The organism is Thermus tengchongensis, assembly GCF_021462405.1.
Lineage (GTDB): Bacteria > Deinococcota > Deinococci > Deinococcales > Thermaceae > Thermus > Thermus tengchongensis.
In genome coordinates this window covers 1-54378 of record NZ_JAKEDU010000012.1, presented here as the reverse complement: position 1 = coordinate 54378, position 54378 = coordinate 1, and the positions used below count along the sequence as shown (strand labels likewise).

The 54378-nt window shown below is 64.5% G+C and carries 49 protein-coding genes, 4 pseudogenes and 2 CRISPR repeat arrays; of the genes and pseudogenes, 31 read left to right on the top strand and 22 right to left on the bottom strand.

All coding sequences use genetic code 11. The annotated features are described in order from the left end of the window. Window positions 1-95 precede the first annotated feature (95 nt). The 4 genes and pseudogenes from L1087_RS11605 to cas2 (L1087_RS11590) all read left to right on the top strand — a co-directional run bounded on the left by L1087_RS11605 (window position 96) and on the right by cas2 (L1087_RS11590) (window position 4803). On the top strand, window positions 96-1301 hold the full coding sequence (locus L1087_RS11605; RefSeq protein ID WP_234559054.1) for a TIGR02710 family CRISPR-associated CARF protein: 1206 nt from the start codon (window positions 96-98) through the stop codon (window positions 1299-1301). A gap of 123 nt (window positions 1302-1424) precedes the next feature. After that, window positions 1425-1745 (top strand): annotated as a pseudogene (locus L1087_RS11600) (CRISPR-associated endonuclease Cas1); the annotation flags it as partial. 355 nt (window positions 1746-2100) lie between these two features. Beyond that, a CRISPR array of direct repeats spans window positions 2101-3217; the repeat unit is 36 nt; unit sequence GTTGCACGAGGTTTAGCCCCGTAAGGGGATTGCGAC. An 84-nt stretch (window positions 3218-3301) separates the two neighbouring features. Beyond that, window positions 3302-4510, top strand: coding sequence for an ATP-binding protein (locus tag L1087_RS11595; RefSeq protein WP_234559053.1), 1209 nt, complete (start codon window positions 3302-3304; stop codon window positions 4508-4510). 23 nt (window positions 4511-4533) lie between these two features. Continuing rightward, the gene (cas2, locus tag L1087_RS11590; RefSeq protein ID WP_234559052.1) at window positions 4534-4803 is read left to right on the top strand and encodes a CRISPR-associated endonuclease Cas2; all 270 of its coding nucleotides are present in this window, start codon (window positions 4534-4536) and stop codon (window positions 4801-4803) included. Window positions 4804-5052: 249 nt separating this feature from the next. On the opposite strand, the gene csm5 is transcribed toward cas2 (L1087_RS11590), so the two are convergent. The 6 genes and pseudogenes from csm5 to L1087_RS13425 all read right to left on the bottom strand — a co-directional run. Further along, a complete protein-coding gene (csm5, locus tag L1087_RS11585) occupies window positions 5053-6183 on the bottom strand; it encodes a type III-A CRISPR-associated RAMP protein Csm5 (RefSeq protein WP_234559051.1) in 1131 nt (376 codons plus the stop codon). Next, window positions 6180-7049 carry a type III-A CRISPR-associated RAMP protein Csm4 gene (gene csm4 / locus L1087_RS11580; protein ID WP_234559049.1) on the bottom strand — a complete coding sequence of 290 codons (870 nt, stop codon included), beginning with the start codon at window positions 7047-7049 and terminating at the stop codon, window positions 6180-6182. Before csm4 ends, csm5 begins: the two co-directional genes overlap by 4 nt. A 4-nt stretch (window positions 7050-7053) precedes the next feature. Next, a complete protein-coding gene (gene csm3 / locus L1087_RS11575) occupies window positions 7054-7785 on the bottom strand; it encodes a type III-A CRISPR-associated RAMP protein Csm3 (RefSeq protein WP_135344078.1) in 732 nt (243 codons plus the stop codon). A gap of 10 nt (window positions 7786-7795) precedes the next feature. After that, a complete protein-coding gene (csm2, locus tag L1087_RS11570; RefSeq protein WP_234559048.1) occupies window positions 7796-8200 on the bottom strand; it encodes a type III-A CRISPR-associated protein Csm2 in 405 nt (134 codons plus the stop codon). Continuing rightward, window positions 8200-10626, bottom strand: coding sequence for a type III-A CRISPR-associated protein Cas10/Csm1 (gene cas10 / locus L1087_RS11565; RefSeq protein WP_234559047.1), 2427 nt, complete (start codon window positions 10624-10626; stop codon window positions 8200-8202). The genes csm2 and cas10 (L1087_RS11565) overlap by 1 nt, the downstream gene beginning before the upstream one ends. A 124-nt stretch (window positions 10627-10750) precedes the next feature. After that, window positions 10751-12085: direct repeats of the CRISPR family, unit length 36 nt; unit sequence GTCGCAATCCCCTTACGGGGCTAAACCTCGTGCAAC. Between the two features lie 355 nt (window positions 12086-12440). After that, a pseudogene (locus tag L1087_RS13425) lies at window positions 12441-12556 on the bottom strand (CRISPR-associated endonuclease Cas1); the annotation flags it as partial. A gap of 159 nt (window positions 12557-12715) precedes the next feature. On the opposite strand from L1087_RS13425, the gene L1087_RS13335 reads away from it, so the two are divergent. The 5 genes from L1087_RS13335 (at window position 12716) to cas10 (L1087_RS11540) (ending at window position 17417) form a co-directional block, all read left to right on the top strand. Then, on the top strand, window positions 12716-13057 hold the full coding sequence (locus L1087_RS13335) for a helix-turn-helix domain-containing protein (RefSeq protein ID WP_326490733.1): 342 nt from the start codon (window positions 12716-12718) through the stop codon (window positions 13055-13057). Between the two features lie 155 nt (window positions 13058-13212). Then, on the top strand, window positions 13213-14625 hold the full coding sequence (locus tag L1087_RS11555) for a TIGR02710 family CRISPR-associated CARF protein (protein ID WP_234559045.1): 1413 nt from the start codon (window positions 13213-13215) through the stop codon (window positions 14623-14625). A 4-nt stretch (window positions 14626-14629) separates the two neighbouring features. Next, window positions 14630-15400: a CRISPR-associated endoribonuclease Cas6 gene (gene cas6 / locus L1087_RS11550; RefSeq protein WP_234559044.1), complete on the top strand. Its 771-nt coding sequence runs from the start codon at window positions 14630-14632 to the stop codon at window positions 15398-15400. A gap of 11 nt (window positions 15401-15411) precedes the next feature. Further along, a complete protein-coding gene (locus tag L1087_RS11545; RefSeq protein WP_234559043.1) occupies window positions 15412-16641 on the top strand; it encodes a CRISPR-associated DxTHG motif protein in 1230 nt (409 codons plus the stop codon). A gap of 2 nt (window positions 16642-16643) precedes the next feature. Then, a complete protein-coding gene (cas10, locus tag L1087_RS11540) occupies window positions 16644-17417 on the top strand; it encodes a type III-B CRISPR-associated protein Cas10/Cmr2 (RefSeq protein WP_234559042.1) in 774 nt (257 codons plus the stop codon). Here cas10 (L1087_RS11540) and L1087_RS11535 read toward each other — a convergent pair. Continuing rightward, the gene (locus tag L1087_RS11535; protein WP_234559041.1) at window positions 17299-18879 is read right to left on the bottom strand and encodes an IS200/IS605 family accessory protein TnpB-related protein; all 1581 of its coding nucleotides are present in this window, start codon (window positions 18877-18879) and stop codon (window positions 17299-17301) included. The two genes, cas10 (L1087_RS11540) and L1087_RS11535, sit on opposite strands and share 119 nt — an antisense overlap. A gap of 142 nt (window positions 18880-19021) precedes the next feature. Between L1087_RS11535 and cas10 (L1087_RS11530) the strand changes: the two genes are divergently transcribed. Genes cas10 (L1087_RS11530) through cmr6 form a run of 6 tightly spaced genes read left to right on the top strand, consistent with a single transcriptional unit; the run spans window position 19022 to window position 24805 of the window. Then, the gene (gene cas10, locus L1087_RS11530; protein WP_267964902.1) at window positions 19022-20167 is read left to right on the top strand and encodes a type III-B CRISPR-associated protein Cas10/Cmr2; all 1146 of its coding nucleotides are present in this window, start codon (window positions 19022-19024) and stop codon (window positions 20165-20167) included. After that, the gene (locus L1087_RS11525; RefSeq protein ID WP_234559038.1) at window positions 20157-21254 is read left to right on the top strand and encodes a type III-B CRISPR module-associated protein Cmr3; all 1098 of its coding nucleotides are present in this window, start codon (window positions 20157-20159) and stop codon (window positions 21252-21254) included. The genes cas10 (L1087_RS11530) and L1087_RS11525 overlap by 11 nt, the downstream gene beginning before the upstream one ends. After that, a complete protein-coding gene (gene cmr1 / locus L1087_RS11520; RefSeq protein ID WP_234559036.1) occupies window positions 21251-22540 on the top strand; it encodes a type III-B CRISPR module RAMP protein Cmr1 in 1290 nt (429 codons plus the stop codon). The genes L1087_RS11525 and cmr1 overlap by 4 nt, the downstream gene beginning before the upstream one ends. Beyond that, window positions 22537-23400, top strand: coding sequence for a type III-B CRISPR module RAMP protein Cmr4 (cmr4, locus tag L1087_RS11515; RefSeq protein ID WP_234559034.1), 864 nt, complete (start codon window positions 22537-22539; stop codon window positions 23398-23400). Before cmr1 ends, cmr4 begins: the two co-directional genes overlap by 4 nt. 2 nt (window positions 23401-23402) lie before the next feature. After that, window positions 23403-23759: a type III-B CRISPR module-associated protein Cmr5 gene (cmr5, locus tag L1087_RS11510; RefSeq protein WP_234559033.1), complete on the top strand. Its 357-nt coding sequence runs from the start codon at window positions 23403-23405 to the stop codon at window positions 23757-23759. Further along, window positions 23756-24805, top strand: coding sequence for a type III-B CRISPR module RAMP protein Cmr6 (gene cmr6, locus L1087_RS11505; protein WP_234559031.1), 1050 nt, complete (start codon window positions 23756-23758; stop codon window positions 24803-24805). The genes cmr5 and cmr6 overlap by 4 nt, the downstream gene beginning before the upstream one ends. Here the strand turns inward: cmr6 and L1087_RS11500 are convergent. From L1087_RS11500 to L1087_RS11455, 10 genes are all read right to left on the bottom strand, one after another. Next, window positions 24802-25113 (bottom strand): hypothetical protein, encoded by a 312-nt coding sequence (locus tag L1087_RS11500; RefSeq protein WP_234559029.1) that lies wholly within the window; start codon window positions 25111-25113, stop codon window positions 24802-24804. The two genes, cmr6 and L1087_RS11500, sit on opposite strands and share 4 nt — an antisense overlap. 2155 nt (window positions 25114-27268) lie before the next feature. Further along, window positions 27269-27541 (bottom strand): CRISPR-associated endonuclease Cas2, encoded by a 273-nt coding sequence (gene cas2, locus L1087_RS11495; RefSeq protein ID WP_234559027.1) that lies wholly within the window; start codon window positions 27539-27541, stop codon window positions 27269-27271. Further along, window positions 27538-28491, bottom strand: coding sequence for a CRISPR-associated endonuclease Cas1 (gene cas1, locus L1087_RS13420; protein ID WP_386083195.1), 954 nt, complete (start codon window positions 28489-28491; stop codon window positions 27538-27540). Before cas1 ends, cas2 (L1087_RS11495) begins: the two co-directional genes overlap by 4 nt. Further along, the gene (locus L1087_RS11490; RefSeq protein ID WP_234559025.1) at window positions 28488-30254 is read right to left on the bottom strand and encodes a reverse transcriptase domain-containing protein; all 1767 of its coding nucleotides are present in this window, start codon (window positions 30252-30254) and stop codon (window positions 28488-28490) included. The genes cas1 and L1087_RS11490 overlap by 4 nt, the downstream gene beginning before the upstream one ends. Before the next feature lie 205 nt (window positions 30255-30459). Further along, window positions 30460-30726, bottom strand: coding sequence for a type II toxin-antitoxin system RelE family toxin (locus L1087_RS11485; protein ID WP_135261174.1), 267 nt, complete (start codon window positions 30724-30726; stop codon window positions 30460-30462). After that, the gene (locus L1087_RS11480) at window positions 30723-30929 is read right to left on the bottom strand and encodes a hypothetical protein (RefSeq protein WP_135261175.1); all 207 of its coding nucleotides are present in this window, start codon (window positions 30927-30929) and stop codon (window positions 30723-30725) included. Before L1087_RS11480 ends, L1087_RS11485 begins: the two co-directional genes overlap by 4 nt. Before the next feature lie 355 nt (window positions 30930-31284). Continuing rightward, entirely contained in the window at window positions 31285-31638 is a 354-nt protein-coding gene (locus L1087_RS11475; protein WP_234559023.1) for a hypothetical protein, read from the bottom strand. Window positions 31639-31808: 170 nt separating this feature from the next. After that, window positions 31809-34847, bottom strand: a complete 3039-nt coding sequence (dnaE, locus tag L1087_RS11465) for a DNA polymerase III subunit alpha (RefSeq protein WP_326490732.1) — start codon at window positions 34845-34847, stop codon at window positions 31809-31811. 21 nt (window positions 34848-34868) lie between these two features. After that, complete coding sequence (locus L1087_RS11460; RefSeq protein WP_234559020.1) at window positions 34869-36146, bottom strand: Y-family DNA polymerase; 1278 nt, start codon at window positions 36144-36146, stop codon at window positions 34869-34871. After that, window positions 36147-36782, bottom strand: coding sequence for a LexA family protein (locus L1087_RS11455; protein ID WP_267964899.1), 636 nt, complete (start codon window positions 36780-36782; stop codon window positions 36147-36149). 97 nt (window positions 36783-36879) lie between these two features. On the opposite strand from L1087_RS11455, the gene L1087_RS11450 reads away from it, so the two are divergent. After that, window positions 36880-37080, top strand: coding sequence for a hypothetical protein (locus L1087_RS11450; protein ID WP_234555314.1), 201 nt, complete (start codon window positions 36880-36882; stop codon window positions 37078-37080). Between the two features lie 5 nt (window positions 37081-37085). Here the strand turns inward: L1087_RS11450 and L1087_RS11445 are convergent, their stop codons facing one another. Further along, window positions 37086-37955, bottom strand: coding sequence for a peptidoglycan DD-metalloendopeptidase family protein (locus tag L1087_RS11445; RefSeq protein WP_234559055.1), 870 nt, complete (start codon window positions 37953-37955; stop codon window positions 37086-37088). On the opposite strand from L1087_RS11445, the gene L1087_RS11440 reads away from it, so the two are divergent. Continuing rightward, window positions 37890-38114 (top strand): hypothetical protein, encoded by a 225-nt coding sequence (locus tag L1087_RS11440; protein WP_234559056.1) that lies wholly within the window; start codon window positions 37890-37892, stop codon window positions 38112-38114. The genes L1087_RS11445 and L1087_RS11440 overlap by 66 nt on opposite strands. Window positions 38115-38305: 191 nt before the next feature. Here L1087_RS11440 and L1087_RS11435 read toward each other — a convergent pair whose 3' ends face one another. The 3 genes and pseudogenes from L1087_RS11435 to L1087_RS11425 form a co-directional block, all read right to left on the bottom strand. Next, on the bottom strand, window positions 38306-38692 hold the full coding sequence (locus L1087_RS11435) for a type II toxin-antitoxin system VapC family toxin (protein WP_234559016.1): 387 nt from the start codon (window positions 38690-38692) through the stop codon (window positions 38306-38308). Then, window positions 38679-38906 (bottom strand): ribbon-helix-helix protein, CopG family, encoded by a 228-nt coding sequence (locus tag L1087_RS11430; protein WP_234559014.1) that lies wholly within the window; start codon window positions 38904-38906, stop codon window positions 38679-38681. The genes L1087_RS11435 and L1087_RS11430 overlap by 14 nt, the downstream gene beginning before the upstream one ends. A gap of 74 nt (window positions 38907-38980) precedes the next feature. Then, window positions 38981-39680 (bottom strand): annotated as a pseudogene (locus L1087_RS11425) (transposase); the annotation flags it as partial. 526 nt (window positions 39681-40206) lie between these two features. Between L1087_RS11425 and L1087_RS11420 the strand changes: the two are divergent. From L1087_RS11420 to L1087_RS11355, 14 genes are read left to right on the top strand one after another with little or no spacing between them, the layout of a single operon-like run. Then, the gene (locus L1087_RS11420; protein WP_234559010.1) at window positions 40207-41394 is read left to right on the top strand and encodes an ABC transporter substrate-binding protein; all 1188 of its coding nucleotides are present in this window, start codon (window positions 40207-40209) and stop codon (window positions 41392-41394) included. A gap of 37 nt (window positions 41395-41431) precedes the next feature. Further along, the gene (locus tag L1087_RS11415) at window positions 41432-42349 is read left to right on the top strand and encodes a branched-chain amino acid ABC transporter permease (protein WP_234559009.1); all 918 of its coding nucleotides are present in this window, start codon (window positions 41432-41434) and stop codon (window positions 42347-42349) included. Between the two features lies 1 nt (window position 42350). Beyond that, window positions 42351-43331, top strand: a complete 981-nt coding sequence (locus tag L1087_RS11410; protein ID WP_326490731.1) for a branched-chain amino acid ABC transporter permease — start codon at window positions 42351-42353, stop codon at window positions 43329-43331. Continuing rightward, window positions 43328-44080 carry an ABC transporter ATP-binding protein gene (locus L1087_RS11405; protein WP_234559007.1) on the top strand — a complete coding sequence of 251 codons (753 nt, stop codon included), beginning with the start codon at window positions 43328-43330 and terminating at the stop codon, window positions 44078-44080. Before L1087_RS11410 ends, L1087_RS11405 begins: the two co-directional genes overlap by 4 nt. After that, window positions 44064-44759: an ABC transporter ATP-binding protein gene (locus L1087_RS11400; protein WP_234559006.1), complete on the top strand. Its 696-nt coding sequence runs from the start codon at window positions 44064-44066 to the stop codon at window positions 44757-44759. The genes L1087_RS11405 and L1087_RS11400 overlap by 17 nt, the downstream gene beginning before the upstream one ends. A gap of 1 nt (window position 44760) precedes the next feature. Beyond that, window positions 44761-45567, top strand: coding sequence for an alpha/beta hydrolase (locus L1087_RS11395; protein ID WP_234559005.1), 807 nt, complete (start codon window positions 44761-44763; stop codon window positions 45565-45567). A 25-nt stretch (window positions 45568-45592) separates the two neighbouring features. After that, window positions 45593-45886, top strand: a complete 294-nt coding sequence (locus L1087_RS11390; RefSeq protein ID WP_234559004.1) for an Lrp/AsnC family transcriptional regulator — start codon at window positions 45593-45595, stop codon at window positions 45884-45886. A 43-nt stretch (window positions 45887-45929) separates the two neighbouring features. After that, window positions 45930-48326, top strand: coding sequence for a bifunctional salicylyl-CoA 5-hydroxylase/oxidoreductase (locus tag L1087_RS11385; RefSeq protein WP_234559003.1), 2397 nt, complete (start codon window positions 45930-45932; stop codon window positions 48324-48326). 3 nt (window positions 48327-48329) lie between these two features. Further along, entirely contained in the window at window positions 48330-49115 is a 786-nt protein-coding gene (locus tag L1087_RS11380; RefSeq protein ID WP_234559002.1) for an SDR family NAD(P)-dependent oxidoreductase, read from the top strand. A gap of 47 nt (window positions 49116-49162) precedes the next feature. Continuing rightward, entirely contained in the window at window positions 49163-49627 is a 465-nt protein-coding gene (locus tag L1087_RS11375) for a MarR family winged helix-turn-helix transcriptional regulator (RefSeq protein ID WP_234559001.1), read from the top strand. Then, entirely contained in the window at window positions 49603-50454 is an 852-nt protein-coding gene (locus tag L1087_RS11370; RefSeq protein ID WP_234559000.1) for an enoyl-CoA hydratase family protein, read from the top strand. The genes L1087_RS11375 and L1087_RS11370 overlap by 25 nt, the downstream gene beginning before the upstream one ends. 2 nt (window positions 50455-50456) lie before the next feature. Next, on the top strand, window positions 50457-51647 hold the full coding sequence (locus tag L1087_RS11365; protein WP_234558999.1) for an acyl-CoA dehydrogenase family protein: 1191 nt from the start codon (window positions 50457-50459) through the stop codon (window positions 51645-51647). Then, window positions 51644-53281, top strand: coding sequence for a benzoate-CoA ligase family protein (locus L1087_RS11360; protein ID WP_267964897.1), 1638 nt, complete (start codon window positions 51644-51646; stop codon window positions 53279-53281). Before L1087_RS11365 ends, L1087_RS11360 begins: the two co-directional genes overlap by 4 nt. After that, entirely contained in the window at window positions 53278-53670 is a 393-nt protein-coding gene (locus tag L1087_RS11355; RefSeq protein ID WP_234558997.1) for a RidA family protein, read from the top strand. Before L1087_RS11360 ends, L1087_RS11355 begins: the two co-directional genes overlap by 4 nt. A 78-nt stretch (window positions 53671-53748) precedes the next feature. On the opposite strand, the pseudogene L1087_RS11350 reads toward L1087_RS11355, so the two are convergent. Continuing rightward, window positions 53749-54378 (bottom strand): annotated as a pseudogene (locus L1087_RS11350) (IS3 family transposase); the annotation flags it as partial.

Genomic DNA, 54378 nt, shown 5'->3' with positions numbered 1-54378 from the left:
GGGCTGGCATGGGGCAAGGATAATGGAGGGGCACTTAGGCCCCAGCGCCTGGGGGGAAGCCCGCGGCGGCCCGCAGGGCGGCGAATAATGGGGGCATGAAGGTTCTCATTCTCACCGTGGGCACCACCCGGGCGCCTTTGGAGGAGAGCCTGGCCCACCACGCCCCCGAGGGAGTGATCTTCGTGGCCAGCCAGGAGAGCCACCCCGTGGCCGCGGAGCTGGTGCGGGACTACGGGGCTTCCTTCCGCCACCACACCTTCCTCCTGGAGGACGCCGAAAGCCTCCTCGAGGCCTACCAGGTGGCGGTGAAGGCCTTACGCAAGGCCCTGGAGTGGGAGGCCAGCGCCATCGTGGCCGACCTCACGGGGGGCACCAAGCCCATGGCGGCGGGGCTGGTCCTGGCCCTCACCGGGCGGGGGGTGGTCTTCAGCTACGTGGGCGGGGAGCGCCGCGACCCGGAAACGGGCCGGGTGCTCCCCGGGGCGGAGCGGCTCCGGCTCCTGGAGGACCCCACGGCCCGGCTGGGCCTGCGGGAGTGGGCCGCCTTCACCCGGGCCTGGAACGGGCTGAACCTGGGTGTGGCCCTGGCCGAGCTGGAAAGCCTCCTCAAGCGCCCCCTTTCCCCCTCGGAGGAGCGCTTTTACCGGGGAATGGTGGGGGTGGTGGAGGGGCTCATGGAGTGGGACCGCTTCCGGCATTCCCGGGCGCTGGAGCTTCTGGAGCGGCACCTGCCTGTGGCCCTGGGGGTGGCCGAGGCCTGGGGACACGGGGCCAAGGTGCGGGTGTTGCGGGGCCTCGAGGCCCTTTTGCCCCCCTTGAGGGCCATCGTGGAGGCGGGGGAAAAGCCCACCTTCCCCCTCCTCCAGGACCTCTTGGCCAACGCGGAGCGCCGGGCGGAGGTGGGCCGCTTTGACGATGCCTTGGCCCGGCTCTACCGGGCCTTGGAGCTGGTGGTGGAGGCGGACATCTGGGAGCGGCTGGGCTTCGTGCTCAAGGACCCCAGGACCTGGCCCGAGGGCTTCCCCGAGTCCCTGCGGGAGCGCATCCTGAAGCCCCGGGGCCTCATGGACCTTCTGGAGGCGGCCTTTGACCTGGACCTAGCCTTTGGACAGAAGGGCACCCTGGCCCAGCGCCTTTTTGGGGAGAAGAACCGCTTGCAGGCCCTCCTGGCCCGCAGGCACGAGAGCATCCTGGCCCACGGCACCAGGCCCGTGGAGCGGGAAGACTACGAGCGCCTGCGGACCTTTATCCAGGGCTTGGACGAACGGCTCAGGCCCCTTCCCCCCTGGCCCAAGTTCTGATGAACCTTCACCTCACCCGCCAAGGGGCCACCCTGCGCCTAAGGCAGGGGAGGCTTCTCCTGGAGGCGGAAGGGGAGACCTTGGCCAGCTTTCCCGCCCGGCAGGTGCGCCGGGTGGCGGTATGGGCGCTGCAACCCCTCCCTAGCCCTGGACCTCATGGAGGAGTTCCGGGTGCCGGTGGTGGACGGGCTGGTGCTTTCCGCCTTCCGCCGGGGCAGGCTAACCCCAGACCATGCCGAGGCCCGGGCGGGGGGCGTGTACCTGAACGAGGAGGGCAAGAGGACCCTTCTTGGCCTCTTGGAGGAGCGCTTCCTCCAGGAGTCCACCCACCCCCTGGGCTTCCGCAAGCCTTACCAAGAGCTCATAGAGGTCCAGGCCCACCGCCTCAAGGCGGCCATCCTGGGCCGGGAGAGGTACACGCCCTTTTACTTGCGCCAACGATAGCCGCTATAGAAGTGTGCTTTGTTGCGGGGCGAAGGTGCGTCCTAAGCTTCAACCAAGCGAAGTATCCTTGAGCGCAGAGGTTTGGGGCAAAACCTAGACTCGGTACATTACAGCCCCTATTTGGTATAATGCACCTGTCCGGAACCCCGGACGGGCATCTTGAAAGCTAGCTTCCTCCGTCCTGCACGCGAATATGCGTTTTCTCCCTTTCATCGCCCCCTTCTCCTGTGGCTTCCCAAGGGCGTAAACCCTCAAAAACCCCCGTTATTCGCCCCTCGCATATTCCAAGCTTCATGCTTCTCACAAATACCCCCCTCGGGAGCCCGCTCCTGGACGATGCGCAGAGGGGGTACCCGTTGCACGAGGTTTAGCCCCGTAAGGGGATTGCGACAGGTGGCCTAAAGCACCTGAAATAATCAGCGTTGCGCCTAGTTGCACGAGGTTTAGCCCCGTAAGGGGATTGCGACTCAATGGACACCCCATAGCGGGTACGGATTACCCGTACCCATATGTTGCACGAGGTTTAGCCCCGTAAGGGGATTGCGACCCTCCTTGCCGCCGCGTCCGTCCATACCGTACTCTTTCTGGTTGCACGAGGTTTAGCCCCGTAAGGGGATTGCGACTGGATAACCTCCTTGCCGCCAAGAGCCTTGAGCACTACAGGTTGCACGAGGTTTAGCCCCGTAAGGGGATTGCGACCACTATCTGCGCGATTAGCAAGCACTTCGCTCATCTTCTGTTGCACGAGGTTTAGCCCCGTAAGGGGATTGCGACCTGGTCAGACTCCTGGGGCTCAGTAGCCTTAGCCCGCTTGTTGCACGAGGTTTAGCCCCGTAAGGGGATTGCGACTTATACTGCTTCTCCAAGGCGGCGGCGCATACCTCGGGGTTGCATGAGGTTTAGCCCCGTAAGGGGATTGCGACTTGCGTACCCACACCCCGAAGGTTCCCTTCTTGCGGGCCTGTTGCACGAGGTTTAGCCCCGTAAGGGGATTGCGACCTCACCAACCGCGCGGACTGCAGCCCACGCGATCTTCTGTTGCACGAGGTTTAGCCCCGTAAGGGGATTGCGACCCCTAATCCCCGGTTTGTGGCCCCCTAGGGGCTGCGCCCTCAAGTTGCACGAGGTTTAGCCCCGTAAGGGGATTGCGACCCCTAATCCCCGGTTTGTGGCCCCCTAGGGGCTGCGCCCTCAAGTTGCACGAGGTTTAGCCCCGTAAGGGGATTGCGACCCCTAATCCCCGGTTTGTGGCCCCCTAGGGGCTGCGCCCTCAAGTTGCACGAGGTTTAGCCCCGTAAGGGGATTGCGACCCCTAATCCCCGGTTTGTGGCCCCCTAGGGGCTGCGCCCTCAAGTTGCACGAGGTTTAGCCCCGTAAGGGGATTGCGACAGCCCCTTTCCTCCTCCCTTCAACCTCAACCTCAACCTCAACCTCAAGTTGCACGAGGTTTAGCCCCGTAAGGGGATCGCCTCGCTTTCTGGGCGGGCAGGAAGGCAAGTCGTGAAATTTGGTCATTCAATGAAGGTATATCTCTCATTTCGTGGTAAGCTTTACCCATGCTCCCACGGCTCCTCGAGGACCGCCTCCAGCTGCTCCTGACCCTCTTTCCCGTGGTCTTCCTGGCCGGCCCCCGGCAGGCGGGCAAGACCACCCTGGCCCTGAAGCTGGCCGGGGAGCTGGGCCTGGCCTACCGCACCCTGGACGACCCCACGGAGCTGGCCGCCGCCCGCACCGACCCCAGGGGCTACGTGGGGGCCCTGCCCGTTCCCACCGTCCTGGACGAGGTGCAGCGCGCCCCCGAGATCTTCCTGCCCCTGAAGCTCCGGGTGGATCGGGAGAGGAGGCCGGGGGCCTTCCTCCTCACCGGCTCGGCCAACGTCCTCCTCCTGCCCCAGGTGGCCGACGCCCTGCCGGGGCGCATGGCGGTGGCGCGGCTTCTGCCCTTGAGCCAGGCGGAGCTGGAGGGGGGAAAGGGGAGCTTCCCCGACCTGCTCCTCCTTCTGGCCAGAGGGGAGCCCCTCCCACCCCCGCCCCCCCTTGGCGACCTGCGGGCCCGGGTCCTGCGGGGTGGGTTTCCGGGGGCGGCCCTGGGGCCGGAGCTCCGGGAATGGTTCCGGGCCTACCTGGACACCCTCCTGAGCCGGGACGTGCGCGAGCTGGCCCAGATAGAACGGCTCCACCAGCTCCCCCACCTCCTGGCGGTGCTGGCCGCCCGACAAGGGGGTCTCCTGAACGCCTCGGAGCTGGCCCGGGAGGTGGGCATCCCCCAGGCCACCTTGAGGCGCTACTTGCGCCTTCTGCAGGCCTTGTACCTGGTGGCGGAGCTACCTCCCTGGAGCGGCCACCTGGGCAAGCGCCTCCTCAAGTCCCCCAAGGTCTACCTGACGGATAGCGGCCTGGCCGCCCACCTGCTGGGCCACCCCGCCGTGCCCCTGGAGGGCCGTCTTTGGGGGCACCTCCTGGAGGGTTTTGTGGTGGGGGAGGTCCTGCGCCTGCAGGCGGCCCGGGAGGACTTCCGGGCCTACCACTACCGGGAGGCGGGGGGCTTGGAGGCGGACCTCCTGCTGGAGTTTCCCGGGGGGGTGGTGGGCCTCGAGGTCAAGGCCGGGGCCACCCTGGGCTCCAGGGATTTCGCCCCCCTGGCCCGGTTGAGGGAGCGGCTGGGGGAGAAGTTTCTCCTGGGGGCCATCCTGCACCCGGGGGAACGGGCCCTGCCCTTCGGGGAGCGGCTCTTCGCCCTGCCCCTGGGATACCTCTGGGCCTGAAGCGGAGCGTGTATCCTCAAGCCATGAAGCGCCTTTACACCATCGCCTATGACATCCCCGACGACACCCGGCGGATAAAGCTGGCAAACCTTTTGAAAAGCTACGGGGAGCGGGTCCAGCTTTCTGTGTTTGAGTGCTACCTGGACGAAGGGCTTCTGGAAGACCTCAAGGCCCGGGCCCGGAGGCTCCTGGACCTCTCCCAGGATGCCCTGCGCATCTATGGGGTCCAGGGAGAAGTCCAGGTGCTGGGGGTGGGGCCTGTGTACGGGGATGCGGGCTTCACCGTGGTATAGCGACCTTCTTGACCCGAACGTGTGGTTCACCCCTCTAGCGCCTGAGCGCCCCTTCCAGGCCCAGGCACGGGCGTACCGGAATGGGGCGGAAGGCCTTTGCCGCGGCGGGGGGCCGCGGTCTGGTGCGCTCTGACTGGGACTGCTAGCGCTTCTCCAGGCTCAGCTTCCTCCGCCTGCTTTGTGAGCTTCCTCCTGGTAGTTGCCGATACCGAGAAAGGAAAGGATCAGCTTCTCCATGCCTTGCCCCCTTCATAGGGGCACAAGCCGTCCCACCGCCCAGCCCAAGGGGTAGCCGTCCTTGGGGTCTTTGGCCCCCGCGGTCTTGCGGGTCTTGGGCTCCTGGGCCTCCGGGTGATCCTCAGGGAGGAGGAGGGCCAGTCGGAGGCTGAGCCTGCCCGAGCCGAAGCCCACCCGGATGGGGAAGACCTCCTTGTCCTTTAGCCTCTCTTCCAGCTCCCGGTAGACCTCGAGGGCCTTTTCCAGGCCGTGGTACTCTGCCCGCTTCCTCTCGCGTTCCGCCACCTTTCCGTAGTACTCCCGGAGGGCCTTCTTGAGCTCTTGGGGCGGCACCGCCCCCGCCACCCCCTTGTGCCGGGCCAGGCCCCCGTGGTAGCGGAAGAGGAGGCGGAAGCGGCTTCCCTTGGGAAGGGTTTCTGCCAGAATGGGGACGCCCTCCATCTGGCCTTTGGAGTGGAACACCCCGATGCGCTCTAGAGAACTCTCCTTGGGCCCCGAGTCCGTGAGCCGCACCGCGCGGAAGGGGTCGCGGTAGAGGTCCAGGCGGTACCTTCGCCTGTCCTCGCGCCAGGAGGCATAGCCCAGCACTACCCCCTCAAAGTCTTGGTTCTGGGGGACATCGGGCACCCTCGGCGGCCTTATGCGAACCTCCTCCAGGGACCTGCGGAACTGCCACATACCCCTTTGGAACACCAGGTCCTCCCCTCTCTGTAAAAGGCGCCAGAAAAGCCATGCGGTGCGCAGGGCGCCTTTGACGCTAGACCCCGGCAGGTAGGGGCCTTGGGGGGAGTAGGGGAGAGGGCGGTACTCCAACTGGGCTTCGGAGGTAGCTTCCTTCACCGCAAGCAAGAAGGCCGTGCTGGCCGGGAGGGTGCGGACCACGGCCTCCTGGGGCACCTGCCCCTCCTGGTAGAGGCTCCGCAGAACCTCCTGCGCCCCTTTGGGGCCCTCGGCCACCTTCTGCAGAAAGGCCTTCCGCCGCTCCTGGGAGAGGGCGAGGAGCAGGGCGGAGGGGTCCAGGAGGTGGACCTGCTTCTTGGCAAAGTCGGGCACGTAGGCGTAGGCGGGGTAGGCTTCCCCCGTGCCCACGTGGACGGGGGAGAGGAGCTCCAGCTCCAGGGCGTAGGTTTCCAGGAAGCTCATACCTTCACCCCCAAGGGAAAGACCTGCAGGGCTTCCCACACCCTCACGCCCCCTTCCGGGGGCTCCGAGGGGGTCACGTCCAGGAGGAGATACCCATCCGGTTCCCGGTAGACGCTACCCTCCTTGGCCCTGAGGTAAGGGCGCTTGAAGGGCCGGGCCCCCACGTACCCCCCGCCCAGGCGACCCCAGTAGGGCTCGGCCTCGTAGAAGAGGGCCCCCTCGAGGGGGCCAGGGGAAAGGGTGGCGTAGGCGGTGGGCGCTTTGGCCTCGGGCAGGTCCAGGGGGGCCTCCTCCTCCACCTGGAACCAGCCCGCCCCCACGCTGGCCAGGCCCCCGTAGCCCATCTCCCCCACGAACCGCAGGCCCTCACGCAGGTCAAAAGGGGGTTCTCCCAGGGCGTAGACCGCATACCGCCCGGTGGGGAAGAGGAGGTCCTGGGTAAAGAGGATCCCCTGGCGGGCCCCGCCCGTGGCCCGGTCGATGCCCACCCGGGCCCGGCGCAGGCGGCGGGGGGCAGGCGGGGCGAGCTTTCCCTCCACCTCGGGGGCCTCGAGGAGGGCTTCCTCCCCCCGTTCCGCCACCTGCTGGAAGGTGGCGAAGCTCAGAAGGGTCAGGGCCTTCAGGCGCTTGCGCAAGGCGGTTTCCTCCACCTGGATGGGCGGGAGCTTGGGCCTGGGGAGCCAGCCCTCCGGGAAGGCGCTGGAGAGGCGGAAGCCCGTACCGGGAAGCCTTTCCAGAAGCCCTTCCAGGGCCTCTTTGCCGTGGGTGTAGCGGTACCACCAAAGGAGGTGGCCCAGGAGGGTGGTGGCCCTGGGAAGCTCCCGCACGGGGCCGCGGAAGCGCAAGTAGTAGGCGGTGGCCCGCATGGCCCTACCCCGCGAGGGCAACCTCCTGGATCTCCAGCCGCTCCTTCAGGTCCAGGCCCTCCTGCGCCTCCAGGGGCTTGCCCGGGTGGAGGAAGTAAACCTGCCCGTACCCCCGGGAGATGTGCCCGCCCAGGCCGTCCAGCTCCAGGAGCTCCAGGGCCCGCATGAGGTACTTCCCGAAATACGCCTCGTCCAAGTCGTCCAGCACCCGGTAGACCATCTCCACCTGGAAGCGGGCGCCTGCGGGCACCCGTTCCGTGGTGCGGGGGTTGGCGTTTCCCCCCAGGCGGGGGATGAAGACCTCCTGCTTGATCTCCGTGAGGTACCCGCCCCGGGCGATGGTGCGCTCCAGCTCCTCCTTGGAGTCCGGGGTGAGGTAGGCGTCCCGCACCAGGAGGCGGGTGGGCCCCCGCTGGCGGGCCACCTCGAGGCTCTTGGAGTCATTTTCCGGGGCTAGGCCAAAGATGCGGGCCACGGGGTCCTGGGGGTCAGGGGAGGCGTACACGTGCCTCTCCTTGGCCTTCAGGATGTAGTCCCCGCCCAGGCTCCACTCCAGGAGGTAGCGGAGCTTCCCCTTCAGGCTGGAGCCCGGGATGTAGGGCTCGTCGGTGAGGGGGTTGCGGATCACGGGGTTGTCCAGGTCGCCGATGGCCATCTGGTCCCGGCTCATGCCGATCCGGAGCCCGGTCTTGGCCAAGAGCAGGGCGCGGATGCGGATCACCTTCCTGAGCTGCACGTCCACCACCTCACTTCCCCGAGGCGTAGAAGTAGGCCAGCACCGCCTCCACGTACTTCATCATGGCTTCAAAGTCCTGGGGGCTCCGCTGGCCCGCCTCCAGGGCCTCGTTCATGAACTCCACGAAGCGCTTGGCCTCCTTGAGGGGCCCCTGCGAGCGGGTGTTGTAGGCCAGCTTGGCCTTGAGGAGCTCCAGCTCGGGCAAAAGCCGGGCGAAGGCCGTGGCCTCGTCCGCCTTCCGCTCCTTCTGGAAGCGGTTCTCCAGGGCCCGGAGCTCGGCGAAGTAGTTGCGGAACTGGCTGGACTTGAGCTTTCCTTCCTGCACCAACTCGTCGGCCACTTTCTTGGCCTTGGTGAAGACCGCTGGGTCCAAAAGGCCTTTTTCCCTGTCCTTGTAAAACTCCAAAACCGTCATCACCCCCTCCTTTCCTGGTACAAGGCCCACTGGATCCAAACCGGCAGGTGGGTCCAGGCGGGTTGCGTGTGGTCCAAAAGCTCCAGGTACCGCTTCCAAGTCCCTTCGTCCTTTTCCCGCACCCGGCGGAGGGCGTAGGCCAGAAGGGGCTTGTAGCGCATGCGCTCCCCCTCGTCCAAGCCGTCTGCCCAGAACTCCCGCCACAGGGCCAGCCAGCGGTAGGCCTGGGCCTTGCTCACCTTCTCCGCCGCCAGGTCCCGGCGCAGGTCCTCCCTCCAGCGGTGGAGCTCGGGGAGCTCGGCCCAGGCCACCGCCTGCCCGAAGAGGAAAAGCCGCCCCCGCCCCGCCTCCTTGGCCCGCTTCTCCCCTTCCCGCAGGGCCTCGGCCATCTGGGAAACCGGGGTCTTGGGGGCGAAAAGGAGGAAAGCCCCCGAGAGGGTGAGGGCGGGGTGGCGGGTGTAGAGGCGGTAGAGCCTCTCCAGGTCCAGGGCAAACTCTAAGAGGGCGTCCCACGGCCCCAGGAGGAAGAGGTCGTCCCCGCCCGAGTAGACGCTGTAGAGGAGGGGGTAGCGGAGGGCCTTTTGACGGGCCTCCCGGTCGTTCCAGCCCAGGCGCTTGGCATACGCGGCGGGGTTGCGGAGGAGCTCCAGCACCTCCACGCTGAAGAACCACTCCAAGGCCCGGGAAAGGGCGGCGATGCGGCTCGGGGTGGCCAGGTCACGGCTTTCCCGGCGGAAGCCCGTGGCGAAGGCCTCTCCCATGCGGTCCGCGTCCAGCATGAGCCCGCCCAGGTAGGGAGCCCCTTCGGAAAGGGCGGCCAGCTCCCCGAAGGTGAGGGGGCGGTCCTCGTCCCAGCCCTCTTCCTCCTCCCAAAGCCCCTCCTCCTGGAGCCAGGCCCGGTAGGCCTCCAGGCCCATGCCCTTGGCCTTCAGGGCGTGGGCCACCGTGGGCAGGTGGCCCAGGAGGGGCTTCACCTCAAAGGAGGCGCCGTCGGGGGCGAAGTCGGCCCGGGCGCGGTAGGTGTGCCAGGCCCCTTCCAAGAAGCCCTGGCCCAAGGCCACGCGCAAAGGGGGAAACTGCAGGAAGGGGCGGGGGGCTTCCTCGAGGAAGAAGCCCACCCGGTCCCTTCGGGGAAGGAGCCTGCCCACCTCCGCTTCCCGCTCGCAGTCGGGGCAGAGGCTTCCCGGAGCGTCCTCCCGGGCGGGCTTGAGGCCGCAGGCGGCGCAGGGGCGGAGGGCCTGGCGCAAGGTGGCTTCCGTGCGGCTGAGGTGGGGGAAGGGCCGTAGCTTAGCCTGGGCCAAAGCCCGGTGGGCCGCCTTGAGGAGGTCCGGGAAGTCCCGGAAGTCCTGGCCCCGGAAGGCCACGTAGGCCAGGTGGGGGAGAAGGCTTCCCCCACCCCGCAGGGCCCACTCGCCCCAGGCCTTGCGGGCCTCCTCCAGGGCCTCTTGGGCCTCTTGGGTGTTGGGCAGGAGCAGGTAGAACTTGCCCCCGGCCCCCATGAGGCGGTTCAGGGGCGTGAGGCCCAGCCTTTTGAGAAGCCCCAGGGCCAGGGCCTCCGCGGCCAGGCTCACCTCGAGGCTCCGGGCCCGCAGGCGCTTGGCGATGCCCCCCACCCCCGTTTCCGCCCCGGCGATGCGGTAGATGTGGCCCTGGATGCCCCCCAGGTCCCCCACCACCAGGAGGAACTTGTTCCCGTCCTGCCTGAGGTCGGCCACCGAGGGGCTTCCCCCGTGGTAGAGCCACAGGGCGTGGGCGATGGCCGCGGCCAGGCGGAGGTGGTCGTAGAGGGAGACGTCGGGCTCCGACTGGGTGTCGGCGGGCACCAGGGCAAGCCCCTCCTGGAAGATGGCGGCCAGGGAGAGGAGGAGGGCTTCGGGGCTGAGAGAGGGGAGCCGGGAAAGGGCCTGCAGGCGGTCCTCGAGGCGCTCCAGGAGCCTTCCGTAGACCTCCTTGCGCACGTTGGGCCTTGCCTCCGGGTAGGGGGCCCCGGGGACGAGGCCTTCTCCCAGGGCGTGCACGGGGCTCAGGCCGAGGTCCTTTTCCCCCTCCTGCCCCTGAAGCCGAAGCTGGCGGAAGATGGGCCAAAGGGGCACCTCGGGCACGTTTCCCCCCTGGCCCTCCCCTTCCCGCTCCTGGGAGGCGTAGGTATCCGCCAGGGCCACGCACCACTCCTCGGGGGTTTGCGGCTGGTACTGGGGGCGGTCCCGCCAGCCCTCGTGGTGGCGGCTGGCCGTGCGCTCCAGCCACTTAGGGTCTATGCCCGCCTTCTGGAAGAGCCCGGCGTGTTGCCGCACGAAGAGGGCGGTGTAGGCGGTATGGGTGCGGTCGGGCATGCCCTCGTCCCGCTCCCCCCAGCGGGCGCGGGAGAGGAGCTTGCCCACGTCGTGAACCAGCGCTGCCAGTGCCACGTGGACTGGCTCTGCCATGAGGAAACTATACCCGCTTCCCCCCTCTTGCCGTGTGCGGTTTGCACTTCGCCGCGACTGCTCCCCAATCCCGCGGACGAGCGTCTCATTCCGAGACGGCTTGCGGCACGGGGCCGTTTTCCAAGTTGCAATCCCCTTACGGGGCTAAACCTCGTGCAACCGGAGGGGGATACACCAACACCGGCCGGGCCACTATCGTGTCGCAATCCCCTTACGGGGCTAAACCTCGTGCAACACCGGCAAGAGTGTCGTCGTGGCTGGCCGGGACGGAGAGTCGCAATCCCCTTACGGGGCTAAACCTCGTGCAAGCTCGTGGGCAGCGCCCAAAGGTGGCGTGTCCAGGCCCAGTCGCAATCCCCTTACGGGGCTAAACCTCGTGCAACGGGGGTGGAGGTGAGCGGTATGCCGAGGCAGAAGGTAATCGTCGCAATCCCCTTACGGGGCTAAACCTCGTGCAACCGGGTGGGAGGCGAGTGGGGTAGGGGGGGCGATGGGAGGTCGCAATCCCCTTACGGGGCTAAACCTCGTGCAACTTGAGGGTACAGCCCTTAGGGGGCCACAAGCCGGGGGGTAGTCGCAATCCCCTTACGGGGCTAAACCTCGTGCAACCCCAAGGGTTGGGCGTACAGAAAGGGGGAAAGGAAGATGGAAGTCGCAATCCCCTTACGGGGCTAAACCTCGTGCAACTTTGGAGGGATAGGCATAGGCCATTAGGGAGCAGGCATTGACGTCGCAATCCCCTTACGGGGCTAAACCTCGTGCAACGGAAAGTGAAGAAGCTGGTGCTTCAGGTTTTGGGCGGGAGTCGCAATCCCCTTACGGGGCTAAACCTCGTGCAACGCCGCTAGGCGTAAGGGGCCCCAGGCTGAGGGTAAGGAAGGTCGCAATCCCCTTACGGGGCTAAACCTCGTGCAACAAGAAGATGAGTGAAGTGCTTGCTAATCGCGCAGATAGTCGTCGCAATCCCCTTACGGGGCTAAACCTCGTGCAACTCGGTGGTGTGGAGGCGACGTTTGGCTTCAACCCTGAGTCTGGTCGCAATCCCCTTACGGGGCTAAACCTCGTGCAACTGAGGCTTTGAGCGCCCAAGCCTCCACGTGGCCGGGGATTAATTCGTCGCAATCCCCTTACGGGGCTAAACCTCGTGCAACTCATGGGTAGGGGCAAAAGTAAGGGGGGCGGGTTATACCCGCCCGTCGCAATCCCCTTACGGGGCTAAACCTCGTGCAACTCTACTGTGTTGGGGGGATTCACTACCTTTTGGAGGAATGTCGCAATCCCCTTACGGGGCTAAACCTCGTGCAACGCTCACTCTCCCCGAAGTGGCTAGGGCGGCCAGGCTGGGGTCGCAATCCCCTTACGGGGCTAAACCTCGTGCAACAAGATGGAAAGGATTGTGGAAAAGTGGAAAGCGGCCCACGGTGTCGCAATCCCCTTACGGGGCTAAACCTCGTGCAACGGGTACCCCCTCTGCGCATCGTCCTGGAGCGGGCTCCCGAGGGGGGTATTTGTGAGAAGCATGAAGCTTGGAATATGCGAGGGGTGAATAACGGGGGTTTTTGAGGGTTTGCGCCCTTGGAAGGCCACAGGAGAAAGGGGCGATGAAAAGGGGAAAACGCATACTCGCGTGCAGGACGGAGGAAGCTGGCTTTCAAGATGCCCGTCCGGGGTTCCGGACAGGTGCATTATACCAAATAGGGGCTGTAATGTACCGAGTCTAGGTTTTGCCCCAAACCTCTGCGCTCAAGGATACTTCGCTTGGTTGAAGTTTGGGACGCGCCTTCGCCCCGCAACAAAGCACACTTCTATAGCGGCTATCGTTGGCGCAAGTAAAAGGGTGTGTACCTCTCCCGGCCCAGGATGGCCGCCTTGAGGCGGTGGGCCTGGACCTCTATGAGCTCTTGGTGGGCTTGCGGAAGCCTAAGGGGTGGGTGCCTAAGGCTCCTCCCAGGGAGGTGGCAGGGTGGGGGCAATGCGCGGCCTATTTGGGCTTGCGGGGCAAGCTTCCTCTGGCCTAAAGGAGCAGGAGCTCTTGTGGTAGCCCGCTGGGGATGAGGGCAGGGCTGAGGGCACCGCTACGCTCCCGGCTCTGGCTCCCCGAGACCGCCCCCTTTACACCCTGCGGGAGGCGGCCCGGTACCTGGGGGTTCCCGAAGCCACTCTGCGCACCTGGGTGCGGGGGCGGAGCTACCCGGTGCGTGGGGGCCAGGGATGGGGGTGGTCCGGGCCTTTGATTGCGACTCCTGAGGGCGGTCCCCTGCTTTCCTTCCACAATCTGGTGGAGGCCAATGTTCTTGTGGCCTTGCGGAAGGAACACCGCATCACCATGGGTAAGGTGCGGCAGATGGTGGCCTACGCCCGGGAGAGGTTGGGGGTGGCCCCTCCCCTCCTCCTGGAGTTCGATGCCATTCCCTTGTGGGTAGCGGCGTAGCCTGCCCATGGGAAATGCATGGCCGAACGTGCAGGGCGGGCTCGGGGATGGCCAAGGGGTAAGTCGGTACAGGTTAATATGACCCTAAGTCAAGGGCCAGCACGGAAGCTGAGGAAGTGCCCTCACAAGGAAGCCTGGCCCCAGGGAGCCGACCTATGGAGCCTTTACCGAACCAGGGATTGGACCTCGAGGCCCTCTGGCAGTCCTACAAGGAGGCCGTGAACGCGGGCGGGAACGCCCAAGCCCTCTACCAGGAGAGGATTTGGCCCGTGCTCCTGGAGAAGTGGCGCCAAGACCCCCCCGTGTACCCCTCTCGCCAACCCTTCCAGGTGTCCATCCACACCCTGGGCACCAGCCCGGAGGCCACGGCCTTGGCCATCTTGGGAGCCGGGGCAGGGGAGGTCTATGTGCTCCACACCCCCGAAAGCGCCCGCTTCCTCTCCCGTTTGCGGCAGGACACGGGGAAGGACCTCTACCCCATTGAGATCGGCAAGAGCGACGTGGCCGCCATCTACCGGGAGGTCAAGCGGCTTTTGGAAAAGCACCCTGGCCTTCCCGTGGCCCTGGACCTCACCAGCGGCACCAAGGCCATGAGCGCGGGGCTGGCGGCGGCGGGCTTTTTCTTCCAGCGCTTCTACCCCGAGGTGCGGGTGGTGTACGTGGACAACGAGGTCTATGACCCAGACCTCCGCCGCCCCAAGGCGGGCACGGAGCGCCTGGTCATCCTGCCCAACCCCCACGAGGTCCTGGCGGAGGTGGACGCCCTCCTGGCCCGGGAGCTCTACACCAAGGGAGAGTTCGGCCAGGCGGGCAAGGTCTTCGGGGAGATGGGGGGCAAGACCGGGGACCGCCGTTATGAGCTTTACGCGCTCCTCTGCCAGATGTACCAAAGGTGGTACGACCTGGACTTCGGGGAGGCCGTGAAGGAGGCCGGGAAGCTTCTGGGGAGGCTTTCCGAAAACACCTGGCTGAACCACCCCCTGAACCAAAACCGGAGGGCCCTCGAGGGCCAGGCCCGGCTCCTGGAGGAGGTGGAGGGGTTTTTGCGCTCAGGGGACTTCGGCCAAAGGCGAGGGGTCTTAGGCCTGGCCGCCACCCTGCTCCACCTGGCCCAGCGGGAGGAGGCCCGCTCCCTCACCCTGGCGGGGCTTTACGCTTACCGGGCCCTGGAGCTCTTGTTGCAGGAGCGCCTGGCCCGCCTGGGGCGGCGGGCGGAGGCGCCTGGGCTCAGCCAAGAGGAGCAGGAAGGGCTTCGCCGGGAGCTGGCCGCCCTCCTGTCCCTTCCTGAGGAGGAGGTGCGGATTTCTCCCAAGCTGGGCCTTTTGGACCTGGTGGCCTTCCTGCGCCTTCTCGGGGACCCCATTCTGTCCAGAGAACCCCTGGAGGCCCTACGGGGCCTTTCCGGGGCCCTGCAGGCCCGAAACGCCTCCCTCTTGGTCCACGGCCTGGAGCGGCCTTCGCCCAAAGGCCTGAAACAGGTGACGAGGCTGGCCCGCTCCCTGCTAGAGGATCTGGGGCGGGAGGTGGGTCCGGCGCCCCGCCTGGACCCGGTGGAGCTGGGCTTCTAAGGCCATGGTCCTGGCCGCCCTGGTGCTCGCCCTCGAGGGGGAGGCCCCGCCCGAGCCCCTGGGGCTCAGGGGCTTCTTCTACGCCCTCCTCCGCGAGGTGGCCCCGGAAGCCCACGACCAGGGGGAGAACCCCTTCAGCCTGGGCCACGGGGGAAGGGAAGGGGCCTACTGGGCCCGCTTCGCCTTCCTGCGGGAGGAGCTCTACGCCCGCCTGGCCCCCCGGCTCTTTGCCCTCGAGGGGCAGGAGGTGCGCCTGGGCCATCCCTTCCGGGTGCGGGGGGTGTTCCAGGAGGGCCACCCCTGGGCAGGGCTTTCCACCTACGCCCGCCTGTTCCAGGGGCCTGCGGGCCCGGACCTGCCCCTGCACTTCCAAAGCCCCACCTTCTTCCGGCGGAAAGGGGTCCACTACCCCCTGCCCGAGCCCCGGCTGGTGCTGGAAAGCCTCTTTCGGCGCTTCCAGGCCTTCGCCCCCCTCACCCCGCCGGAGGCGGTGCGGGAGGCCCTTATGGAGAGGACCACGGTGCGCTTCCTGGAGGGCCGCACCCGGCCCGCCCGCACCGAGGTGGACACGGTGGGCTTCGTGGGCAAGGTGGTCTACCACCTACCCAAGGCCACGGAGGAGGAGGCCCTTTGGCTTTGGGCCCTGGGGCGCTTCGCCTTCTTCGCCGGGGTGGGGGCCAAGACCTCCTTGGGGTATGGGCTGGTGCGTCCTTGGGTATCCCGGGTGCAAACCTCGCAGGAGCCCGGGCCTAACAACGGTATGCTGGGCGGTTAGAGGAGAGCAGGATGAAGCGGCTTCTTATCAGCGTGATGGGCAAGGGCAGCGCTGCCCCTACGGGGGGCCTGCGGTATGAAACCACCCCGTACCGCTTCCCTGACGGAGAGGTGCGCACCGCCACCTTTTTCGGCGGCGCCCTGTTCCGCCACCTGGCCGCCCCGGGCCCGGCACCGGACCTGATGGTGGTGGGCACCACGGGCTCCACCTGGGGGCTTTTGGAGGATTTCGCCATTCACTCGGAGGTGTCCTTGCCTCCAGGCTGGGACGCCGCGCACCGGGAGGTGGAGGCGGCTGAGGCCGGACAAGCCTCCTTAGAAGCAGCCTTGGTCCGGTGGGAAAACCTTTTGGCCGAGCTCCTAGGCGTTCGGGTGGCCCTGGTCCTCCTGCCCGATCCCCCCGCTCCCCAGCAGGTGGCCCAGGCCCTAGGGGAGCGGCTCGCCGCCTTGGGGCCTTACGAGGAGTTCCACCTGGACATCACCCACGGGTACCGCTACCTGGGCTACGCCCTTCTGGGGGCCCTCCTGCCCCTCCGGCATGCCTGGGGTGCCCGCATTCAGCTCCACTACGGGGGCCTGGAGCTTAGGGGGAGCGCCCCTGAGGCGCCCGTGGTGGGCCTCGAGGCGCTACACGAGCTCATCGCGTTGGATGAGAGCCTAAGCGTCCTGGCCGCCACAGGGGACTTTCGCCCTTACTTCGCAGGTACCGCCCAGGCCCAGGAGGCCGAGGAGGCCTACTTCTTCCTGGAAACCAACCAGCAGCACCTGGTGAAAAAGCGCCTAAGCGGTCTGGCCGAGGCCCGAAACCCCTGGGCGGGGGAGAACGTCCACGGGTGGGTGCGGGAGGTGCTTTCTGGCTTAGACGGCGAGAACATTGAGGACAAGATGGCCAACCGGGCCCGCTTCTTCTGGGATCGGGGGCAGATCTTCAAGGCCCTCTTGCTTCTGTTTGAAGCCATTGTGGTTTTAGGGGTGAGGCGGTTCGGAGACCAGGGGCAGGTGCTCCTCTACGAGGCCCGCATGGACGCCCGGGAGCGCTTGGAGGGGTGGCTTTGGCAGATGAGCCCCAGGTGGGCGGCCGTTTACCGGGAGCTCCGCTGGGTGCGCAACGCCATCGCCCACGGCACCCAGCCGGAACAAGCCGAGGCCCAGCGGGCCCTTTCCAGCCCCCAGGGGCTGGTGCAGGTGTGGAAAAAGGGGCTGGGCCTCATGGAAACCCTCAAGACGCAGCTATGGAGGTGAGGGTGGGAGCGTTGCTAGCAGTCAGCCTAGGTCCCGTGCAGGACTTCATCGCCACCGCCCGCAGGACCCGGGACCTCTTCGCGGGTAGCCGCCTCCTCTCCGAGGCGGCGCAGGCGGCGGCGGAGGTTCTGGCTCAGGCGGTGGGGCCTGAAAACCTCATCTTCCCCGCCCCGACAAGCCCAGCGGAGCTCAAAGAGCTGGGGCAAGCGGGCATCGCCAATGTCCTTCTGGCCCTCATCCCCGAGGGGCAGGACCCGAGCGGTTTGGGCCAGCGCGCCGTGGAGGCGGCGCGGGCGTACCTGGTGAATAAGGCCCAGGAGCTTTTCGCCCCCAAGGAGCGGGCGCTCCACGTGGAACGGGAAGCGGCCCTCGCCCAGGTGGAGGATCTCCTGGAGGGGTACTACGCCTACGTCCCCCTGGCTTCCGAAGCGGACTACCCCCAGGCCCGCGGGCGGCTCATGGCCCTTCTCGTCGCCCGCAAAAACACCCGAAACTTCGCCCCGGTCTCCTGGGGCAAGGAGGCGTTCAAGAGCTCTTTGGACGGTGCCCGGGAAAGCGTTCTCCTGCTGCCGGATGACCCCAAAGAGGCGGACCGGGTGCGGCTCAAATTGGGCCTCAGGCGGGGGGAGTACCTCTCGGGGCCGGACCTGGTCAACTCTAGCCACCACTACCCACCCCCACACGTAGGTGGGCATCCGCAGCAGCCGACCCCCCACCAGGATGAGGGTCTAAGCCTCGCTTCCACCCCTCCCACGATCCCAGCAGGATGGGCTTGAGGACCGAGAGGTCCCTCGGCACCTTCCGCCCAAGGAGGGGAAGGAAGAGGCCTACCCTCAGGGCTCGCCAGGCGTGGATGCCCTGGGGGTTCCTTCCCGCGGTTGACCCCGCAGGGCCGCCTGGCTCACCCTGAAGGCTTGGAAGGGTGGCGAGAGCTCTCTTCATCTGGGCAAGCTCCCGCCCGAGCCTGCGCCTGAGGTAGGGGTTCTTCTCCTCACGGTGCCGCTCCTTGAGCTGGGCTATCCGCCCCTCGTAGAAGCGGCGGGTGCGGTCGTGAAAGGAGGGGTCCTGGAGGAGGGCTTTCAGGGGTTTGGGGATCTCCTCCTTGAACCCCAAGGCCCGTCGGCCAATCACGTAGGCCGCGGCCACATCCTTGGACAAGGACAGGAGGGGGGCGTACTTCAGCATCCCGATGGTGGAGGTGTCCTGGGGGTTCACCTCCAGGCTCTGGATGCCCTTCTTCCGGGCCAAGGCGTGCACCTTCCCCAGGAGGGAGCGGTAGGCGAAGCGGTGGGCTTTTCGGCGGAAAGCAGGCCCAAGACCATCTCCCCGTCTGCCCTTGGGGAGGTGCTTCAGCCGCTCCGTGGCGATGGCCACCCCCTCCTGCTCCGCCAGGGCCACCACCTGGTGGGCTATGTTCCAGAGAAGGATCTCCTTGGCCCCCCGGTTCTTGGCCCGGTCCACCTCCTCCAGGGAGAGGGTGAGGTGCCTTCTGAGGCTCCCGTCCGGGTTCACCACCGCCAGGGCCAGCCCGTAGGGGTCGGCGTTGACGTCCAGGGCCAGGACGCCCCCCTCCTGGGTGAGGGAGAGGGGGGGAAGCTCCTCCTCCCAGGAGAAGAGGGCGTAGACCCTCCCCTCCCGCAAGGCGAGCTCCACGTTGTAGGGCTCATGGGCATACACCCGGGACAGAAGTGCTTGGAGCCTGGGGTGGGAGGTCTTCACCAGGGCCCAGGCGTAGCGGTCTCCCAGGTGGACCCGGAGCCAGAGGTTTCCCTCCCGCACCACGAGGCGGAGGTTGAGGTTGCCGCCCTTGCTCCGGTCCCCACGGGCGTAGAGGGTGCCCTTGCGCCTTTCCCGCCACTCCGCCTTCTTCCGCTCATAGAGCGGGAGGTTGCTCCGTTTGAGCCGGGCCAGGTCTGCAAGAAGTTTCCTCCCCCCGAAGACCACCTTGCGGGGGTTCTCCCCGAGCTCCACCTGGGAGGTGAGGAGGGCCTTGGCCTTGAGGATGGCGTCATCTGCGTAGCGGGTGTTGAGGCGGAAGAGGGTGCACAGGGGGCCATCTTCCCGCTTGAGCTCCTTGCGGTCCTCACCTTCAAGGAGCCTCTTGTAGCCGTAGCGCACCGCCGAGGAGAAGCGGCGCATGAGGTCAAGGGTGGCCACGTAGTCCCCGTGGTCGGGGAAGACGAGAAGGGCTTCCAGGCCGGTGTAGGGCTTGGGCTCCCTTTTCTTTCCCCTCTTCACGACTGGGCCTCCTGGGGAGCATTGTAGGGGTTCAAGCCTTTTGCTGGGTGCGGACGGGGGGTTGGGGGGGTGGTGGGATTTGGGAGCGGGGCTTGGTGGGGGGTAGGGAAAGGGTGGCTGGGGGTCAACTGTTCGCAACCTCCTGAAGCGCTGGTGGCCCACGGCACACGGCTTCGTGAGCACCACCCACATGGCGGTCCTGCCCTTCTGGGAAGGGGTCAAGAACAAGGGAGGGGAGGCTTGGGTGGGGGAGGCCCTCGAGCACCTGGCGGCCTTGGTGGGGGAGGAGGCCAGGGCCGCCACCTACCACCCCGCTCTGAAGGACACGCCTTTCGTCCAGTACGACGTCCGCCTCCTCTACGAGAGCCGCCTCGAGGAGTTCCCCGCCTTGGAAGACCCCGGGCGGTTGGAGGAGGCCAAGGAGGTCCTCCGCCGCCTGTGGGGGAAGCTTCGCCAGAAGGGCATCCAAGCCCCTCCAGGAGGCTACTACGCCCTCCTCCACGCGGACGGGGACCGGATGGGGGAGGCCTTGGACCGCCTGGGGCACCCCCAAGCCCACCGGGCCTTCTCCCGGGCCCTGGCCCTGGGGTTTGCCCGGGAGGTGAAGGGTATCGTGGAGGCCCACGGGGGCGGCCTGGTCTACTCGGGCGGGGATGACGTGCTGGCCCTTTTGCCCCTCCACACCGCCTTGCGGGCGGCCTGGGCCTTGGCCCAGCGCTTCCAGAAGGTGATGGGGGAGGCCTTGGAAGGGGTGCCCCTGGAGCAGCCGCCCACCCTTTCCGTGGGCTTGGCGGTGGTGCACCACCTGGAGCCCCTGCAGGACGCCCTGGACCTTGCCCGGCGGGCGGAGAGGCTGGCCAAGGAGGGGAGGGAAGGGGAGGAGAAGCGGAACGCCTTGGCCGTGGCCTACAGCCCCCGCGCAGGCTCGGAGCTCATGGTCCGGGGGCGCTGGGACGAGGAGCCCCGGCTCACCCAGCGCCTCCTCCGCCTGGCCGACCTCCTGCGCCTGGGCGAGGTGCCCGCCCGGGTGGCCTACGAGCTCTGGGAGCTGGCCCAGGAGGGGGAGGCCCTGGGGCTTCCCCAAGAGGCCTTGCTGGCCGAGGCCCGGCGCATCCTGGGGAGGAAGGAGATGAAGAGGGGGCATAAGGAGGAACTGGCCCGGTGGCTGAGCGGGGAAGGAGGCGTGGGCCGTCTCGCCGAAGAACTCCTCCTGGCCCGGCCCTTTGCCGAGGCCTTGGAGCAGGCGGCGGTACCGACGGAAAGGCGGGAGGTGTGGGATGCTCATTGAGTCGCGGGATCCCCTCATCGTGCGGGACGGCCGTCCCTTCACCAACAGCCCTGGGGCCCGGGCCAGGAGCCTTCCCTTCCCCCTGCCCCAGACCCTGGCCGGGGCCTACCGCACCCGGCGGGCCCTCGAGGCGGGCCTCCAGTTTCCCCAAGACGCCCCGAAAGTGCTCTCCTGGGGGGTCCGGGGACCCCTCTTGGCGGAGGCGGCGGAAGGAGGGTGGCGCCTTCTCGTCCCTAGGCCCCTGGACGCCTTGCGCTTGGGAGGGAACCTGTACCCCCTCCGGCCCCTAAGGGTGCCGGAGGGGGCGGGCATGAACCTGGACCCGGGGCTTCTCCCTGTGGGCTCGCCCAGCCCCCACCTCAAGGGAAAGCCCCAAAGCCTTCCCGCCTTCTGGTACTGGGAAAGCTTCCTGGCCTGGCTCTTGGAGGACCCTCCCCAAGGCTTCACCCCGGAAGGGCACGAGGGCCCCACCCCGGAGATCCGCACCCACGTGAGCCTGGACCCGGAAAAGGGCACCGCTCGGGAGGGCGCCCTCTTCCAAACCTCGGGCCTGGAGTTCGCCCGCAAGGCGGGAAGCCTCCGCCGCCTGGCCCTCGTCCTGTGGCCGGAGGACGGGGTGGAGGTGGAGGGGGTTCACCCCCTGGGCGGGGAGCGCCGCCTGGCCTTCTGGCGGAAGGGGGGGCCGGGGGTGCCTGGGGTGCCTTTCAGCCTGGCGGAGGCCCTGGTCCAAACCCGGGCGGCCCGGGTGGTCCTCCTCACGCCGGGCTTTTTTGGCGGCGCCTACCTGCCCGAGGGCGGGGCCATCGCCGGGGCCCGGGTGGAGGCGGCCCTGGTGGGGCGGCCCCTGGCGGTTTCCGGTTGGGACCTGGCCCAGGGGAAGCCAAAGCCCAGCCGCCGGGCGGTGCCCGCGGGGAGCGTGTACTTCGTGCGCCTGCCCCAGGCGTGGGGCGACGACCAGGTGATGAAGTGGCTGGAAGGGGTATGGTTCCAAAACCTTTCCCACCTGCCCCAGGACCGCAGGGACGGCTACGGTTTGGCGGCGGTGGGGGTGTGGAGCGGAAAGCCTGTGGCGTGGGAGGAGGCATGAGGCGGGTCAGGGAGTTTCCAGAGGCCTACGGCCCCAGGCGCCTCGAGGGCCAGCGCTCCGACGGAAGGAGGATCGTTACCCAGGAGCGCACCTACCGGTTCCTCACCCCCCTCTTCGGGGGCGGGGTGGAGCCAAAGCGGGCGGACCCGGTGAGCGTGGTGCGGGCCACGGAGGTGCGGGGGCAGCTCCGCTTCTGGTGGCGGGCGGTGCGGGGGTGGCAGGCGGGGGGAAGCTTGGAAAGGCTTTGGGCCCTCGAGGCCGCCCTCTTCGGCAGCGCGGGGGAAGGAGGGGCCTCGCCCCTCCAGGTGGAGGTGGAGGTGCTGGAGGCGGGCCAGGAGAAGGACGTCTTCGTGGACGTGCCGGGGAAGAACTTCCCCCGGGCCCGGCCTGAGGTGGCCCACCCCTACCTGGCCTTCCCCCTCCGGCGCACCGACCAGGACCCTCATAACTACCCCGTGCGGGTAGGGGTGCGCTTCCGCCTGTGCCTGGCCTTCCCCAAGGAGGTGGCGGTGCCCCAGGACGAGGGCCAAAAGCCCCTTCTGCTGGACGCCGAGGGGGAGCTGGAGGCGGCCCTTTGGGCCTGGGAGACCTTTGGGGGGCTTGGGGCCCGCACCCGCAGGGGGTTTGGGGCCTTCAGGCCCGAGGTGGAGAAGGAGCCGCGAGGCGAGGGGGAAAAGGTGCCGCAAGAGGAGGAGATTCGGCAACGGCTTGTCCGCTATAGCCGGGAGGGGGGATGGCCGGAAGGGGTGCCCCACCTGACGCCGAAAAGCCTCCTTGGGGTGTTCTCCCTTTCCTGGCGGGAAGTGGCCGAGGCCTACCGCGGTTTCCGTCAGATGCGCCGAGAGGGCCAGGAAAGGAACCGCCCGGGCCGCTCCTTCTGGCCCGAGCCCGACGAGGTGCGCCGCCTGACGAGGAGGCACGCTCCCCGGCACGCACCCCAGCACCCCGTGCGCAAGTTCCCCCGGGGGCAGTTCGGCCTGCCCATCATCTTCCACTTCAAGGATGGGGGCGATCCTTCCGATAGCACCTTGAAGCCCGCCGAGGGCGACCGCCTGGCAAGCCCCCTCCTCATCCGCCCCCTAGGGGAGCGGGCCACCTTGGTGGCGGTCCTCGAGGGGCCCCGGGTGCCCCCGGGGGGCGTGGTCCTTGAGGTGGGTGATGAGGCGCACCCGGTGAGCGTGAAGCTCGCCCCAGAGGAGGCGCAAAGGATCGAGCCCTTGCGGGGAGAAACCGACCCCATTAGGGCCTTCTTGAAGTATTTGAGAGAGCAAGGAGGAGAAAGGTGAACCCAGAACGGAGCACCACCGCACTCCTTTTCATCCACGCCCTCTCCCCGCTCCACGCGGGGACGGGGCAGGGCATCGGGGCCATCGACCTGCCCATCGCCCGGGAGAAGGCCACGGGCATCCCCTACCTGCCGGGAAGCTCCCTCAAGGGGGTCCTGCGGGACCGGGCTCAGGGGAAGGGATGGGACAAGGACACCCTCTTCGCGGTTTTCGGCCCGGAAACCGAGGCCGCCTCCGAGCACGCGGGGGCGGTGCAGGTGGGGGACGCCAAGCTCCTCCTCCTGCCCGTGCGGAGCCTCTACGGGGTCTTCGCCCTGGTCACGAGCCCTTACCTCTTGGAGCGCTTCCGCCGGGAGGCGGAGATGGCGGGGCTTACCCCCCCTGCGCTCCCTGCTCCCTTGGGGCAGGGCCAGGCTCTGGTGGCCCCGAACTCCCGCCTGCCCGAGGGGGGTAAGGTCTACCTGGAGGACCTGGACCTCGAGGCCCGCCCCATTCCTGGGGTAGGGGAGTGGGAGGATTGGCTCACCAGGACCCAGGCCCCGGTGGCGGGCCGCCTGGCGGTGGTCCACGACGACGTGATGGCCTTCCTGCTGGAAACCGCCACCGAGGTGGTGGCCCGCATCCGCCTGGACGACGCCACCAAGACCGTGGCCCAAAGGGCGCTTTGGTACGAGGAAAGCCTGCCCGCCGAGAGCGTCCTCTACAGCCTGGTGCGGGCCGAGCCCTCCCGCCGCAAGGAAAAGGCCCTGCCTGCCGAGGCGGTCCTCGCCCTGTTCAAGGGCCTTCTGCAAGGGGCGTTGCAGCTGGGCGGCAAGGCCACGGTGGGCCGGGGCCTCTGCCGGGTGACCTTGGGAGGCTAGCCATGCGCACCCGTTCCCAGCTTTGGGCCCAGGGGGCCTACGAGAGGGTGAAGGAGGCCGCGCAGAAGGGGGGTACCTGGGCGGAGGACTACCAGACCATGGCCCTGAAGTTCCCCGTCCTGGTGCGCCAGGCGGGGCTGGCCCAGGCCCTGGCCTTCGTGGACTCCCGGGGCAAGGAGGCCCACAAGAGGTTCTTGGACGACCTGGCCCAGGTCCTGGGGCGTAAGGGAGGGAGGGAACTGGCTGAAGAGGCGCTTAGGGCCGAGCTTCTCCTCTACCTGCGCCTCACCCGGGAGGTGCTCCAGGCCTCGGGGTGGTTCAAGCGGTTTGCCCAGGCCCTGATTGAGGGGGCATCATGAGCCGGAGGGAAGTTCTGAAGGGTCTCCGTTTTCCTGGCGCTACCCGGGTTAACCGCGGGCTTTGGCTGGATAGGTTTCTGGAAAGCTCCCACCGCGACGACACGGAGAGCAAGCGCAACCTTGTGCAGGAAGCGGCCCAGGAAGGCGAGCCTGAGGGCTACGCGGAGTTTTTCCAGCGCTACCGCCAGGCCCTGCTAGAAGCGGGGGCGGAGGTGCGGGAGGCCCATACCCTGGGGCGCCTGGTGGTGGGCCTCGGGGGGGAAGGGGTTTTGGAGACCAGCCTCACCCTCCACCGCACCTACGGCGTGCCCTACCTGCCCGGTTCGGCCCTCAAGGGCCTGGCCAGCCGCTACGCCCACCTCCGCCTGGAAGGAGAGGCCTGGCGACGGGACCTGGATCGCTTCCAGCGGGGCGAGGCCCAAGCGGCCCTTTTCGGCACCACGGAGGAGCAGGGCTTGGTGGTCTTCTTTGACGCCCTGCCCCTTCCCGGGAAGTGGAGGCTCCGCCCGGACATCATGAACCCCCACCACGCCGACTACTACGGGGGCGGTAAGGTCCCCCCCGCGGACTGGGACAGCCCTGTGCCCGTGCCCTTCCTTAGCGTCACCGGCACCTTCTTGCTGGGTCTGGCCCCGGCGCCTGGGGTGGACCGGGAGGCGGCCAAGCCCTGGCTCCAGGCCGCCTGGCAGATCCTGGCTTGGGCGTTGCGGGAAGAGGGCGTGGGCGCCAAGACCTCCTCGGGGTATGGGCGGATGGAGCTGGCAGGAGCCCTTCCCGCCCAGGCTGAGGAAGGTAAGGACGGGGGCAAGGTGCCAAGCCCGGAGTACGAGCGGCTCGCCACCAGGCTCCGCTCCGTGAGCTACCCGAACTTTAGGAGGTTTTTGGAGGAGAACGCCGAGGCGATTTTGGGCCTATCGGAGGAGGAGCTGGCCGGGCTGCGGCAGGCCCTCGAGGCCAAGGGCTTCCTAAGAAACCAAGGCGACCTGAAGAGCTGGGCCAAGGAGAGCCCCCACTTGAAACAGGTCTTGGAAAGGCTTAGGGGCTAGAGCCAGTCTTTTAAGGCGGCCTCGAGGTCGTGGGGGAAGTGCCAGACGGTGCCCTCGGGGAAGTGGGTCCGCCCCTCGAGGCTGAAGATGCGCAGGGTTCGGTCCGCAAGGGTAGAGCGCAAGCGAGCGCGAGATTTCTCGTGGGGGGGCCAGGCACTCTTGCGGACCACCAGGATTCCTCCACCAAATACCCCGCCAAACATCTCCCGCAGGACCCCCAGCGAGGCGTCTTCTCGCTCCAGGCCCAGGGCTTTTTGTAGCGAGGGTTTGCACTCCACGATGACGAGCCTGCCCTTAATCCAGGCCACCCCATCCACTTCCCTGGGGCCCTGCTCCTTCCAGGAGATGGGGACTAAGTTGCCCCCGGGCGCTGCTCCTCCTTTATGGCGACGCAAAAACGCATCCAAATGGGAGTAAACAGCGTACTCCAATGCCAAGCCCAAAGCAGTTTCCAAGGGGCTTTTCTGCATGCGGCGCCGGAAGCTCCTTGGGTTCGCACCGAAGCTTTCAACCCAGGCCTGGAGGAAGTTTTTCGCAAGTCCCCTATTCTCGGGTTGCCCCAGGAGCGCCTCAGCCAAGGACAGCACCTTGGGGTCTGGATAAGGTTTTCCCACCGTGCTTGGGGTTTCCAGGCGGTAGCCGAAGAGGCCTAGCACTTGCTGGGGGGTAACGCTATCCCAGGGAACAGAAAGGGGTGGGCCTTCTGGCAGGGGTTTCAGCTCTTTGCCATGCAAGTATTCCACCTTCGCTTGGGGCGGAAGGGCCTCGAGGAGTGCCAGGGCCATCAGCTTGGTTCCGCCATTGAGGTTGACCACTACGGGCAAGCCATTGGCTTCCGCCGCCCTGACCACGGGTGTGAAAAGCTGGCGAATGGTGTCCGCTGCGAAAGGCCCTTCAACCGTGCGTGTGTGGACGCGGGCCCCTAGCTTTTCCAGCTCCCTTTGAGCGTGGGATAGACGCTCCAGCTGGGCTTCTAGGGCCTGCGTTGTTACCAAGTAGACTTCCTTGGGTTGGTGGGCCAAAAAGGACGCCAAGAGCGGTACGGGCTGTTCGCCCATGAGGGCGAGCAAAACGGGTCCTTTTCGGGGAAGGGGGAAGGGGCGGAGGACCTTTTCCACTGCCGTATGCCCCTTGGGTACTTGTAACCCCTCTTGGAGGTTTCCGGGCCTCCTGGGATAGACGAGATGTACCCGGGACTCTTTGGCCTGTTGGGTGTAGATGCGTCTCAAGTACTCTTGGTTGTTGGCGTGCGCCTTGCGGACCTGATGTTCTGGGAAATCGGTTATGGGTAGCGCGAGCTGGCCTGCCAATTCCCTGGCGGTTTGGGCGATAACATTAAGGCGGTCCTTGAAGTTTTTGCCGGACCCCGAGAAGTAGAGGAGCGGTCGGTTGCCCTGAATGGCCAGCAAGACGTCCATTCCTTGAGCGGTGCGAAGCTGGTGCCAGACATAGCCCCTTAGGCCTGGGGGAACCTCGTTGGCTACGCCTATGAGCCTTGCTTGCGCGGGAACAAAATAAAGGGACTTGTAATCTTGAAGATGAAGGTACTCATCCTTGCTGAGGGGAAGAGGTTTCAGCGCCAAAGTTGTCACCACCGCCTCAGGTCCGTGGGCGTCTATGACCAGGGCTTCCCAGCCGTGCTTCTTGGCTGAATGGTAAAAACGGAAAAAAGAGGCTTTATCCCCGGCGGTGAGGTTCAAGACGACACGGCCTGGAAAATCAGCGCTTTCGTTAAGCGCGGCCTCCTAGGACTCTCGCACCTGGACGGAAAATCCCTCTTGTTGCAACCAATGCTGAAGGGCGGAGAGCCTAGCTTCCCGTAGGGGTACGTTTTGCGAGCCGTCCTGGACCAGAAGAATAGACAGGTCCGTCCCACGGGGTGTGGTCTTGCGGAGGTACTTGGCTGCAAGGGCTACTGGCCCCGGGTCGTTGCCCACCAAAGAGATCAGCAGAAGGTGCATTCTTGGCCCCTCGTGTGAACAGGCTAGCCGTGAGTGGGACTGCGTGCAAGAGGCCCTGCTTTGAGCAGGCCAGGTCTAAGGTGAGAACCATCCGCAGTCGGGACGTCTCGGAGGAGTTCTCATCCCAGCATGAGACAAGAGATGAAGAGGCGTTTCAATCCCCTGACGGGGCTAAAGAGGTGCAACAACCCCATCGAGCCCTTCGGAAGCCTCCGCTTTTTGCTGGGTTTCAATCCCCTGACGGGGCTAAAGAGGTGCAACTCCCCCCTCTAAAACCATCGTCCTGCACCAGGCTTTCAAGATCCACTTGGTCGGAGGGGTACTCGCTCGTCTGCGTTTCCCTTTCCAACCTAATGTGATAGTAGCCAAAAACGTTGCCCTAGTCAAGCCTGCCGAAGGGGGTGCTTATACTCAGTCTTAGGAAGCTCCAAAAAGCCCTGTGCTGAATGTCTTCTTTCTGGCTTGTACTTGGCGTAGTGGATAGTCCGCGTACCCCTATGACTTAAATCACGTCGTCTTCAGGAAAGCTCAAGGGTGTTGCTCGTCCGAGGGTGAGCGTGCGCTTCTTCCAATCCTTCCCCAACAGATAGACCCTAACCGAGTCCTCTGGCTCCATGAGTTCCCTTATTTTGCCGAGCAAGCTCTTTAGTTGATAAGGGTTGAGCTCGGCCTCAAACACCGATAGCTGAACCCTCTCTCCATAGCTTTTCAAGAGAGCCGCCATTTTTAGACGCCGGGCGTCATCGGGTATATCGTAGCTCACCACGATCCTCACGGCACCCCCTTAACCAAAAAGGGGAACGACTCTCCCCGTAGGTGGCCCTTGAAATGCTGAACGTAGCGAAAAATGTGCTCCCGAAAACCCTCGTTCTCGGTACCCAACCCTCGAGTGAAGTGTCGCAGAAAGACACCCCGCCCCTCGTCGTTCAAATACACACCTCCCTTTACGGGGCGGAAATGGCCGAGGTTAACAATGCCCTGCCGCAGCATTCGTACCACCAGGCGGTCCACGAAAACAGACCGGAACTCTTCCATCAGGTCCAAGGCTAAGGCGGGGCGTGCTCCGTGCGATACATGTAGGTAACCCAAAGCCGGGTGAAGACCTGCCATCTGTATAGCAGTTACTACCTGGGTGAGCAGCAGGCTATACCCGAAAGACAGTAGGGCGTTTACGGGATCACGGGGAGGGCGCGTGGTCCGGGCCGCAAACGCAAACGGGCCGGGCACCATGGCTGCAAAATGCCTAAAATATGCGGCCGTGGCGCCACCTTCAATGCCCCGTACGCTCTCCACGTCCTCTGCGTGAGAGAGCATCAAAAGGAAGGCTTCTACTTCGCTCGCTCCCTCACGCACTCGGGGAACGCGCTTGCCCCAGGCCCTCAATACCGCCCCCATAGCCCGGATTTTGCCTTCCACGATGCGCTTGGCTATGGGCAAAGGGTCCAACGTGCTCCAGACCTGAAGCTTCAGCAACTCCGCTTGCCCGCTCAGCGGGAGAAAGAACGCTCCTCGGTACCGCCCACTTGTAGCCACCAAATGCACGGGTACCCCGCGGTTGCTCAAAGTGCGCAAGAGATTAACACTGGGCTGTACACTTCCTACCAGCACTACTTCATCTACAATCTCCAACGGCCAAGCCTTCTCCACCTGACCCTCGGTTTCCAAAAGGATTTGCCCGCGGGAACTCCGCAGAACAGCCCCTTGACGAGTGATCCAGAGTCTCATAATTCCCTCCAAAACGAGGGAGTATAACCGGGTTTCAAAACCCTCGAGGCCTCCTCCTCTAGAAACTCCTGCACCAGAAGGGTTTTTTCGCCAAGCCGCGCGGGGTGGGAGAGCCTCTCCAGGAACTTGCCAAAAGCCTGGTTCCCTAACCCCCCTTGGACCAACTCTAGAGCATATACATCCACGATTGCGGGTGCGTAGGCGTCGGCCAACAGTATGGCTAGCCTGGGAACGCCCGAGGGTGAGCCGATATCCAGCCCTCTGGAGAGCAGATAAGCCCAAACCTCGACCCTCAGGGCGCGCCGTAAGGCGCCAAGGGCACCTCTCGGGTCCACGGGCGCTGCTTTTCGCATTAAGGCCCCGTGATAGAGATTTTCCGCTTCTTCCCTGCTGGCGGCGCCCAATTTGGTCAAGGACACAAGCGCCTCCACCTCGCCGGATGTGGAAAGAACCAAGCCCTGGTGGTACCTTCGAGTTGCCCGCAATTGGGCCTCGAGGGCTACCGGCACATCCACATCGGGGAGTTCGCGTGTAAGCTTCCACTCTCCCCCCCGCTTCACCGCCAAGGGTGTCCGGTTGGGGTCTAACCGAAGGGTTTCGCTTCCCCTCACCGCCGTTCGTTTGGGTGCCGGACCTTGATACTCACCCAGCGACGGGGGTCTTCTGCGCGCTTTTGTCGGTGGCACCAACCGCTCCAGCTTCTTGGCCAGCTTTCCAAAGCGCGCTTCCATCCAGTCATCTAGTTCAGCAAAATCCCGCGCCACATCGCCCAAGCTGAAGTAGTTTCTCCACCCGCGGATGAGGTCGTTGGCTTGGCGCAAAGCGGAGCTTACCGGGACTTCTCCGAGCAGTAGGCTTTCCAGGTGTGCTTTAAACTCCGCCTTGCGGTCTGGCGCAACCCTTATGGATGCGTTGTGAAAGCGGAAGCCCAGAAAATCAAAGCCTTGCTCGAAGGAAAGGATCCTGGTCTTGTCCGGGTGCAGCTGCAAGCCCAGCTTCCCCAGGACTTCATAGGCCTCCCCCGCCTTTTCCCCGGCCTCCCGAGGGGTAACTGCCATGACAGCGAAGTCGTCTGCAAACCTGACCAATCCCTTGCCCATGGCCCAATCGAAGGGGTTCAGGTAGAAGTTAGACAAGAAGTTGGACAGAAGGCCCCCCTGGGGGAGCCCCACCTCGAGGACGGAAACAACCCCACCTTCCAGAACCGGCATCCGCAAGGAGGCGAAGATGAGCCGGAGAAGGTTCGGCTCCACATAAGGGGCAAGGCTTCGGATCACGGCCTCGTGGGTTACCCGATCGAAATAGTCTTCAATATCTCCTCGGAACACCCACCGCTTGCCGCTCTTGTAGAGGTCCCTGACCCTGTGGGCAGCGTGTATGGCGCCACGCCCTTTCCGGTAGGCGAAACTCGCTGGGCTAAGGAACGCATCCAACTTGCGGTTTAAGGCTCTGCGGATGGCGCCCTGGGCTACGCGGTCACGTACAGTTTGGGACACCACGCCCCGCTCGCCGCCGCCCGGCTTCGGCACCCAAAACCTACGGGCAGGACGGGGCAGATAGCTTCCAAATAGCATTTCCTCGCGAAGGCTTTGCAGGTTGAAAGAAAGCGCGCGCTCAAAGGACTCTACCGTTTCCCCGTCCGGCCCTGGGGCGGGCCGAACCCGGCGCACGTAGGCCCAACTTTCCGTAAGAAGCTCAAGAGAAGCGGCATCCTCCAGCTTAACGACGACGGCCTTGGTTTGAAGAGTTTTTTTGTCTGCCATGGTGTGTAAGGGATACTACCACAGGGAGCTTGCAGGGCTGCCCCGAATTTGGACCTTTCCGAGAGAAAGACCAAAGGCTGTAGCCTGGGGGTAGCAAGATGCGCAAGCAATTGGGGGGCAAGGCAAGGTTCGTGTGGGAGCCGGTATCCGGCCAAGGGTGGCAGTGCAAAGTGAAGTCCTTACTTCTACCCAGGGTCAAGGCGGCCTATCGGTAGGCCTCTCTCCGGTGCTTGACCCGGGCCACGGTAAGGGTCTTGGCCTCAGGGTCCACGGTGAAGAGAACCCGGTAGTCCCCCACACGGAGGCGGTACACGGGAGGATGCCCGCTTCCTTTGAGCTTCTTGACCTTGCCCGGGGGAAAGGGGTTGTCCGCAAGCTCCTCCAAGGCCTGGTCCACCCGCCTCAGCACCTCGGGGGGAAGGGCCTCCAAGTCCTTCTGGGCAGAACGGGTAAGGAGGAGGGTGTACCTCAAAGCCGCCCCTCAGCCTTCAGGCGGGCCCGCACTTCCTCGTAGGGCGTGGTGGGCTCCTCCAGGGCGGCCAGGGCGTCCTCGAGGTCTTCCAGGTCCTCCAAGAGGGCCTGGAGGCGGGGCCATTGCCCCTTGGGGACAAAGAGCATGACCCCGAGCTCCCTACCCTCTTCGTCCCGCACTACCTGTACCGTTAGGGCACTCATAAGCCCATCTTACGCCTTCAGGAAGCCGAAGGTGCACCTTGCACCTCCGAAGCGCACCGCCGCCCCGGAGATGCACCTTGACCTATTCCCCGAGGATGAAATCGGGGCATCCGTCCGCACGGGCCGTATCCCGATGAGGGAAGCTTTCCTGCTCCAGGCCTTTCCAAGGCCACTCCGCCTGGAGCAGGGCTAAACGGGTTACCCACAAAACCAACTTCTGCCCGTGTCCAATCCTCTAGGAGTTGGGGCTCCTACCCAAAGACCAAGTTCCTGCCCGGGTTCAGCTCGCAAGTCGCTTCCCGATCTGGCTTTTGGGCCGGAAGGAGCGCGGAGTCGCTGGTCTTCTTTAGATACCCTAGTCCCCTTTCACGCCATTCGTTCGTGCCTCCAAGACAATGTAGCGGAGAATGTAGTAGAGGTCCTCCAAAAAATCGGCCACTTCAGCCTGGAGATGCTTTTTAAAAAGAAGGTGGCGCTTGAGGACCAGCTTCCCCTCCCGCACGCTCAGTTCCGTGCCATGGGCGCTGTTCCAGTCGGTGAGGAAGGAGGGGTCTTTGGGCGCCTTGAACACCTCCACCTCCAATAGGGCCAGAAAGTCGGCCTTTTCGCTTTCGGAAACGCGGATTTTGAGTATCTTCTTTTCCACCATGGACTTCAGCCGGTTGCCGCCAAGATGGTGCACGGTGCGCATCACTTCCTCGGTTCCCACGAGTACCTCCTGAAGAAGCCAAGCTAGAAGGCGCAAGGCGGAATGGCGCCTGCAGTCACCCCTGCAGGATAAATCCCCTTCACCCCTCCGCCTGTGTCGCTTGAGAAGCGCAGGCAAGCATTCGTCGGTGGATGGAGGCGGCGGCGGGGTTTTGGGTCCTCAAGGAGGCGCTACACGTCCTTCAAGGGCCAAGCTTCCTCCACGCGCAAGGAAGCCCCTGTGTAGACCCCCTGCACCAGGAGAATACGGGCGTCGCGAAAGACCCGGTAGCGCCTCGCCCAGACCTCAGGGGGGATCACGGCCTGCAAGCGGTGAGGGCCATCCTCCAGGACGTAGAAGGCGTGGCCTTTGGCGGTGGGGGGCTTCTGCCGGGCCACCACCAACCCGGCGGTGAGGGCGGGCCCGGGGCGCAGGAGGGGGATGGGGGTGGCTCCCAGTTCCTCGAGGCGCCCCCGGAGCAGGTCCAGGGGGTGGAGGGGAAGCTCGGAGAGGCCCTTGGCCTCGAGGTCTAGGCGGAGGCGTTCCCCAGGGTGCAAAGGCGGCAGGGGCGGAGGGGGGATGGCCTCCGAGAGGAGGGGGCCTTCTGGGGTTAGCCCTGCCCGGAACAGGGCCTCCCGCCTGCCGTGAAGCTCGTCGAAGGCTCCCGCCTTGACCAGGGCCAGAAGAACGTCCTCCGGGGGTTCCAGGCGGGCGCGGAAGTCCTCCAGGGACCGGAAGGGCCCCCGCAGGCGCTGTCGCAGGATGGCGCGGGCGAAGTCCTCAGAAACCCCTTTGGCGGCGGTGAGGGGGAGGCGGAGGGCCTTCACCCCTCGTGCCACCTCCACCCGGTAGTGGAGGCCCGAGCGGTTCACGGAAAGGGGCAACAGGGGCACCCCAAGCCTTCGGGCCTCCTGGCGGAGGGTGGCGGGAGGCCACATGCCAGGGGCTTCGGAAAGGAGGCCTGCCAGGAAGGCTGCCGGGTGGTGGGCCTTGAGCCACAAGGAGGCGTAGGCGTGGCGGGCGAAGGCCTGGGCGTGGCTCTCCGTGAAGCCGTAGCCGCGGAAGCCCTCCACCAAGCGCCACACCTCCATGGCCTCCTCCCCCTCGAGGCCCAAGGTGGCCCGGAGCCCCTCCAGAAAGCGCTCCCGAAGGGGCTTGAGGTCTTCTTCGTCCTGGGCCTTGCTTAGGGCCTTGCGGAAGGCTTCCGCTTCGGCCCAGCCCATCCCCGCCCCGTGGTGGAGGAGGGAGAGGAGTTGCTCTTGAAAGAGCAAGACCCCGTGGGTCTTGGAAAGAAGACCCTGCAACACCGGGTGCAGGGGCCTGCTCCTCTCCCGCCCAAGCCGCCTTTCCAAATAGGGGCGCACCGTGCCCGACTGGATGGGCCCGGGGCGCACCAGGGCGATTTGCTGGGCCAGGTCTTCCAGGGTCTTGGGCCGGAGCCTCCGGCTCATGGCGGTCTGGGCCGGGCTTTCCAGCTGGAAGACCCCCAGGGTTTCCCCCCGCCACAAGGGGCGGTAGACGGCCTCTTCTTGGGGCAGGCCTTCCAGGTCCAGCCAGACCCCCTCGCTGCGGAAGACCTCTTCCCGGGCCCTTTCCAAGGCGGAGAGCATCCGGAGCCCCAGGAGGTCCAGCTTCACCAGGCCCAGGGCCTCGAGGTCGTCCTTATCCAAGGTGAGCATCTGGATGCCGCCGGCGCTCCGCACCACCGGGGCGTAGCGGGTGAGGGGGCCGGGAGCCACCACCACCCCGCCCACATGGGGCATGAGGTGGCGCACGTGCCCCTTCTCCATGAGGGCGAGGAGCCGGAGGAGGAGCCCTTTGACCGGGGCCTCCCCCAATACCTCCCGGAAGAGGGGCTCGGCCTCTTGCGCCCGGTGGGGAGGAAGGTGGCGGAAGTCCCGGCCCAGGGCCCGGGTGAGGCGGTGGCGGAGTTCCGCCGGAAGCCCCAAAGCCCTTCCCAGGTCCTGCACCGCCAGGGGCAGGCGGTAGGTGACGTAGGCGGCGGCCATGGCCTCCTGGGCCCCGTAGGCTTCCTCCAGGTGGCGGATCACCTCTTGGCGCCTGCGGCTGGAGAGGTCCAGGTCGATGTCGGGAAGGGCCTTCATCCCCCCGTGGAGGAAGCGCTCGAAGAGGAGGCCCTCCGCCACCGGGTCCACGGGGGTCAGGTCCAGGAGGTGGGCCAAGAGGCTCCCCACGGCGCTTCCCCGGGCCACCGCCAGGATGCCCCGGCTGCGGGCCCAGGCCACCACCTGGTGGGCGAGAAGGAAGAACCCCGCAAGGCCCAGCGCCTCCACGGTGGCGAGCTCCTCCTGGAGCCGGGCTTGGTAGGCGGGCCTTTGTGGGTAGCGGCGCCTGAGGGCCTCCTGGGCCAGGCGGGTGAGCTCCTCCTGTGGGGTGCGCCCAGGGGGGAGGGGGACGGGGGGGTCCAGCATCCTCTCCGGCAGGAGGGGGAAGGCCAGGCTTTCCGCCAAGGCCCGGGCGTTGGCCCAAGCCTCGGGGAAGGGGATGCGGTCCAGGGCCTCCTCCTTGGAGGGGAGGGCCTGGGCCTCGTTTCTCGGCCTCTCCGGGTGGGGTTGCTCCACGCCAAGGCCCAGCCGGGCGCAGGTGAGGGCGTCCAGGAGGGGATAGAGCTCCGGCGTGGCCTGGCGCACCTCCAGGGCGGGCACGTAGGGCAGGCCCCGGTCTTGGGCCAGGGCGCGGAGGATCCGCACCCGGCGGTCGTCCCCCGGCAGGCGGGCGTGGTAGAGGGCTAGGAAAAGGCGGTCCCGGAAGGCGGCCTCGAGGGTCTTTAGGAGCCGGTCCAGGGCCTCGAGGCGCCTTGCCGAAAGGAGGCGGCTGGGGAAGCCCTCCCGCCCCCCGGTGAGGAGGACCAGGTCTGCGTTGTCTTCTAGGAGAGCCGCCAGCGGCAGGCTCCCTTCGGCTAGGACCTGGCTGAGGTGGGCGGAGAGGCGGGCGTAGCCTTCCCGGCTCCCCGCCAGGAGGAGGACGGGGAAGGTGCCCTCAGGGGTGGCCAGGGGAAGCCCTGCCCCCAGGAGGGGCTTTATGCCGAGCTCCTGGGCCTTGCGAAAAAACCGCACCCCGCCCGTGAGGGAGCGCCAGTCGGTGAGGGCCAGGTGGGTGTGGCCTAGCGCCCGGGCGCGCTCCAAAAGCCTTTCCGGGGAGGACACCCCCCTGCCGAAGTAGGACTCGGCGGTGAGCAGGGCTAGTCCAGCACCCGGCTCAGGACCCACGTTTCCCCCTCCCTATAGACCTCAAGAAGGAGCCCGCCCTGCACCTCCAGCAGAAAGTAGTCGCGGCCTGCCTCGAGGCGCCACCACCGCCCCCCCGCCCGCCAGCGGTCCAGGAGGCGCACCACCTTCCTCCTTCCCCTGTAGGCCACCCACCGGGGCCGTCCCTCCTCGCAGAAGACCTGCACCGGTACCAGGTAAAGCCGCATCTCCCACCTCCCAAGGGCGGTAGCGGAAGCCCCACTCCGGGGCCAGGGCGTCGGGGTCCACCACCTCCACCCGCAGGAAGAGACCGGGGTGATGGGCGAGGAGGGCCTTGAGCCCTTCCCCCTCCCGCTGGAAAAGCCCTTCCTGCCGCGCGGGGCGGAGGAGGCCCAGGGCTTCTCCCCGCACTCCCCCCAGGGGCATCCCCCAGGCCCCGCTCCGCCGGAAGGCGGCCACCAGGGCCAGGTAAAGCCCCTCTTCTTCCCGCAAGGGCTCCTTGGCCAGGTGCTCCCCCCGGAGGGCTAGCCCCTCGGCCAGGGCCACCACCGCCACCCGCTGCGCGGCCCGTCCCGCAAGCCTTCTCGCCAGCAGGCGGGCCAGGTGGCGGAAGAGCCCCTCGCTGGCCTCCGCTGGGGGGTCTAGGAGGACTTCCGCCTCCGCCCGCTCCTCCTCCCGGAAGCGGGCCACCTCCTTCCGCCAAGGGCCGAAGAGGTAGGGGAGAAGCTGGCGCCCCTCCCGCAGGTAGGCGGCCACCTGGCTGGGCCGCCAACGCCTAAGCTCGCCCACCCGCTTTAGACCCAGGAGCCGGAGCTTTTCCAGGCCCTCCGGGGTGAGACCCACTCCCTGGAGGAAGCGGAGGGGAAGCCGGTCCAAGAAGGCCTCCGCTTCCTCCACCGCCCGCGCTTCCCCCTCGGGCGCCGACCAAGCGGCCAGGAAGGCCACCTCCCGCCAGGGGGCCACCCCCACCCGGGCGCGGTAGCCCTGGGCCAGGAGGCGGGCCTCGAGGGGGGTGAGGCGGAGGAGGGCCACCCCAGGGCCCAGGGCCTCCACCCAGGGGGTGAGGCGGTGAAGCTCCGCCAAAAGATCCTTCCAGGCCTCTTCCGCTCGGGGAGGGTAGGGAAGAAGCTGGAGGCTTTCCACCCGTGCCCGGGCGGCCTCGAGGGCCATACCTTCCCGGAGGCCGAGCTTCCGGGCTAGGGGCGAGAGGGCCGCCACCTTTCCGCCCCGGTGGACCGCCACCGGAAGCCCCTCGAGGGCCGGGTTCTCCCGCCTCCAGAGCCACACCGGCCAAGGCAGGAAGAGGGCCGCGGCCACCATCTAGAGCCTCCGGAAAATCCCCAGCCGCCTAAGCGCTTCCTTCCCCCGCAGGAGGAACCGGAAGACTCCCTGCACCTCCACCTCCCCCGCCGGAAGCCGCAAGGCCGGGTAGGCGGGGTTGTGGGGCCTGAGGACCACCCACTCCCCCTCGGGGTAGACGTACTTCAGGGTGGTCCTCCCCTCGTGGAGCACCGCGGCGATCTCCCCCCGCCTGGGCCTCACCCCCCGCTCCACCACCACCACATCCCCCTCCAGGAGGTACTCCGCCATGCTGTCCCCCTCCACCACCAGGGCGAAGAGGCCAGGCCAGCCGGGGAGGGCGATGAGCCCCTCCGCCTCCTCCAAGGCCAGCTCGGGGGGACCTGCGGGGATGCGCCCCACCACGGGGATGGCCAGGCCCGCCAGGAGGGCCCCTTCGGGGGTGAGCTCCAGGTGGGTGGGCCGCCCGTGGCCTCCGGGGTGGAGGCGGAGGAGGCCCTTCTTTGCCAGGGCTTCCAGGTGCTGCCGAAGGGTCTGGGGCCTTAGGCCCAGGGCCTTGGTGAGGTCGTGGGCGGTGGGGGAGAGGCCTTTTCGGGCCATGTCTGCTGCTGCCTTCAAGACCCGGCGCTGACCAGGGGGGAGCTGGATAGGGACCATGGTTGCTACCTGTTATATAGCAGGATACCGGGGGATGTAAAGCCCCCGAGGGAGGGGGGCCTCGAGGCGGGCGCACGCCCTGGGGAAGGGGCAGGTGATGGGGATCGCGGGCACGGGGCCCTTCTACCTGGTCCTCCTGCCCCAGGCGGTACCCGACTGGTGGCCCAAGGTGGAGCGCTTCCTCCCCGAGTTCCCCCGGCGCTACGAGGTGCGCTTCTACCCCGACGGGAGCCGGGCGGTGGTGTGCGGGGACCTGGAGGCCCTCAAGGTCTGGTACAAGCGGGTCCTCAGGGGGTGACAAAACTAAGGCAGAGGAAGGTTGTGCTTGTCTCCTTGGCTTTCCTCGACAGCGGAGAGTGCTTGCATTTGCACTTGGTAACACCCCGATCGGTACCCTACGAGATAGCGACCCCCTGAAGGGTACACTAGCTGAACGCAGTCACCCCAGTTGTCCCAAGCAGGTGCAGACCTTCCCCAATAAAGAACTCGCTCTCCCCCCGTACCTGAACCCGAGTAAACCCGAAGGGTTTCTCCGGGGTTCAAGTACAAGCTAGGAAACGAAAAGGATTCACCTACCTTGTTTCTTAAGGAGAAACCCCGTAGGCTAAGCGGAGCTGAAGCATAGCGGGGGTCAGCCGTAATCTCCACAAATTCGTTGTTGGGGTTGGCGCTATCCCGCACACCCATGTACCTAACGCGGGTGATAGCAAGAGGGGCCCGATCCGTTTCTCGGGGATTGGGCGGTAACTCTACCTCAGAGAAGAGGGGAGGCGCCTCACCATCCCGCCAGATCAAGGCACTAGATACCCCAGCAGGGTGGCGGGACCAAGGATCCGGCCCCTCTCCCTCCCAACCGTAAGGGTCAAAAACAGCCCAGGTGCCACTTTTGTTCTTCCGCATCTCAAAATGAAGGTGGGGTCCCGTACTGCATCCCGTATTACCTGACAGGCCTATAACTTGACCTGCAGTAACCCGCTCTCCTTCGCGCACCCGAACCTCGCTGAAGTGGGCATAAATAGAAAGATACACCTCTCCATCAGGGAGTCGGTGGCGAATCACCACCCCTAAACCGGACACCGTCTGCCCTAAGGGAGGGCAGAAAAAGGGTTGCTCCTGGCCAGCAAAGGTAACCTCTCCATCGTAAACCGCCCGAACAGGCGTACCCTCGGGCATGGGAAAGTCGTACCCCTGGTGACCATCTACCCCAGGAAGCCGTTCTCCCCACCAGCTGAGAAGAAAGCCGTTGTTGTCCTTGAACTGAAAAGGATACTCGTGGTCGGAGACATTGGTTACCCTAAAAGCACCCGTAAAGGGAGAAACAAGTACTCGTAAGGAAGACGAGGCTGAATCTGATGGGTGCGGAGCGTTCTGGCAGGCAACCAAAGCCGGTAACATAGCTAAACCAAGCGTCCAGGCTCGCTTCATACGCCTCCCCAAAAGCCATCGAAGCCTAGAGAAAGCTTAGCAGGCCAAACTGGTCTAGGCCACCCGCCCCTGGGGGGCCTGCTGGAGGAGGGAGCGGTTCACCCCAGCAGCACCACCCGCAGCCTGCCCTCGTAGGCCGCCAGGTCCCGGTCCGCGGTCCAGAGCTCCTTGGCCCCTGCTTCCAAGGCGGTGGCCAGGATGAGGGCGTCCACCAGGGGAAGGTGAAGTCCGTGGGAGAGCCGGGCCGCCCTCTCCCCGATGCCCCAGTCTGGCCAGACCACCCGGCACACCGCGGGGATGGCCTTTAGGAGAAGCTCCCCGTCCTCCCGGTCCAGGGCCCCCTTGAGGGCCAAGCGGAGGAGCTCCGCCAGGGAGAGGCCGGACACCACCCCGTCCTCTCCCTCCACCAGGGCCTCCCACTTGGCCCTGGCCCCCTCGTGTCCCTGGAGGAGGCGGAGGAAGAAGCCGGTGTCAAGGGCGGTCACGCCGCCCCTCCTCCAGGAGCCGGAGGGCTTCCGGGGCCACGCGGGCTTTCGCTGCCCGCCGGAGGACCTCCAGGCCCAGGGCCTTCCGCCGGCGTTCCTTCAGGTAGACCTCCAGGGCCTCGGCGGTGAGGGCGCTCATGGACTTGCCCTCGTTCTCCGCCGCCTGCCTTAGGAGGCGGGCCAAATCGTCGGGGAGGTGCACGGTTAGGCGCATACACGCATAGCATAACATAACACATGCTCCCCAGTTCCAGCCGAGGGACCGTCCGGTGGAGGCAGATCTGACCGTTATAACCCAAGTTGCCACCTAGGCGATTTTTGTGCGATGAGCCTGAGGTTGTGAGCCAGGACGAAGAGGAAGACCTTGATGGTGAAGCCCACCAGGGTGACGGCATGGATGCGGCGGGGAAAGAGATGGTGGAGCATGCTGCCCACCGTCTCCACCACCCTCCTACCCAGGAGGGCCAGGTACTGCAACCCAGGCACGTACCGCCGGCTGTTCCTCCTAGGGATGACCATGGGAACCACCCCCTGGGCCTCCCGGAGGAGGTCTTCATGGAGGTGGCTCTCGTACCCCCGGTCCAGATACAACTCCTTGCCCTCCTCCACTTCCAGAGGCAGGAGCAAGAAGGAGGTCAGGTCATGGAAGCTCCCCGGGGTCAGGTTCAGCTCATGGACGAACTTGCCGTTGTCCACCAGGAGGTGCAGCTTGAGGCCGTGGAAGAAGATCTGCTTGCTGGGGATGTAGCCCCGGTAGATCTTCCCTGGGGCCAAGCGGGACCTTTGCCCGATGCAAGCGGCGGTTGGTCAGCCGTAAGGCTACGTTCCGGCGGCTGGGGGAGGGGATGTGGCTGAAGAGATGGAGCTCCTTGGCCAAGGCCAGGGCTTTGTTGTGCTTGCCGCCCAGTTCCATGGCGGCCAGGATGGCCAGGGTGAGGATGGCGCTGGTGGGCACCTTGGTCTGGGGGTCAGGAACATAGCCTACGGCTGACCTTTGTGCCCCATGGCCTTGAGGGCGTCAGCAAGGTAGCCCTGCGGGCTGACCTATGATGCAGAAGGCCGCTATAGTCTGTTGCAGCATAGCGGCCACCATTTTTTCAGGCCTGGGGATAGGTGGCAACTTGGGTTAACATAGCGGCCGCTATTTTTTCAGGTCCGGGGGTAGGCGGCAACTTGGGTTAGCAGTACACCTCATGCCCACCCCTCCACATCGGCTCCGCCATCCAAGGCTTGGGCCAGGTCTACAGCCCCGCCGCCAGAGCAGTGCGGAAGGAGAGGCCGGGGCTGATATGGTGGCACGCGCAGCGGGAGGCGGGGAGGAGATTGAGAGAAGCTTTACTGACCGGGCCTTAGGCCACCTCACCCCCTAGGAGGCTCGTTCAGAAGGGGGGTGGGAGGTAGGGAGAAAAGTTTTGTCATGAAAGCTTGCAAGGCAAGCCAAGTCTGAAGCTCGGGTACAGATGCTTGACAAATCAAGGGTTCTTGCTGTAAAAGAGAACCCAAGGGAGGTAAGAATGCTGACCACTAAGAGGGTCTGGCCCGTGGTTTACTTTCTGGCCACGCTGGCGTTTCAAGGAGTTTTGGCTCAGGAAACCGGCACCGTGAAAATCGGGTTCGTTAGCACTCTCTCTGGGCCTGGGGCCGCCCTGGGTATAGATGTACGAGATGGCTTCAACCTAGCCTTGAACCTCCTGGGGAACAAGCTAGGCGGCCTAAGGGCGGAGGTGCTCGTGGTAGACGACCAGCAAAATCCAGAGGTGGCCAGACAGATTGTTGACCGGTTTCTGCGCCGGGACCGGGTTGACTTCGTAACCGGGATCATTTACTCCAATATCCTCCTGGCTGTAGGGGAACTAATCTTTGATTCCAAAACCTTTTACATTAGCCCCAACGCAGGTCCCTCTCAGTATGCAGGGGCTCAGTGCAATCCTTTCTTTTTCAACGTGGCCTGGCAAAACGACAACCTGCACGAGGTAATGGGCTACTACGCCACCCAGCAGGGTTTTGAGAACGTTGTGCTGATAGCCCCCAACTACCAGGCAGGCTACGATGCCTTGACAGGCTTCAAGCGGTTCTTTTCGGGTAGGGTAGTGGAGGAAATTTACACACGCTTAAACCAGTTGGACTACTCTGCGGAGATTGCCCGGATCCGGTCGCTGAGGCCTAAGGCAGTCTACGCTTTTCTGCCAGGAGGCCTGGGGATCAGTTTTGTCAAGCAGTACGCTGAGGCGGGACTTAAAGGTATTGTTCCCTTGCTTCTCCCTGGTTTCTCCGCAGACCAGGATGTCATCCAAGGCGCAGGGGAAGCCCTTTTGGGACTGGCCAACAGCTCTCACTGGGCTTTAGAACTTTCCAACTCCACAAACCGGCGGTTTGTGAGTGAGTTCCGGCGCGCTTATGGGCGCATCCCTACCCTTTATGCCGCGCAGGGTTTCGACACCGCCTTGCTCCTCGATGCGGCTATCCGGGAAGCCAAAGGGCAAATCGCTGACAAAGAGTCTATGCTAAAGGCCTTGCGTACCGCCAAGTGGGAGTCCACCCGCGGCCCCTTCCGCTTTAACCGGAACCACTTCCCCATCCAAGACTACTACCTGCGCCGGGTGGTACGGCAAGCGGACGGCACACTTGTCAACCGACTGGTGGGCAGGATTTTGCGTCAACACCAGGATGCCTACGTGCAGAATTGTCGGATGACCTGGTAAATGACTTGCATAGCAGTTTCCGGAACTGGAGACTGGGATGGGCTTCTACCTGGTGGAGCAAATCCTAAATGGGTTGCAACTGGGCTTTCTGCTGTTTTTGGTGGCCTCGGGGCTCACCCTTGTCCTGGGGGTAGCTAACGTCATCAATTTGGCCCACGGAGCCTTTTACATGGTGGGGGCGTACCTGGCAGCCGCCCTTGTGGGCCTTACGGGTTCCTTTGGCTTGGCCATCCTCTTGGCTGCTTTGACCACAAGTTTCCTTGGCCTTTTGGCGGAGGCCTTCCTTCTAAGACACCTGTACAATCGGGATCACCTGGACCAGGTACTGGCCACCTTTGCCCTTATGCTAGTGCTGAGCGAGTTGGTCAGGATGACTTGGGGCTCCCAGCCCGTAGCCTTATCCGTCCCCGCTGCCCTAGCCCAGCCCCTTAGACTGGGGGAGTTCAGCTACTCCACCTATCGCCTCGCACTCATTGCCTTTGGGGCAGGGGTTTCTCTGGGTTTGTTCTGGATAATCCTCCGAACTCGTCTGGGAATGTGGCTTAGGGCTGCAGCGGCCAACTGGGAGATGGCGCGATGCATGGGGGTGCCTGCCGGGGCCCTTTACAAATTGACCTTTGCTCTCGGGGCGTTCTTAGCTGGCCTAGCGGGCTCTTTGGTGGGGCCCATAACCGCTGTTCACTTGGGGATGGGTACGGATGTCCTCATCCTCTGCTTTGTTATCATCGTCATCGGTGGTGTGGGTTCCATTAAAGGGGCCTTCGTGGCCGCCCTCCTCGTAGGCCTTGTGGACAACTTGGGGCGGGCCTTCCTCCCCTCCTTGTTTCAGCTGGTCCTCAGTGGCCCAGTAGCCGCTAGCTTGGCCTCTGCCTTGGTAAGCACACTCGTCTACCTCTTTATGGCTTTGGTGCTGGTCTTCAGGCCCGAAGGTCTTTTCCCCGTGCGGATGAGGTGAGATGCGGCCCACCAACAAGCCCCATGGCTTTGATCAAACCAGGTCTCTAGGAGAGCCTAGGGCGTGGGTCCTTGGCTTGTTCCTAGGGGTTTCGGCCCTAGCCTATCCGCTGGTTATGGGAGCTGTGGATCAGCCCTATTTCATAACCTTTGCCAGCCGGGTTTTTGTCTTTGCCTTGGCGGCCACCAGCCTCAACCTAATCCTTGGTTACGGGGGCATGGTGAGCTTCGGCCACGCTGCCTTCGTGGGAACGGGAGCCTACGCAACCGCGATCTTGGCCCAAGCAGGTTGGGTGTCGGCTTGGGCAAATTGGCCGCTTGCCCTTGGGGTCTGCGCCCTGCTGGCCTCGGTTATAGGGGTTCTCTCTCTCCGTACCCGCGGTCTCTACTTCATCATGATAACCTTGGCCTTTGCCCAGATGCTCTACTACCTTGCGGTGTCCCTTAGGGTCTATGGGGGAGAGGATGGAATGCCCGTGCGCCGCACCCTTCTTCCCTTTGGCCTTGAACTTCGGGATGAGATCGTCCTTTACTACACCAGCCTGTTGGTCCTGGCCCTGGCCCTCCTCCTTACCTGGAGGCTGGTGAATGCCCGGTTCGGTTGGATACTACGGGCTTCCAGCGAAAACCCCACCCGGGCAGCCTCCCTCGGTCTTCCCGTGTTTTACTACCAGCTGGTGGCTTTCGTGCTGGCGGGCACCATGGGAGGGATGGCGGGGATTTTGCTCGCCAACCTGAACGGTTGGGTTAGCCCAAGCTTCCTTTCATGGCACCTCTCCGGCCAACTCATGATGATGGTGATTCTAGGGGGTGTGGCCCGCCTTTGGGGAGGGGTGCTGGGTGCCGTCGCCTACCTCTTCCTAGAAACCCTCCTTTCCGAGTTCACGATCCACTGGCAGCTCTTCCTGGGAGGGCTACTCCTCTTGTCTGTTCTCGCCGTGAAGAAAGGCCTGTCAGGCCTTTGGGGAAAGGAGAGGGGATGAGGCTGCTCGAAGTGGTGGGGGTTTCAAAGTGGTTCGGCGGCCTGTCGGCCGTAAACAACTGCTCCCTGAGCGTGGAGAAGGGGGAAGTCCACGCTCTTATCGGCCCCAATGGGGCAGGCAAAACCACCTTAATTTCTCTGGTCAGTGGTCTTCTCTTCCCGGAGAAGGGAAGGATTCTCTTTCAAGGGAGGGACGTTACCCACCTACCCGACTGGCGTAGGGCAAGCCTGGGCATAGGGCGCACCTTCCAAATCGTTAATCTCTTCCCCAGCTGGACCGTTTTGGAGAACCTCGTCTTGGCCATAATGGCCAGGGATGGGCACGGGTTCCGCTTCTGGAAGCCTGTGGTTTCCGAAAGGCATCTCTTTCAAAGGGCTGAAGCTCTAGCCAGTTTTTTAGGCCTAGAAGAACGTCTAGAAGTACCGGTGGCTACCCTGCCCCACGGTGAACGCCGGACGGTGGAAATCGCCATGGCACTCGCCATCTCTCCCCGTCTCCTTCTCCTGGATGAACCCCTGGCAGGGTTAAGCCCCCAGGAATCGGTTCGCGTGGTCCAGGCCATCCGAAAGGTGGCCAAGGAGACTACGGTGCTTTTGGTGGAACATGATATGGAGGCAGTGTTCCAACTGGCTCATAGGGTAACGGTCATGGCATATGGGACTATCCTCCTCACCGGTAGCCCCCCTGAGGTCCAGGCTAGCAAAGAGGTCCAACAGGTGTATCTGGGAGAGCATGAGCCCTTTGCTTGAGATCACCAAACTGGAAGCCGGCTATTCGTCGGGACAGGTCCTTTTCGGGGTAGACCTCCAGGTGGGCCAAGGAGAGTTGGTGGGTCTTCTGGGCAGGAACGGCATGGGCAAAACCACCCTCCTCCGCTGCATCTTCGGACTAACTCGGCACCTTGGGGGTGAGATCCGCTTTGCTGGCAAGCGGCTGACCGGGCTACCCCCTGAGCGGGTGGCCGCTTTGGGGATATCTTTGGTCCCTGAAGGAAGGCAGATTTTCCCTAACCTTACGGTGTGGGAAAACCTCCAGGCCTTTTCTCGGCCAGGCGAGTGGACGGTGGCGCGGGTGCTGGAGTTTTTCCCCCGACTCCGCGAACGGGTCCACCACTGGGGATACCAGCTCTCCGGAGGGGAGCAGCAGATGCTTGCCATCGGGCGTGCCTTGGTCCAAAACCCCAGGCTCCTCTTGCTAGACGAGGCCACAGAGGGGCTAGCTCCCCTGCTGCGGGAAGAAATCTGGCGTACCCTTGTTGCCCTCAAAGGGATGGGCCTGTCGATTCTAGTGGTGGATAAGCACGTCAGGAGGTTGGCCGAGGTGGCGGATAGCTTTTTCATCCTGGAAAAGGGGAGAGTGGCTTGGCAGGGAAGGCCTAAGGACTTGGGGGCTAATCCCGAGCTCCTTAAGCGGTTCCTGGGGGTGTGAAGTGATAGACCTCCATTTGGAGAGGGAGTACAACGCCAGAGCTGCCGTTCCTGAACACCCCCTCTACTTCCGCCGCTGGAAAGAAGAAGGGGCAGCCGCCCGAGCTTCCCTTCCAGGCTTCCTCGACCTTGCCTATGGGGATGATCCGGAAGAGCGCCTAGATCTTTTTATAGCCAAGCCGTCTCGAGGCCTATTAGTTTTTTTCCATGGCGGTTACTGGCGAGCCTTTGGCAAAGAGGATTTCTCGTGGATTGCCCCGCCTCTGGTTCGGGAGGGATGGAGCGTGAGTGTGGTGGGCTACGGCCTTTGTCCTCGGATAACGCTGGGGGAGTTGGTAGAGCAGTGCCGCCGAAGCGTGGCTTGGCTAGCAAGCCACTTCCCTGAACTTGGTCCTTTGGTCCTCTCAGGGCACTCCGCGGGCGGACACCTGGTGGCCATGCTCTGGACCACGGAATGGCGGATTTACGGGCTAGCTACGCCTCAAGTGCAAGGTGGGTTATCCATCAGTGGAATCTTTGACCTGGAACCCCTCCTCCGGACCAGCGTCAACGTTGACCTACGCCTGGACCTCGAAGAGGCCAAGCGTCTGAGCCCCATCCAGCACCGCCCAAGGCTAGCCGCGCCCTTGGTAGCCGCTGTGGGCCAGAAAGAAAGCCAGGAATTTCGGCGACAAAGCCAAAGATTGGCCGCCGTTTGGCCTGGTGTCAGGTACTTGGAGCTAGAAGGGATGCACCACTTCAGTGCCCTAGACGCCTTGGTGGACACAGCAGGCCCCCTATGGAAAGCTCTTCTGGAAGGGGGAAACTAAATGGCGAGGAAGGGGGGTTGTAGGGATGATTACGGCCTTTGTTCTCATCCGGGCCCAGGGGAATCGGATTGCTGCTTTGGGGGAGGCCATCGCCGAGCTCCCTCGGGTGGCAGAGGTCTATTCCGTTACCGGCCCCTACGACCTGGTGGCTGTGCTTCGCCTTAAGGAGTTGGACGAGCTGGATGACGTCGTCACCCAGGGGATCTTGGCCATGGTAGGTGTGGAGCGCACGGAGACCCTCCTGGCTTTCCGGGCCTATCCTAAGCGGTTGTTGGACGCAGGGTTTGCTCTGGGGATCGAAAATTCCCGAGATAGTTGACTTATCAAGGAGTTTGGGCTACACTTGTTTTAGGTGAGGAGCAATGCGGGTGCTTTGTATAGGGGGAGGGCCGGCTGGTCTCTACTTTGCTCTTTTGGCCAAAAAGGTGTTTCCGTCCTGGGAGGTGATCCTCTACGAGAGGAACCCTCCGGATAGCACCTTCGGCTGGGGGATTGTTCTATCCGACGCCACCCTTGGGCAGCTTCGGGCGGCTGATTCAGACTCCTACGACGAGATCCAGAAAGCCTTTTACCGTTGGGAGGATATCGAGATCCACTTTAGAGGGGAGGTGATCCGATCAGGCGGTCATGGGTTTGCCGGGCTTGCTAGGACTACGCTGTTGCGGATCCTCCAGGAAAGGGCGCGAGCTATGGGGGCCGGCCTCTTCTTCCAGAAGGAAGTTCAAGACTTGGAGGCCCTTGTCCAGGAGGTTAGGCCTGATTTTATTGTGGCCGCCGATGGAGTGAACAGCTGGGTGCGCCGGACCTATCCCTCCCTCTTCGGTCCAGAGGTTAGCTGGGGAACGAACCGGTACGTTTGGCTGGGCACCACTCGGGTCTTTCCCGCTTTCACTTTTGCCTTTGAGTCCACGGAGTGGGGTTGGTTCATTTTGCACGCCTACCCTCATGCTCCAGGAAGCAGCACCGTGGTGGTGGAGGTACCTGAGGCTACTTGGAGAAGCGCGGGCCTAGACCGCTTGGAGGACGAAAGAGAGATCCTGGCTCTATGCGAAAAGGTTTTTGCCCAAAGGCTCGAGGGACACCCGCTGTTGGCCAACTCCGCCCACCTCAGGGGCTCGGCCAAGTGGCTCCGGTTCCCCTGGATTTCCTGCCGAAACTGGGTGGGCCTGCTCCCCCTAGGTGGGAGAAGTATTCCCTGTGCCCTGGTAGGGGATGCGGCCCATACTGTCCACTTCTCTGTAGGTTCCGGTACCAAGCTAGCCATGGAGGACGCAATAGCCCTGGTACGGGCCCTGGCCCGGGAGGGGGAAGGGAGGTCGAGGGACCTGGAGGCCGCCCTGAAGGCCTACGAGCGGGAGAGGCAGGGAGAGCTGTTGCGGTTGCGCAACGCCGCCCGCAACTCCGCAGACTGGCTGGAAAACGTGGAGGTGTACACCAGGCTACCTCCGGAGCAGTTTGCCTACAGCCTCCTCACCCGTTCCCTAAGGCTCTTCCACGGGGAGCTGGAGCAGCGGGATCCAGGCTATATCCAACGGTTTAACCGCTGGTTTGCCCGAGCCCATGGCCTGGGGGACCGGTCCGTACCCCCGATGTTCGTCCCCTTCGAGATCCGAGGGATACGCTTGAAGAACCGCGTAGTCGTAGCTCCTATGGCGGTATACTCCGCGGAAGACGGCACACCTGGTGATTTCCACCTGGTCCACCTGGGGGCCCGAGCCCTTGGGGGGGCGGGCCTAGTGATGACGGAGATGGTGGCCCCCTCCCGGGAGGGCCGGATCAGCCCGGGGTGCGCCGGGCTCTACAAGCCAGAGCACATCCAGGCTTGGGAGCGCATCGTCCGCTTTGTTCATGTCTTCACCACTGCTAAGATCGGCATCCAGCTGGGTCACTCGGGGCCTAAGGGCTCCACCAGGGTGGGATGGGAAGGCTACCACAAGCCTCTCTCCGAAGGGAACTGGCCAGTGATGGGTCCTTCTCCCGTTCCTTGGAGCCCTGAAAACCAAGTACCTCGGGAGATGACCCGTGAGGACATGGACCGGGTCATAGAGGACTTTGTCCGAGCAGCACGTTGGGCGGCCCAGTGCGGCTTCGACTGGCTGGAGCTTCACTGCGCCCACGGGTACCTCCTCTCCGCCTTCATAAGCCCCTTGACCAACCAGCGAAGGGACACCTATGGGGGAAGCTTGGAAAACCGGCTCCGCTTCCCCATCGAAGTGTTCCGAGCTGTGCGGGAGGTTTGGCCAGACGACCGCCCCATCTCCGTACGGATCTCCGCCCACGACTGGGCGGAAGGGGGCATGACCCCCCAAGAAGCAGTGGAGGTGGCACGAAGGTTCAAGGCGGAAGGATGTGACGTCATACATGTTTCCAGCGGCCAGGTAGTCTCTTGGGCCCGTGCGGCTTACGGCCGTCTCTACCAAACCCCGTTTGCCGGCCTGATCCGTAACTCCGTGGGCATCCCCACCATTGCCGTGGGCTCCATCTACGAGGCGGACCACGTCAATACCATCATTGGGAGCGGTCGGGCAGACCTCTGTGCCATCGCTCGTCCCCACCTGGCCAACCCTCACTGGACCCTCCTGGAAGCCGCCCGGATTGGCTATAGGGACGTGGATTGGCCCAAGCCTTATCTGGACGGCAAGGACCAGATAGAGCGGCTGATGGAGCGGGTGCGGGCCGCCCAGGAGGGGGAGCGCTGGGTGATCGAGGAGATCGAGGGGCTTATCTCCCGGGCAGCCCAGGAGCGGAACTTGGTTTGAAGCATGGATCCAAAGAGCCTTGTGGGAAAGCATGCTCTGGTAACCGGGGCAAGCCGGGGGATTGGGGCAGCCATTGCCGAGGCCTTGGCTCAAGCAGGGGCGCGGCTTACCCTGGTAGCCCGGAACCTTCAGGACCTGGAGGAACGGGTGGAGCGGCTCCGGGCTTGGACCGAGGTCCAAGGAGAGGTTGGGGACGTGGCGGATCCGCAAGCCATGGAGAGCTTGGTCCGCCGTGCCCAGGAGCGCTTCGGTCCTGTGGCCATCCTGGTGAACAACGCTGGCTTTGTCCTCACTGCTCCCTTTCTGGAGATTAACGAAGAGTTGTGGCAACGCCATATCGAGGTGAACCTCGGGGCCGCCTACCGGCTCATCCGCCTACTGCTTCCGGGAATGTTGGAGATGGGCTGGGGACGTATCATCAACATTTCCAGCACTGCTGGCCTCACAGGCTATCCCTACGCCGTCCCCTACTGCGCGGCCAAGCACGGGCTGATCGGCCTGACCCGGGCGTTGGCCTTGGAGTTGGCCCAGAGGGGGATTACGGTCAATGCCATCTGCCCCGGGTTCACGGATACGGACCTCTTGCAGGCTTCCGTCCTGCGGGTGGCCCAGCGTACCGCCCGTGCTCCTGAGGCGGTGTTGGAGCTCTTTGCCCGCCGTAATCCCCAGGGGCGGTTAGTCCGCCCCGAGGAGGTGGCCTGGGCGGTGGTGTGGCTGTGTAGCGAAAAAGCCGCCGCCATCAACGGACAGGCCATAGCGGTGGCAGGGGGTGAGGTGATGGTGGGATGAGATTGGAGGAGAAAGTGCACTTACAGGATACAGGGAAAGTCGAAGCGGTGGATGCCACGCGGCTCTGGCTCCGGCTCCTAACCGAAGTGGTCCTCATAGAGAAGGAGCTTTCCGTGCGTTTGCAGAAGGCTTTCGGCATCTCCTTGGCCCGGTTCGATGTCCTGGCCCAGCTGTACCGCCAACCCTCGGGAATGACCTTAAAGGAGCTTTCGGAGCGGCTCCTGGTGACTGCGGGAAACGTTACCCGGCTGACCGCCCAGCTGGAACGGGAGGGGCTTCTGAGGCGGGAGGGGCATCCGAAGGACCGTCGCTCTGTCCTACTGCGGCTGACCCCTGAGGGGAAGTCTCGCTTTGCCGATATGGCCCGCGCCCATCGAGCTTGGTTGGAGGAGCTTTTCTCTGGCCTGACGGAGTCGGAGCGGGAAGTTCTTTACCGGCTCATGGGCAAGCTTAGGGCCCACCTTCGGGGTCTCACGCGGGAGGGAAGATGGAAAGGAAGCGTAAATCCCTAGACCTGCCCGGATATGGAGGACGGCTTTTGGAGTATCAGGCCCAGTACCTCCACTGGCGCGTAGAGGATGGGATAGGCTTCGTCTTCCTAAACCGTCCTGAGCGGAAAAATGCCCTTACCTTTGGGGCTTACGCCGAACTCAGGGATATCTTCTCTCTCTTGCCCTACAGCCAGGAGGTCAAGGCTATCGTCCTGGCAGGGGTGGGGGAGGATTTCTGCTCAGGGGGGGACGTGCGGGAGATCATCGGTCCCCTAGTGGAGGCGGATGTACCCAGCCTGTTGCGCTTCACTCGGCTAACGGGGGAACTGGTGAAGGCCATGCGCCTCTGCCCCCAACCGATAGTGGCGGCAGTGGATGGGGTCTGTGTTGGGGCGGGAGCGGTAATAGCGCTGGCTGCGGACATTCGCCTGGGCACCCCTAGGAGCCGAGTGGCTTTCCTCTTTCCTCGGGTAGGCCTGGCGGGCTCCGACATGGGGGCCTGTGCGCTCTTGCCCAGGGTTGTGGGTTTTGGCCGGGCCACGGAGCTTCTGCTTACGGGTCGCTTTCTGGAAGCCTCTGAGGCCGAACGTTGGGGGTTTTTCAACCGAATCTGCCCTCCAGAGGAGCTCCTTCCTAAGGCGAGAGCCCTGGCCTTTGAGCTAGCACGAGGGCCCGTCTTCGCCCACGGCATTACCAAGAGGGCCCTCTACCAGGAGTGGGCCATGGGTTTGGACGAGGCCATTGAGGCCGAAGCCCAAGCCCAAGCTCTGTGCATGGGTACTAGGGACTTTTACCGAGCTTACCAAGCTTTCCTGAGAAAGGAACCGCCAACCTTTGAGGGAGACTGAGCATGGGGGATCCTTTTGCCCATTACAAGGAGCTGCCGTTCTTTGAGGGTAGCCACGCTGACTTGTGTCATAGGGTGGCCGCTTGGGCAGAAGAGGTCCTGGGAAAGTTTCCCCATGGGCACCCTGCTTCCGAAGCCGCCTGTAGGGAAATGGTCCGTAGCCTGGGCCAGGCTGGCTGGCTGGCCTATACCGTAGGAGGAAAGGCCTATGGGGGTGTAGAGGAGGGCATAGGGGTCCGGGCGGTCTGCCTTATCCGGGAGGTCCTAGCTTACCATAGTGGTCTTGCAGAGTTTGCTTTCGCCATGCAAGGCCTTGGTTCAGGGCCGATAACCCTTTACGGCACCCCTGAGCAGAAGAGGCGCTACCTTCCTCGGGTAGCAGCAGGGGAGGCGGTGGCGGCCTTCGCCCTTTCGGAGCCCGGAGCAGGGTCTGATGCCGCTGCCCTAACCTGCCGGGCCTATCTGGACGGCGAGGCTTTTGTCCTGGAAGGGGAAAAGGCTTGGGTTTCCAACGGGGGAATCGCGGATTTTTATGTGGTCTTTGCTCGTTTGGAGCCTGGGGCGGGAGGCCAAGGGATCAGCGCCTTTCTGGTGGATGCAGGCACGGAAGGTTTGGCGGTGGAACAGGTGGAGGTGGTGGCCCCCCACCCTTTAGCCAAGCTTGTCTTCCGGGGATGCCGCATCCCCCGGTCCAAGCTCTTGGGATCCCCCGGGCAGGGGTTGCGCATCGCGATGGAAACCTTGGATATATTCCGGGTTACAGTGGCAGCGGCGGCCCTTGGGTTCGCTAAACGGGCCTTAGATGAGGCGCTACAGTACGCCTTGGACCGAAAGATGTTTGGTACCACCTTGGCTCGCATGCAAGCTACCCGGACCAAGTTAGGCGATATAGCCACAGAGCTGGAGGCTTCTGCCCTCCTCACCTACCGGGCTGCTTGGCTCAAGGACCGGGGACACCGGGCCACTCGGGAAGTGGCGATGGCCAAGCTTTACGCTACGGAGAGGGCCCAGGCCATTGTGGACGCAGCGGTGCAACTTATGGGAGGGGAAGGAGTCCGGAAGGGAGGGGTTTTGGAGGCCCTGTACAGGGAGATCCGGCCCCTCAGGATCTACGAAGGAGCCAGCGAGGTGCAACGGCTCATCGTTGCCCGTGAGATACTAAGGGAAAGGGGAGAGGAGGTGGGTGTGAGATGAGGGTCGGTTTTTCCGCGCACAAGGACACCTTTGTGCTAGACAGGTTACCTCCTCAAGAATCTTGGCCCGAACTGGTATTTGAGCTTCCTGAACTGGCATACCCCCCTCGCCTCAACTGCGCTGGGCCTCTTCTGGACGATTGGGTCGTGAAGGGGGAGGGAGACCGGGTAGCCCTGCGTTCCCCAGCTTCCACCTGGACCTACCAGGACCTGTGGCGGGCGGCCAACCAGATAGCCTGGGTTCTTGTGGAAGACTTGGGGCTAATCCCGGGGAACAGGGTCCTTCTCCGCGGGTTTAACCACCCCCTTTTGGTGGCGGCTTGGTTCGGGGTGGTCAAAGCCGGTGGGATCGTGGTGACCACCATGCCCCTTCTCAGGGCTAAGGAACTTACGGAGATTGTTAACAAGGCCCAGATTAGCCATGCCTTGTGCGATCACAGGCTGGCGGCAGAGCTAGAGGCTGCCCTGCCAGCTTGTCCCAGCCTCCGCCATGTCCTCTACTTTGGGGGAAACGACCAGGAGGGACTGGAAACCCTCATGACCTCCAAACGCGAGGCTTTCCCTACCTTGGAAACGGCCAGCGACGACCCTGTGCTCATCGCCTTTACCTCCGGGACCACAGGGAAGCCTAAGGGGTGTGTGCACTTTCACCGGGACGTCCTCGCCATCTGCGACACCTTCTCCCGACACATCCTCCGTCCTGTGGAGACGGATGTATTCATTGGCAGCCCCCCCATCGCCTTCACTTATGGTCTGGGGGGGTTGGTGGTCTTCCCCTTTCGGGTGGGAGCCTCCAGCGTTCTCCTAGAGAGGGCTACGCCGGATATCTTGCTAGAGGCCATAGGGAATTTCGATGCCACGGTTTGCTTCACCTCCCCCACGGCCTATCGCGCCATGGCTTCCCAAGCCAAAGGCAGGCCTGGCCGGCTACGCCGGTGCGTTTCGGCGGGAGAGGCCTTGCCGGTAGCTACCCGGAGAGCATGGCGAGAAGCTACGGGCTTGGAGATCATAGATGGGATTGGCTCTACAGAGATGCTCCACATCTTCGTCTCCCACACGGAGGAGACCCTTAAAGAGGGCAGCTTAGGTAGGCCGGTCCCCGGATACCGAGCCACACTCCTAAACGAGGAAGGTAACGAGGTGGCTCCTGGAGAGCTGGGCCTTTTAGCGGTGAAGGGTCCTACAGGGTGCCGTTATTTGGATGACCCAGAAAGGCAGAAGGAGTACGTCCGCTGGGGCTGGAACCTCACAGGCGACGCTTGCGTAAAGGACGAGGAGGGGTACTTCTACTACCAGGGTAGGGTGGACGACATCATCGTCACTGCAGGATACAATGTTTCTCCCCTGGAAGTAGAGGAGGCGGTGCTGGACCATCCGGCGGTGGCGGAATGTGCAGTGGTGGGTGAGCCGCACCCAGAACGGGGGCAGGTGGTGAAGGCCTATGTTGTCCTCCGTCCAGGGTGGGAGCCTGGGGAAGCCCTGGCAGCTGAGATCCAAGAGTTTGTTAAGCAACGCATCGCCCCCTACAAATACCCCCGGGTAGTGGAGTTTTGCAGCGAGCTTCCCCGGACCCTTACGGGCAAGGTCCAGCGTTTCCGTCTTCGGCAAAAGCTTTCTCAGCCCCCTAGCCCATGAGGATCTTGCACCCCCCCCACTGGACCAAGCCAAGGGGTTACTCCTACGGCCTCGTGGCCAAAGGCCAGCTGGTGTTCTTGGCAGGCGTTGTAGGTTGGGACAGGGAAGGGCACTTCAAAAGCAAAGACTTTCTAGGTCAAGCCCGGCAGGCCCTGGAAAATATCGTGGAGCTTCTTGAATATGCAGGGGCACGCCCAGAGCATCTGGCCCGCCTCACGTGGTATGTGGTAGACCGGGAGGAATACATGCGCTCTTTGAGGGAGTTGGGGGCGATTTACCGAGAGGTGATAGGCAATTACTACCCGCCCATGTCTGTCGTGCAAGTGGTCAGCCTTGTGGAGCCTGAGGCTCGGTTGGAAATCGAAGCTACAGCCGTAATTCCTGAATAAGAGACTGTCGCAAAAGCCCCCCACCTCACCCCATAAGAACTCCCCATGACCCTATTCGCTAGGATGTGTACTGCTACCCTAAATTTGGACCACTCCACCAGCCAGTTTAGTCAGATTTTCACCTCCGTTCAAGCAACGCTCCGCAAAGGCTACAGGCGTCAAATACCCCAAGGCAGAATGGGGGCGCTTGCGGTTGTACACCTCAAAAACAAAGGTCTCCACCGATGCCCGTACCTCCTCTAGGGTTCGGTACTCCCGCAAGTCCACCCACTCTTCCTTTATGGTCCTGATCCACCGCTCCGCATGCCCGTTCTCCCATGGCCTCCCCCTCTCCGCACAGCTCAGCCTTACCCCAAGCCCTACCCATCGCTCCACGTACCGCCTGGAGGTGTACTGCACCCCCCTGGTCCGAGTGATGGACCCGCGGCACCCCCTCCCGCAAGGCCTGCTCCAAGGCCGCCAAGGCCAGTCCCTGGGACAGCCTCCGCCCCAAGGACAACCCCAGCACCCGGCGGGTGTAAAGGTCCATCACCACCGCCAGGTAAGCCGTCCCTTCCCCCAGGACCACGTAGCTCAGGTCCGCTACCCACACCTCGTCGGGCGCCTTCACCTCAAGCCCAGGCAGCAGGTTGAACCCTTCCCCTAGGGCAAGAACCCCAGGGAAAGTGGTCTTGAGCTTGGGAGGGTGCCGGGGAAGGAGCAAGCCTT

Coding starts and splice junctions, on each gene's coding strand:
- L1087_RS11605 (WP_234559054.1), top strand. CDS start 96: ATGAAGGTTCTCATTCTCACCGTGGGCACCACCCGGGCGCCTTTGGAG.
- L1087_RS11365 (WP_234558999.1), top strand. CDS start 50,457: ATGGGGGATCCTTTTGCCCATTACAAGGAGCTGCCGTTCTTTGAGGGT.
- L1087_RS11360 (WP_267964897.1), top strand. CDS start 51,644: ATGAGGGTCGGTTTTTCCGCGCACAAGGACACCTTTGTGCTAGACAGG.
- L1087_RS11380 (WP_234559002.1), top strand. CDS start 48,330: ATGGATCCAAAGAGCCTTGTGGGAAAGCATGCTCTGGTAACCGGGGCA.
- L1087_RS11385 (WP_234559003.1), top strand. CDS start 45,930: ATGCGGGTGCTTTGTATAGGGGGAGGGCCGGCTGGTCTCTACTTTGCT.
- L1087_RS11430 (WP_234559014.1), bottom strand. CDS start 38,906: ATGCGCCTAACCGTGCACCTCCCCGACGATTTGGCCCGCCTCCTAAGG.
- L1087_RS11405 (WP_234559007.1), top strand. CDS start 43,328: ATGAGGCTGCTCGAAGTGGTGGGGGTTTCAAAGTGGTTCGGCGGCCTG.
- cas10 (WP_234559047.1), bottom strand. CDS start 10,626: ATGGCAGAGCCAGTCCACGTGGCACTGGCAGCGCTGGTTCACGACGTG.
- L1087_RS11545 (WP_234559043.1), top strand. CDS start 15,412: ATGAAGCGGCTTCTTATCAGCGTGATGGGCAAGGGCAGCGCTGCCCCT.
- L1087_RS11555 (WP_234559045.1), top strand. CDS start 13,213: ATGGAGCCTTTACCGAACCAGGGATTGGACCTCGAGGCCCTCTGGCAG.
- csm2 (WP_234559048.1), bottom strand. CDS start 8,200: ATGACGGTTTTGGAGTTTTACAAGGACAGGGAAAAAGGCCTTTTGGAC.
- L1087_RS11595 (WP_234559053.1), top strand. CDS start 3,302: ATGCTCCCACGGCTCCTCGAGGACCGCCTCCAGCTGCTCCTGACCCTC.
- csm4 (WP_234559049.1), bottom strand. CDS start 7,049: ATGCGGGCCACCGCCTACTACTTGCGCTTCCGCGGCCCCGTGCGGGAG.
- cas1 (WP_386083195.1), bottom strand. CDS start 28,491: ATGAGACTCTGGATCACTCGTCAAGGGGCTGTTCTGCGGAGTTCCCGC.
- L1087_RS11455 (WP_267964899.1), bottom strand. CDS start 36,782: ATGGTCCCTATCCAGCTCCCCCCTGGTCAGCGCCGGGTCTTGAAGGCA.
- L1087_RS11400 (WP_234559006.1), top strand. CDS start 44,064: ATGAGCCCTTTGCTTGAGATCACCAAACTGGAAGCCGGCTATTCGTCG.
- cmr6 (WP_234559031.1), top strand. CDS start 23,756: ATGAGCCGGAGGGAAGTTCTGAAGGGTCTCCGTTTTCCTGGCGCTACC.
- L1087_RS11410 (WP_326490731.1), top strand. CDS start 42,351: ATGCGGCCCACCAACAAGCCCCATGGCTTTGATCAAACCAGGTCTCTA.
- L1087_RS11420 (WP_234559010.1), top strand. CDS start 40,207: ATGCTGACCACTAAGAGGGTCTGGCCCGTGGTTTACTTTCTGGCCACG.
- csm5 (WP_234559051.1), bottom strand. CDS start 6,183: ATGAGCTTCCTGGAAACCTACGCCCTGGAGCTGGAGCTCCTCTCCCCC.
- L1087_RS11490 (WP_234559025.1), bottom strand. CDS start 30,254: ATGGCAGACAAAAAAACTCTTCAAACCAAGGCCGTCGTCGTTAAGCTG.
- cas6 (WP_234559044.1), top strand. CDS start 14,630: ATGGTCCTGGCCGCCCTGGTGCTCGCCCTCGAGGGGGAGGCCCCGCCC.
- L1087_RS11460 (WP_234559020.1), bottom strand. CDS start 36,146: ATGGTGGCCGCGGCCCTCTTCCTGCCTTGGCCGGTGTGGCTCTGGAGG.
- cmr1 (WP_234559036.1), top strand. CDS start 21,251: ATGAGGCGGGTCAGGGAGTTTCCAGAGGCCTACGGCCCCAGGCGCCTC.
- L1087_RS11445 (WP_234559055.1), bottom strand. CDS start 37,955: ATGCCCGAGGGTACGCCTGTTCGGGCGGTTTACGATGGAGAGGTTACC.
- L1087_RS11480 (WP_135261175.1), bottom strand. CDS start 30,929: ATGAGTGCCCTAACGGTACAGGTAGTGCGGGACGAAGAGGGTAGGGAG.
- L1087_RS11525 (WP_234559038.1), top strand. CDS start 20,157: ATGCTCATTGAGTCGCGGGATCCCCTCATCGTGCGGGACGGCCGTCCC.
- L1087_RS11415 (WP_234559009.1), top strand. CDS start 41,432: ATGGGCTTCTACCTGGTGGAGCAAATCCTAAATGGGTTGCAACTGGGC.
- L1087_RS11370 (WP_234559000.1), top strand. CDS start 49,603: ATGGAAAGGAAGCGTAAATCCCTAGACCTGCCCGGATATGGAGGACGG.
- cmr5 (WP_234559033.1), top strand. CDS start 23,403: ATGCGCACCCGTTCCCAGCTTTGGGCCCAGGGGGCCTACGAGAGGGTG.
- cas2 (WP_234559052.1), top strand. CDS start 4,534: ATGAAGCGCCTTTACACCATCGCCTATGACATCCCCGACGACACCCGG.
- L1087_RS11390 (WP_234559004.1), top strand. CDS start 45,593: ATGATTACGGCCTTTGTTCTCATCCGGGCCCAGGGGAATCGGATTGCT.
- L1087_RS11355 (WP_234558997.1), top strand. CDS start 53,278: ATGAGGATCTTGCACCCCCCCCACTGGACCAAGCCAAGGGGTTACTCC.
- L1087_RS11450 (WP_234555314.1), top strand. CDS start 36,880: ATGGGGATCGCGGGCACGGGGCCCTTCTACCTGGTCCTCCTGCCCCAG.